Source organism: Streptomyces sp. CA189 (assembly GCF_056428985.1).
This window is the reverse complement of sequence record NZ_JBWJVM010000041.1, coordinates 1-57456: the sequence shown is the minus strand read 5'-3', so window position 1 is coordinate 57456 and position 57456 is coordinate 1. Positions and strand designations below refer to the sequence as shown.

General features: G+C 72.2%; 48 protein-coding genes, 1 tRNA gene and 3 pseudogenes (1 of these 52 only partly in view). 20 read left to right on the top strand and 32 right to left on the bottom strand.

Going from position 1 to position 57456, the window contains the following annotated elements:
* From AC061S_RS26795 to AC061S_RS26775, 5 genes are all read right to left on the bottom strand, one after another.
* On the bottom strand, positions 1–1012 hold the 5' portion of the coding sequence (locus AC061S_RS26795) for a DegT/DnrJ/EryC1/StrS family aminotransferase (protein WP_478688439.1). 104 nt of this gene lie to the left of the window's left edge; only the first 1012 of its 1116 coding nucleotides appear in the window; its start codon is at positions 1010–1012; its stop codon lies off the left edge, out of view.
* The gene (locus tag AC061S_RS26790; protein WP_478688438.1) at positions 1009–1797 is read right to left on the bottom strand and encodes a NeuD/PglB/VioB family sugar acetyltransferase; all 789 of its coding nucleotides are present in this window, start codon (positions 1795–1797) and stop codon (positions 1009–1011) included. The genes AC061S_RS26795 and AC061S_RS26790 overlap by 4 nt, the downstream gene beginning before the upstream one ends.
* The gene (locus AC061S_RS26785) at positions 1794–2984 is read right to left on the bottom strand and encodes a DegT/DnrJ/EryC1/StrS family aminotransferase (protein ID WP_478688437.1); all 1191 of its coding nucleotides are present in this window, start codon (positions 2982–2984) and stop codon (positions 1794–1796) included. The genes AC061S_RS26790 and AC061S_RS26785 overlap by 4 nt, the downstream gene beginning before the upstream one ends.
* Entirely contained in the window at positions 2981–3985 is a 1005-nt protein-coding gene (locus AC061S_RS26780) for an NAD-dependent epimerase/dehydratase family protein (RefSeq protein ID WP_478688436.1), read from the bottom strand. Before AC061S_RS26780 ends, AC061S_RS26785 begins: the two co-directional genes overlap by 4 nt.
* Before the next feature lie 82 nt (positions 3986–4067).
* Positions 4068–5180 (bottom strand): Gfo/Idh/MocA family protein, encoded by a 1113-nt coding sequence (locus AC061S_RS26775; protein ID WP_478688435.1) that lies wholly within the window; start codon positions 5178–5180, stop codon positions 4068–4070.
* Positions 5181–5599: 419 nt separating this feature from the next.
* On the opposite strand from AC061S_RS26775, the gene AC061S_RS26770 reads away from it, so the two are divergent.
* From AC061S_RS26770 to AC061S_RS26755, 4 genes are all read left to right on the top strand, one after another.
* Positions 5600–6466, top strand: a complete 867-nt coding sequence (locus AC061S_RS26770) for a glycosyltransferase family 2 protein (protein ID WP_478688434.1) — start codon at positions 5600–5602, stop codon at positions 6464–6466.
* 128 nt (positions 6467–6594) lie between these two features.
* The gene (locus tag AC061S_RS26765; RefSeq protein ID WP_478688433.1) at positions 6595–7998 is read left to right on the top strand and encodes an MFS transporter; all 1404 of its coding nucleotides are present in this window, start codon (positions 6595–6597) and stop codon (positions 7996–7998) included.
* Positions 7995–9008: a TolB-like translocation protein gene (locus tag AC061S_RS26760; RefSeq protein ID WP_478688432.1), complete on the top strand. Its 1014-nt coding sequence runs from the start codon at positions 7995–7997 to the stop codon at positions 9006–9008. Before AC061S_RS26765 ends, AC061S_RS26760 begins: the two co-directional genes overlap by 4 nt.
* Before the next feature lie 75 nt (positions 9009–9083).
* Positions 9084–9410, top strand: coding sequence for a hypothetical protein (locus AC061S_RS26755; protein WP_478688431.1), 327 nt, complete (start codon positions 9084–9086; stop codon positions 9408–9410).
* A gap of 89 nt (positions 9411–9499) precedes the next feature.
* On the opposite strand, the gene AC061S_RS26750 is transcribed toward AC061S_RS26755, so the two are convergent.
* From AC061S_RS26750 to AC061S_RS26740, 3 genes are all read right to left on the bottom strand, one after another.
* Positions 9500–9811, bottom strand: coding sequence for an SCO5918 family protein (locus AC061S_RS26750; RefSeq protein WP_478688430.1), 312 nt, complete (start codon positions 9809–9811; stop codon positions 9500–9502).
* A 63-nt stretch (positions 9812–9874) separates the two neighbouring features.
* Positions 9875–11461, bottom strand: coding sequence for a DEAD/DEAH box helicase (locus AC061S_RS26745; RefSeq protein WP_478688429.1), 1587 nt, complete (start codon positions 11459–11461; stop codon positions 9875–9877).
* A 348-nt stretch (positions 11462–11809) separates the two neighbouring features.
* Entirely contained in the window at positions 11810–12013 is a 204-nt protein-coding gene (locus AC061S_RS26740; protein ID WP_053678014.1) for a cold-shock protein, read from the bottom strand.
* 337 nt (positions 12014–12350) lie between these two features.
* Here AC061S_RS26740 and AC061S_RS26735 point away from each other — a divergent pair.
* Positions 12351–12424 (top strand) — tRNA-Met (locus tag AC061S_RS26735).
* A gap of 85 nt (positions 12425–12509) precedes the next feature.
* Here AC061S_RS26735 and AC061S_RS26730 read toward each other — a convergent pair.
* The 4 genes from AC061S_RS26730 to AC061S_RS26715 form a co-directional block, all read right to left on the bottom strand.
* Entirely contained in the window at positions 12510–13274 is a 765-nt protein-coding gene (locus AC061S_RS26730; protein WP_478688428.1) for an SDR family NAD(P)-dependent oxidoreductase, read from the bottom strand.
* Between the two features lie 118 nt (positions 13275–13392).
* A complete protein-coding gene (locus AC061S_RS26725; protein ID WP_478688427.1) occupies positions 13393–14772 on the bottom strand; it encodes an MFS transporter in 1380 nt (459 codons plus the stop codon).
* Between the two features lie 112 nt (positions 14773–14884).
* Positions 14885–15469 carry a TetR/AcrR family transcriptional regulator gene (locus AC061S_RS26720; protein ID WP_478688426.1) on the bottom strand — a complete coding sequence of 195 codons (585 nt, stop codon included), beginning with the start codon at positions 15467–15469 and terminating at the stop codon, positions 14885–14887.
* A 55-nt stretch (positions 15470–15524) separates the two neighbouring features.
* The gene (locus tag AC061S_RS26715; RefSeq protein ID WP_478688425.1) at positions 15525–15824 is read right to left on the bottom strand and encodes a hypothetical protein; all 300 of its coding nucleotides are present in this window, start codon (positions 15822–15824) and stop codon (positions 15525–15527) included.
* Between the two features lie 383 nt (positions 15825–16207).
* Between AC061S_RS26715 and AC061S_RS26710 the strand changes: the two genes are divergently transcribed.
* Positions 16208–17773 (top strand): oleate hydratase, encoded by a 1566-nt coding sequence (locus AC061S_RS26710; protein ID WP_478688424.1) that lies wholly within the window; start codon positions 16208–16210, stop codon positions 17771–17773.
* Positions 17774–17908: 135 nt separating this feature from the next.
* Positions 17909–18394: a peroxiredoxin gene (locus AC061S_RS26705; RefSeq protein ID WP_478688423.1), complete on the top strand. Its 486-nt coding sequence runs from the start codon at positions 17909–17911 to the stop codon at positions 18392–18394.
* 515 nt (positions 18395–18909) lie between these two features.
* Here the strand turns inward: AC061S_RS26705 and AC061S_RS26700 are convergent.
* The 11 genes and pseudogenes from AC061S_RS26700 to rox form a co-directional block, all read right to left on the bottom strand.
* Positions 18910–19827, bottom strand: a complete 918-nt coding sequence (locus AC061S_RS26700; RefSeq protein WP_478688422.1) for a MurR/RpiR family transcriptional regulator — start codon at positions 19825–19827, stop codon at positions 18910–18912.
* Between the two features lie 154 nt (positions 19828–19981).
* Entirely contained in the window at positions 19982–21307 is a 1326-nt protein-coding gene (locus AC061S_RS26695; RefSeq protein WP_478688459.1) for a M14 family metallopeptidase, read from the bottom strand.
* Positions 21308–21465: 158 nt separating this feature from the next.
* Positions 21466–23742: a HelD family protein gene (locus AC061S_RS26690; RefSeq protein WP_478688421.1), complete on the bottom strand. Its 2277-nt coding sequence runs from the start codon at positions 23740–23742 to the stop codon at positions 21466–21468.
* 165 nt (positions 23743–23907) lie between these two features.
* Complete coding sequence (locus AC061S_RS26685) at positions 23908–24663, bottom strand: carbonic anhydrase (RefSeq protein WP_478688420.1); 756 nt, start codon at positions 24661–24663, stop codon at positions 23908–23910.
* 196 nt (positions 24664–24859) lie between these two features.
* The gene (locus tag AC061S_RS26680) at positions 24860–25930 is read right to left on the bottom strand and encodes a DNA polymerase Y family protein (protein WP_478688419.1); all 1071 of its coding nucleotides are present in this window, start codon (positions 25928–25930) and stop codon (positions 24860–24862) included.
* On the bottom strand, positions 25927–29514 hold the full coding sequence (locus tag AC061S_RS26675) for a DNA polymerase III subunit alpha (RefSeq protein ID WP_478688418.1): 3588 nt from the start codon (positions 29512–29514) through the stop codon (positions 25927–25929). Before AC061S_RS26675 ends, AC061S_RS26680 begins: the two co-directional genes overlap by 4 nt.
* Positions 29515–30561: 1047 nt before the next feature.
* Positions 30562–30819, bottom strand: coding sequence for a hypothetical protein (locus AC061S_RS26670; protein ID WP_478688417.1), 258 nt, complete (start codon positions 30817–30819; stop codon positions 30562–30564).
* Positions 30820–30935: 116 nt separating this feature from the next.
* Positions 30936–31646: an RHS repeat-associated core domain-containing protein gene (locus AC061S_RS26665; protein ID WP_478688416.1), complete on the bottom strand. Its 711-nt coding sequence runs from the start codon at positions 31644–31646 to the stop codon at positions 30936–30938.
* A 22-nt stretch (positions 31647–31668) separates the two neighbouring features.
* Positions 31669–32146: pseudogene (locus tag AC061S_RS26660) on the bottom strand (hypothetical protein); the annotation flags it as partial.
* Between the two features lie 255 nt (positions 32147–32401).
* Positions 32402–32860, bottom strand: coding sequence for a PPOX class F420-dependent oxidoreductase (locus tag AC061S_RS26655; protein ID WP_478688415.1), 459 nt, complete (start codon positions 32858–32860; stop codon positions 32402–32404).
* Between the two features lie 64 nt (positions 32861–32924).
* Complete coding sequence (gene rox, locus AC061S_RS26650) at positions 32925–34352, bottom strand: rifampin monooxygenase (RefSeq protein ID WP_478688458.1); 1428 nt, start codon at positions 34350–34352, stop codon at positions 32925–32927.
* Between the two features lie 225 nt (positions 34353–34577).
* On the opposite strand from rox, the gene AC061S_RS26645 reads away from it, so the two are divergent.
* The 5 genes from AC061S_RS26645 to AC061S_RS26625 all read left to right on the top strand — a co-directional run bounded on the left by AC061S_RS26645 (position 34578) and on the right by AC061S_RS26625 (position 40081).
* The gene (locus AC061S_RS26645; RefSeq protein WP_478688414.1) at positions 34578–35147 is read left to right on the top strand and encodes a DinB family protein; all 570 of its coding nucleotides are present in this window, start codon (positions 34578–34580) and stop codon (positions 35145–35147) included.
* 194 nt (positions 35148–35341) lie between these two features.
* On the top strand, positions 35342–36070 hold the full coding sequence (locus tag AC061S_RS26640; protein ID WP_478688413.1) for a hypothetical protein: 729 nt from the start codon (positions 35342–35344) through the stop codon (positions 36068–36070).
* Positions 36071–36303: 233 nt separating this feature from the next.
* Entirely contained in the window at positions 36304–37650 is a 1347-nt protein-coding gene (locus AC061S_RS26635; RefSeq protein ID WP_478688412.1) for a discoidin domain-containing protein, read from the top strand.
* Positions 37650–38999, top strand: a complete 1350-nt coding sequence (locus AC061S_RS26630; protein ID WP_478688411.1) for an MFS transporter — start codon at positions 37650–37652, stop codon at positions 38997–38999. Before AC061S_RS26635 ends, AC061S_RS26630 begins: the two co-directional genes overlap by 1 nt.
* On the top strand, positions 38996–40081 hold the full coding sequence (locus AC061S_RS26625; protein ID WP_478688410.1) for a TolB family protein: 1086 nt from the start codon (positions 38996–38998) through the stop codon (positions 40079–40081). The genes AC061S_RS26630 and AC061S_RS26625 overlap by 4 nt, the downstream gene beginning before the upstream one ends.
* On the opposite strand, the gene AC061S_RS26620 is transcribed toward AC061S_RS26625, so the two are convergent.
* From AC061S_RS26620 to AC061S_RS26580, 9 genes and pseudogenes are all read right to left on the bottom strand, one after another.
* Positions 40074–41345 carry an alpha-L-fucosidase gene (locus AC061S_RS26620; RefSeq protein ID WP_478688409.1) on the bottom strand — a complete coding sequence of 424 codons (1272 nt, stop codon included), beginning with the start codon at positions 41343–41345 and terminating at the stop codon, positions 40074–40076. The genes AC061S_RS26625 and AC061S_RS26620 overlap by 8 nt on opposite strands.
* A 31-nt stretch (positions 41346–41376) precedes the next feature.
* Positions 41377–42354: a hydroxyacid dehydrogenase gene (locus tag AC061S_RS26615; protein WP_478688457.1), complete on the bottom strand. Its 978-nt coding sequence runs from the start codon at positions 42352–42354 to the stop codon at positions 41377–41379.
* A gap of 59 nt (positions 42355–42413) precedes the next feature.
* Entirely contained in the window at positions 42414–43184 is a 771-nt protein-coding gene (locus AC061S_RS26610; RefSeq protein ID WP_478688456.1) for a carbohydrate ABC transporter permease, read from the bottom strand.
* 233 nt (positions 43185–43417) lie between these two features.
* Complete coding sequence (locus AC061S_RS26605; RefSeq protein ID WP_478688455.1) at positions 43418–44278, bottom strand: carbohydrate ABC transporter permease; 861 nt, start codon at positions 44276–44278, stop codon at positions 43418–43420.
* Positions 44279–44448: 170 nt separating this feature from the next.
* Complete coding sequence (locus AC061S_RS26600) at positions 44449–45756, bottom strand: ABC transporter substrate-binding protein (RefSeq protein WP_478688408.1); 1308 nt, start codon at positions 45754–45756, stop codon at positions 44449–44451.
* A 115-nt stretch (positions 45757–45871) separates the two neighbouring features.
* Positions 45872–47005 (bottom strand): substrate-binding domain-containing protein, encoded by a 1134-nt coding sequence (locus AC061S_RS26595; RefSeq protein ID WP_478688407.1) that lies wholly within the window; start codon positions 47003–47005, stop codon positions 45872–45874.
* A gap of 110 nt (positions 47006–47115) precedes the next feature.
* Entirely contained in the window at positions 47116–47841 is a 726-nt protein-coding gene (locus AC061S_RS26590; RefSeq protein ID WP_478688406.1) for a ribonuclease H family protein, read from the bottom strand.
* 7 nt (positions 47842–47848) lie between these two features.
* Positions 47849–49990 carry an MMPL family transporter gene (locus AC061S_RS26585; protein WP_478688454.1) on the bottom strand — a complete coding sequence of 714 codons (2142 nt, stop codon included), beginning with the start codon at positions 49988–49990 and terminating at the stop codon, positions 47849–47851.
* A gap of 47 nt (positions 49991–50037) precedes the next feature.
* Positions 50038–51219: pseudogene (locus tag AC061S_RS26580) on the bottom strand (RNA-guided endonuclease InsQ/TnpB family protein).
* 131 nt (positions 51220–51350) lie between these two features.
* Between AC061S_RS26580 and AC061S_RS26575 the strand changes: the two are divergent.
* From AC061S_RS26575 to AC061S_RS26540, 8 genes and pseudogenes are all read left to right on the top strand, one after another.
* Positions 51351–51446: pseudogene (locus AC061S_RS26575) on the top strand (IS200/IS605 family transposase); the annotation flags it as partial.
* A gap of 279 nt (positions 51447–51725) precedes the next feature.
* Complete coding sequence (locus AC061S_RS26570) at positions 51726–52151, top strand: hypothetical protein (protein WP_478688405.1); 426 nt, start codon at positions 51726–51728, stop codon at positions 52149–52151.
* 92 nt (positions 52152–52243) lie between these two features.
* Positions 52244–52654 (top strand): SgcJ/EcaC family oxidoreductase, encoded by a 411-nt coding sequence (locus AC061S_RS26565; protein ID WP_478688404.1) that lies wholly within the window; start codon positions 52244–52246, stop codon positions 52652–52654.
* A 68-nt stretch (positions 52655–52722) separates the two neighbouring features.
* A complete protein-coding gene (locus AC061S_RS26560) occupies positions 52723–53682 on the top strand; it encodes an ADP-ribosylglycohydrolase family protein (RefSeq protein WP_478688403.1) in 960 nt (319 codons plus the stop codon).
* A gap of 16 nt (positions 53683–53698) precedes the next feature.
* Positions 53699–54478, top strand: a complete 780-nt coding sequence (locus AC061S_RS26555; protein WP_478688402.1) for a class I SAM-dependent DNA methyltransferase — start codon at positions 53699–53701, stop codon at positions 54476–54478.
* A gap of 77 nt (positions 54479–54555) precedes the next feature.
* Complete coding sequence (locus AC061S_RS26550) at positions 54556–55269, top strand: VanZ family protein (protein WP_478688401.1); 714 nt, start codon at positions 54556–54558, stop codon at positions 55267–55269.
* 94 nt (positions 55270–55363) lie between these two features.
* Positions 55364–56071, top strand: a complete 708-nt coding sequence (locus AC061S_RS26545) for a response regulator transcription factor (protein ID WP_478688400.1) — start codon at positions 55364–55366, stop codon at positions 56069–56071.
* Positions 56064–57191 (top strand): sensor histidine kinase, encoded by a 1128-nt coding sequence (locus tag AC061S_RS26540; RefSeq protein WP_478688399.1) that lies wholly within the window; start codon positions 56064–56066, stop codon positions 57189–57191. Before AC061S_RS26545 ends, AC061S_RS26540 begins: the two co-directional genes overlap by 8 nt.
* Positions 57192–57456 lie beyond the last annotated feature (265 nt).

The window sequence follows — 57456 nt, the reverse complement described above, 5'->3', positions numbered from 1 at the left end:
CGTGCGGGAAGGCCCCGCGGCCGTGGCCGAGGTGGGCGAAGGCCGGGGTGAGGTGGACCGGGGCCGGATAGTGCACGCCGGCGCCGATGCCCTCCGCGTTGAGCTTGCCGACGACCGCGTCGCGGTCCGCACCGCTGACCCGGATGACGTAGAGGTGCCATACGTGGACGTTGCCCGGCGCCGTGACCGGCAGGGTGAGGCGTCCGGTGGCCGCCAGGTCTCCCAGCAGCCCGTCGTAGCGGGCGGCAGCGGCCCGGCGGGCCTCGTTCCCCTCGGCGAGCCGGGCCAGCTTGGCCCGCAGCACCACGGCCTGCAGACCGTCGAGCCTGCTGTTGAACCCGGCCACGTCGTGCCGGTACTTGGCTACGCCGCCGTGGTTGGCCAGCGCCCGGACCAAGTCGGCGGCCTCCTCGTCGTCGGTCACCACCGCGCCGGCGTCGCCGTAGGCGCCCAGGTTCTTGCCCGGGTAGAAGCTGGTCGCGGCGATCCCGCCGCTCCCGGGGGTGCGGCCCTCGCGGGAGGCGCCCTGGCTCTGCGCGGCGTCCTCGACCAGCCTGGCGTACGAGGGCAGGCCCGCGGCCAGACCGGCGGTGTCGGCGCACTGGCCGTACAGGTGGACGGGTACCACCGCGCGGGTGGCCCGGGTGACCGCGTCGAGCGCGGCCTGCGGGTCCAGCAGCAGGCTGTCAGGGAGGCAGTCGGCCAGCACCGGGCGGGCCCCGATCCGGGCGACGGCGCCGGCGGTGGCGATGAACGTGTTCGCGGGCAGCACGACCTCGTCGCCGACGCCCACCCCGCTCGCCCGCAGAGCCAGTTCCAGCGCGTCCGTGCCGTTGGCCACGCCGACGCAGTGCCCGACCCCGGCGAAGGCCGCGTACTCGCGCTCGAAGGCCCGGACCTCCTCGCCGCCGATGAAGGCGGTGTCGGCCAGCACGCGGTCGAACCCCGCGCGTAATTCCTCCGCGACCTCGGCGTGCGCGGCCTTCAGGTCCACGAGCGGTATCTGGTTCATCCGGCTGTGCTCCCCATCCGTGTCTCCGGCCTCCGGCCGGTCTCCAACTCATCGGCCCGCAGCTCGTCGAGCGCCGGGCCCCCCGCCTCCCGCAGCCGGCGGGCGGGGGTTCCGGCCCACACCTCGCCGGCCGGCACATCGGCCAGGACCGTGCTTCCCATCCCGGTCAGCGACCAGGCGCCGACCTTCGTGTACTCCCGCACCAGTGCGCCGGCGCCCACGTAGGCCCCGCGCCCCAGCCGGACCCCGCCGCCGAGGCGGACCCCGGAGGCGAGGGTGGCGAAGTCCCCGACCTCGTCGTCGTGGGTGAGGACCACGTGGGGCATGACCGCCACGTGGGACCCCACCCGTACCGCCGCGGTCAGCACGCTGTGCGCGAGCAGCACCGTGCCCGGGCCGAGGACCGAGGACCCCGAGAGCGCCGCCGTGGGGTGCACCACGGTGGCGTACCGGCTCTCGGGCAGCGCCAGGCGCCGCACCAGGCGGGCCCGCACCCCGTAGTCGCGGGGGCTGCCGACGCAGACCACCACGCGGGCGGCCGGGTGTTCGTGCACCAGGGCGGTGCCGCCCAGGACGGGGACGCCGTCGACGTCCAGGCCGTGCAGGGCCGGATCGTCGTCCAGGTGCCCGGCGAGCCGCCACCGCGGGACCCGGCCCGCCACCAGGTCGGCGGCGGCCGCGTCCCGTACGGCCTGGGCGGTCTCCCGGGCGAACCCGCCCGCGCCGACGATCAGCAGGTTTTCAGTCGCCGCGTCCTCGTGGGCGGGACCGTGCGGCCCGCTCATCCGACGTCGGCCCGTGCGCGCAGCACCGCCACCACCCGGTCCTGCTGCTCCTCGGTCATGGTGTGGAACAGCGGCAGGATCAGCGAGTCGCGGGTGATCCGCTCGGTCACCGGCAGCGCCGCCGCACCGTGCCCGGCGTACGCCGGTTCCAGGTGGGAGGCCATGATCCCGCGCCGGGCCGAGATCCCGGCCTCGGCCAGCACCGCGAGCAGCTCGTCGCGGCCGACGGGGAAGTCCTCGGCCAGGAGCACCCAGTACGACTGGAAGTTGCCCTCGCCGTGACCGGGGTCCCGGACCGGGGTCAGGCCCCGGACACCCGCGAGGAGCTGCGCGTACCGTGCGGCGAGGAACCGCCTGCGGGCCACGATCTCGTCCAGTTTGCCCAGTTGCACCAGGCCGACCGCCGCCTGGATGTCGGTCATCCGGTAGTTGTAGCCGACTTCCAGGTAGCTCTCGGCGATCGGCTTGCTGCTCGCGTGCCGCTGCGCCGCGGACACGTTCATGCCGTGCTCGCGCAGCCGGCGCAGCCGCTCCGCCCAGGCCGCGTCGTCCGTGGTCACCATGCCGCCCTCGCCGGTGGTGATCACCTTGCGGGGGTGGAAGGACCAGGCGGCCAGCAGTGCCCCCTGGCCGACCGACTTGCCGCCGACGGTGGCGCCGATGCCGCAGGCCGCGTCCTCCACCAGCGCGAGGCCCCGGTCGGCGCAGAAGGCGCGCAGGGCGTGCACGTCGGCCGGGACCCCGCCCTGGTGGACGGCGATCACCGCCTTGGTGCGCGGGGTGAGGACGGCGTCCACGGTGGCCGGGGTCAGGTTCCCGGTGGCCTCCTCGACGTCCGCGAACACCGGGTGCGCGCCCACGTAGCGCACCGCGTTGGCCGTGGCGATGAAGGACAGCGAGGGGACGACGACCTCGTCGCCCGGTGCGAGGTCCAGCGCGATCAGCGACAGGTGCAGGGCGGTGGTGCACGAACTGACCGCGATGCCGTGTTCCGCGCCCACCCGCTCGGCGAAGGCCCGTTCGAACTCCGCGACCCGGGGGCCCTGGGCCACCCAGCCGGACAGGACCGCGTCGGCCGCGGCCCGCGCCTCGTCCTCACCGAGCCACGGGATCATGACGGGGATGCGGGCGGGAGCCGCGGCGGCAGCGGGCGCGGCGGCAGCAGCCGCGGCGGCCTGGGCGCTCATCGGCCGGTCTCCGTGGCGACGGCGTCGCCCGCGGCCTCCGCGCGCTCGGCCCGCCACCAGTCCACCAGGTCGCGCAGCCCGCTGCGCAGGTCGATCTCGGCCGTGAAGCCGAGGCGGGCGGCGGCCTGCGAGGTGTCCGCGAGCCGGCGGGTCACCCCGTTCACGGCGCGGGCCGGTCCGTGCTCCGGTGCCAGGCCCTCGGCTCCCATGGCCTCCAGAAGGCCGTTCGCCAGGTCGAGCAGACTGGTCTCGGAGCCGCTCGCGACGTTGAACACCTCGTCGGTCAGGTCCGATTCGGCGGCCAGCAGGTTGGCCCTGGCGATGTCCCGGACGTCGACGAAGTCCATGGTCTGGGTTCCGTCGCCGAGGATCAGCGGCGGTTCGCCCGAGGCGATCCGCTCCATCCACCGGATCAGCACCTCGGTGTACAGCCCGTGGATGTCCATTCGGGGGCCGTACACGTTGAAGTAGCGCAGCGCGACGTAGTCCAGCCCGTACATGGCGTGGAAGCTGCGCAGCACGCCCTCGTTGAAGGCCTTGGCGGCACCGTAGAAGGTGTCGTTGTTGTACGCGTGGTGGCGCTCGGTGGTCGGGAAGGACTCCGCCATGCCGTAGACCGAGGCCGAGGACGAGGCGATGACCTTGCCCACGCCGGCGGCCTCGGCGGCCTCCAGCACGTTGAACGTCCCGTCGACCATCACCTCGTTGGCGAGCCGCGGCTCCTCGGCGCACTGGGTGATCCGGATCGCCGCCAGGTGGAAGACCAGGTCGGCCCCCTCGGTCGCCTTGCGCACGGCGGATATGTCCCGGATATCGCCCTCGACCAGGTTCACCACGCCGCTCGGCAGGGCGCGGGCCAGGTTGGCGGTGCGTCCCCGTACGAAGTTGTCGAGCACGACGATCTCGCGTGCCCCGTTGTCCACCAGCAGGTCCACCAGGTGCGAGCCGATCGTGCCCGCTCCGCCGGTGACCAGAATCCTCTTGCCTCGTACGCTGCTCAACGCCCTGCCCCTACTGAGTCGGTCATCGTGTTCCCTGCGGTGCCCGGCGCGCCGCACGCGGCCCGGGCGGCGTCCTCAACGCTCAACGGCCGGTGCGCAGTCCTACGACGGCACCCTTGAACTCCAGGCTCCGGGAGGCCGCTTCGAGGATGTCGAGGACCTGGAGTCCCGCCCGGCCGTCGGTCAGCGGCGGCCGCCCCGTCCTGATCGACGCGGCGAACTCCTCGACCATGCTGCGCAGGGCCTCCTTCTCGCCGAGCGCGGGGGCCACCATGTCGCCGGTCCGGTAGGAGACGAGCATGTCGCGGCGCTCGTCCGCGCCGATCTCCTGCGGGGCCGCGAGGTCGACCCCGCGGTCGAACACCGCGACCCGCTGCGTGGGGTTGAGGTCGTCCCAGACCAGGGTGCGCTTGGAGCCGCCGACCATCGTCGTGCGGACCTTCACCGGGGAGAGCCAGTTGACGTGCACGTGCGCGATGGCGCCGGTGTTGAGCTGGAGCGTCAGATAGGCCACGCAGGACTGGCCGGTCCCGATCGGGTCGGCTCCGTGCGCGGCCACGGCCACCGGGTGGACGTTGTCCGGGAGGATGAAGTCGAGGACCGAGAGGTCGTGGGGGGCCAGGTCCCACAGGACGTCGATGTCCTTCTGCACCAGTCCGAGGTTGATCCTCACCGAGTCCACGAACTGGATGTCGCCGAGTTCGCCGGAGCGGACCATGTCCCGGATGCGGGCCACCGCCGGGGTGTAGCAGTAGGTGTGGTCGCACATCAGGGTGAGGCCGCGTTCCTCGGCCTCGTTCACCAGCCGCAGTCCGTCCTCGTAGGTGGCGGCGAGCGGCTTCTCCACGAGGACGTGCTTGCCCGCGCGCAGGGCGGCCAGGGCGACGTCGAGGTGGGTGCCGGCCGGGGTGGCCACGGCGACGGCCTCGACGGCGGGGTCGGCCAGGACCGCCGCGTAGTCCGCGGTCGCCTGGACGGTCGAGTACCCGCCGAGCACCTGTCGGGCCCGGTCCACGTTCAGATCGCAGAGCCAGCGGAGCTGGAACTCCGGACTGGACTGGAAGTTGCGGACGAGGTTGGGACCCCAGTAGCCGGCCCCGACGACGGCGACCCCTAACGGCTCGGTCCGTCCCGCACCTGCGCCCGCACCTGCGTCTGCGGCGTCCCGCCCGACGTCCTTCGCGGTGTCCTTCACAGCGTTCCCTTTCCTTCCGCGCACGCCCGCGGGCGTGTCGACGACCCATGGCCGGGACGCGTGCGAAGGAAGGGGGTGCCGTCGAGGCCAATGCCGGGCGCCTGCGCGACCCGTGCGTGACCCGCCCGACGGTGATGGCCCCCACGACCGATGCCGTACGTGTTCCACGTACTTCCGCCCCCCGGCCGTCCGGCACCCCTCGCGCCGGCCGGCCACGGACAGGCGGCCTGTTCCCCCAAGCCGCCGAACCCGTAACCTGCCCCAACTACCCTGCGCCGACTGGACTACAGCGTGGATCACGGCGTTGCCGAAGCACGCCGAATCCGGTCGGCTGCGTTCAATCTAGACCACCGGGCCTACCCCCGGGGAGAGTTGGAGGAAACGGTCGGTACGGGCGTTCGAGCATGCATACTTCCGGGGTGACCAGCATCGTGATCCCGGCCCACAACGAGGGCCGGGTCATCGGCCGGCTCCTCGACGCGCTCCTGTCCGAGGCCCCGGCCGCGGGACCCGACATCGTCGTGGTGTGCAACGGCTGTACGGACGACACCGCCGCGGTGGCCACCGCCCGAGGGCCCCGCGTACGGGTGGTGGAGATCCCGACTCCCTCCAAGCACCGGGCACTTCGGGTGGGCGACGAGCACGCCCGCGGCTTCCCGCGCCTCTACGTGGACGCCGACGTGGTGGTCGGCGCCGCCGATGTACGGGCCCTGGCCGACGCCCTCGCCACCGCCCCGGCCCTCCTCGCCGCGGCCCCCGGCCGGGACATTCCGCTTACCGGCTGCGCCTGGCCGGTCCGGGCCTACTACCGGGTCTGGCAACTGCTGCCGGCCGTCCGCGAGGGGCTGTTCGGGCGAGGGGTCATCGCGGTGTCCGAACCGGGGCACACCCGGCTCGCCGCCCTGCCGCCGCTGATGGCCGACGACCTGGCCGCCTCCCTGGCCTTCGCGCCGGGAGAGCGCCGGGTGGTGGAGTCGGCCAGGGTCGTGGTCCTGCCGCCGCGCACCTGGGGCGACCTGATCAAACGCCGGGTGCGGGCGGCGACTTCCTCCGCCGAGCTGGAGCGGTTCCAGGCCGCGCGGGCCTCCGGACCCGCGGAGCCCCAACCGTCCGCGCGCACCGGTACGGGAGACCTGCGCGCCCTGCTCCGGGCCCAGCCGCGGCTGCTCCCCGGCGTGGTGGTGTTCGTCGTGGCGGCCCTCGCGGCCCGCCGGGGAGCCCGCAAGGCCGTCCGTGCCGGGGACTTCTCCACCTGGCTGCGCGACGAGAGCAGCCGGCAGGGCTGATGGCGGCCGACGGGGCCGAGCGGCCGAATCCCGCCGTACGCAACCCAGTTGGCCCGTACAACCATTAGGGTGCCATTCGCACGTACGACTGGCTCACCGCACAGACGCCGGACCGGGAGTTCGAAAGCATGTACCTCGCGGACCGCTCCGCGCCCGCGGACGCGAAGACCGCCGCCGACGGATCCCCCGTCCGCGGCCCCGCGGTCGCCCCGGCCGTCCTCGCACTGGGCTCGGTCAGCCTGATCACCGACGTCTCCTCCGAGATGGTCACCGCCGTCCTGCCGCTCTACCTCGTCGCCGGACTGGGCCTGAGCCCGCTCGGCTTCGGCGCGCTCGACGGCCTGTACAACGGGGTCAGCGCGCTGGTGCAGCTGACCGGCGGCCACCTCGCCGACCGGATCCGCAACCACAAGCTGATCGCCGGCATCGGCTACGGACTGTCCGCGGCGTGCAAGCCGCTGCTGCTGCTCGCCCACAGCCTCGGCCCGGTGGCGCTGATCCTCGCCCTGGAACGCACCGGCAAGGGACTGCGCACCGCCCCGCGCGACGCGCTCATCTCCCTTTCCACACCACCCGAGTTGCAGGGTCGGGCCTTCGGCGTGCACCGCGCCATGGACACCACCGGAGCCCTGCTCGGGCCCCTCGCCGCGTTCTTCATCCTGAGCGTGACGGTCGACGGGTACGACGCCGTCTTCGGGGTCAGCGCCTGCGTCGCCGCACTGGGTGTCGTGGTGCTCCTGCTGTTCGTCCCGTCCGGCGCGGAGCCGGGACCCGCCCGCCCGAAGGCCACCGCTCCCCCGGCCCCGCGGAAGCCCGCCTCCGCCGAGGCCGCCTCCGCCGAGGCCGCTTCCCCCGAGGCCGCTTCCCCCGAGCCCGGCTCCCGGAAGCCGGACGCGGTGAACCTGCGCGACGCGCTCGGCCTGCTGCGGCTGCCCCGGCTGCGCGCACTCGCGGGCTGCGCCGCCCTGCTCGGACTCACCACCGTCAGCGACGCCTTCCTCTACCTGCTGCTCCAGGACCGCACCGGCATCGGCGAGCGGTGGTTCCCGCTCCTCCCCCTGGGCACCGCGGCCGTGTTCCTGCTGCTGGCCGTGCCGGCCGGAGCCCTCGCGGACCGCGTCGGACGCCGCACCGTGTTCCTCACCGGTCACGCCCTCCTGCTGACCGGCTACGGGCTGCTCCTGTGGGCCCCCGGCCTGCCCGCGCTCCCCTACCTGGTCCTCGCCCTGCACGGCATGTTCTACGCCGCCACCGACGGGGTGCTTCCCGCCGCCGTCGCCGCGACCGTCCCCGCGAAGCTGCGGGCCACCGGCATCGCGCTCGTCGGCACCGGCCAGGCCCTGTCCCGCTTCGGCTGCTCGCTGGCCTTCGGCGCGGCGTGGACGGTCATGGGCTCGGGCCCGGCGCTCGCCGCCGCCGCGGCCGGCCTGTGCTGCTGCGCCGTCGTCGCCGGTTTCGTACTCCGCCCCACGGCCCCGGACGGCACCACCGCCCGGGCCCCGCACCCCCGACGCCCCCGAGGAACCCGATGACGCGCTCACGCCGGCTGCTCGTACTCGCCCTGGCCGTGCTGCTCCTCGGAGGCGTGGCCGGCGTCCTGGTGGTGCGCGCCGCGGCCCGCTCCGAGCAGACCCGCGCGGGCGACCCGACGGCCGCCCCGGGCAAGGTCGCGCTCGACCGGCGCGGCGGTCTGGCCTTCCTCAACGGCGCGCAGGGCCCGCACCGCGGAGCCCTCGTCTCCGTACCGGACCGCTCACCGCGGGACGAGCGGACCGCCTCGGGCCTCACCTGCCTGCGGTTCCACGCCTCGGCCGGCACCGGCGTGTGCCTGAGCTCCTCACCGGGCGCGCTCGTCCAGGACAACCGGGCGGTGATCGTCGACTCCGAGCTGCGCACGCTGCGCGAGTTCCCGCTCGCGGGCACCCCCTCGCGGGCCCGGGTCTCGCCGACGGGCCGCTTCGCCGCCTGGACGGTCTTCGTGGCCGGGGAGTCCTACGGCTCCGCGTTCTTCTCCACCCGCACCTCGATCGTGGACACCCGTACGGGGGCGCTCGAACCGGATCTGGAGAAGTTCGCCATCGAGCTGGACGGCCGCCCCTACAGCGCGAGCGACGTCAACTTCTGGGGCGTCACCTTCTCCAAGGACGACGACACCTTCTACGCCACGCTCGGCACGGACAACCAGACCTACCTGGTGAGGGGGTCGATCGCGCGGCGCAGCGTCACCACCCTCGCCTCCAACGTCGAGTGCCCGTCCCTGTCCCCCGACGAGACCCGGGTCGCGTACAAGAAGCGGGTGCAGCGCGGCGCGTCCCTGTGGCGCGAACACGTGCTGGATCTACGGACGTTGCGGGAGCAGCCGCTGGCGGAGAAGCGCAGCGTGGACGATCAGGCGCTCTGGCTCGACGACCGTACCCTCACCTACGCCCTGCCCGCCGAGGGCTCCGTGGACACCACGGACCTCTGGACGGTCCCGGCGGACGGCACCGGAGCCCCCCGCGTCCTGGCGCCGGCCGCCTCTTCGCCCACCCGGCTGGGCTGACAGGCCGGGCCGCCCGCTCCATCCCGCCGGTCCGGGAGGCGTACCCCGGGGGCCCGCAGAATCGTTGGGGCGGGCATGGGCACTCCACACGCCGTCTCCCCGTCCCCGGCCCGGCACCGGGCACCCGAGCGCGCCCCCGCCGCGATGGCACGGGGCATCCCCCGGCAGCAGTCGGGCAGCGCCGCCCCCTCGGGCGGGGCGGTCGTCTTCGAGCAGCTCGCCCGGGAGTGGGAGGCCCGCGGGGCCACTGTCCCGGGCCGTCCCGACCCGCTGTGGGAGCGGCTGATCACCTACGCGCACTTCCAGCGCGAGACGGACGCCACCCTGCGCAGCCTGCGCCTGGACGGAGCCGAACCCCCGCCGGCCCCCGCCCCGGCGGGCCCGCGCTGGACCCGGGCCTGAGCCGGGGTGGTACGGAAAAAGCCCAGGACCCGGGTCGGTTGCGGCCGACCGGGCCCTGGGCTCCGTAAGCGTTGTTCCTGCGGCCCCCGCTACACGCCCGAGGGGGCGCCCAGCATGGCGGACGCCTTCTGGAGCGGGGTCAGGCCGTCGGCGGGAGCCGGGACCGTTTCGAGCGGGCGACAGGTGAAGCCCAGTGCCGTCAGGGCCCTGATCACCTCGGCGGCCGTGAAGTCGCGGCGGTCCTGGCGGGTGACGACGGCGCCCACCTGCTTCACGGGGTAGGAGCGACGTCCTATGACCACCGAGTCACCGGTGATCGGTTCGGGCTTGACGCCCTTCATCGATTCCAGGACCCCGGCCTTGGTCAGGTCGAACGGAAAGCGGGCGATGACGAAGCGCATGCTGCCTCACAGGTAAGAAGAGAACCGTCCGTGCCCGGACCGGCAGGATCCGGGCGGGGATACCTAAGCCGCCGTGGTGGCCGGGGACTGGCGCTGCGGCCCCCGGGCGGTCGCGGCGGTCCTGCTGCGCCGGTCCTGTGCGGGCCGGCTGCGACGACCACGGGAGGCACCGCCGGTGCCTCCCCTGGGCCGCTCGGTGACGGGGGCCGTGATGACGACCGGGACGCCGGACGGCGCCTGGGCTCCGGTGATCCGGCTCAGCTCGGCCTCGCCGGAGCGGACCTGCGCGGTCTGCGGGGTGATGCCCGCGGCCTGCATGAGGCGGACCATGTCCCGGCGCTGGTTGGGCAGGACCAGGGTGACGACGCTGCCGGACTCACCGGCACGGGCGGTACGGCCGCCGCGGTGCAGGTAGTCCTTGGGGTCGGTCGGCGGGTCCACGTTGACGACGAGGTCCAGGTTGTCGACGTGGATGCCGCGGGCCGCGACGTTCGTGGCCACGAGCACGCTGACGTGCCCGGACTTGAACTGCGTGAGGGTACGGGTGCGCTGGGGCTGCGACTTTCCGCCGTGCAGCGCCGCGGCGCGCACGCCGCTGCTCAGCAGGTGCTCGGTCAGCCTGTCCACGCCGTGCTTGGTGTCCAGGAACATGATCACGCGGCCCTCGCGGGCGGCGATCTCGGTCGTGGCGGCCTGCTTGTCGAAGTTCTGGACGTGCAGGACGTGGTGTTCCATCGTGGTGACGGCGCCGGCCGAAGGGTCGACGGAGTGCACGACGGGGTCGGTCAGGTAGCGGCGGACCAGCAGGTCGACGTTGCGGTCGAGGGTGGCGGAGAACAGCATCCGCTGGCCCTCGGGACGCACCTGGTCGAGGAGCGCGGTGACCTGGGGCATGAATCCCATGTCGGCCATCTGGTCGGCCTCGTCCAGAACGGTGATCCCGACCTGGTTCAGCCGGCAGTCACCCCGCTGGATGAGGTCCTTCAGCCGGCCCGGGGTGGCGACGACCACTTCGGCTCCGGCGCGCAGCGCACCGGCCTGCCGGTGGATCGGCATGCCGCCGACGACGGTGGCGATCCTCAGCTTCACCGCGCGGGCATAGGGCGTGAGGGCGGCCGTGACCTGCTGGGCCAGCTCACGCGTGGGTACGAGGACCAGCGCGAGCGGCTGGCCCGACTCGGCCTGCTGGCCGGCGGTACGGGCCAGCAGCGCGAGGCCGAAGGCCAGGGTCTTGCCGGAGCCGGTACGGCCGCGTCCCAGGACGTCCCGGCCCGCGAGGCCGTTGGGCAGCGTGGCCGCCTGGATCGGGAACGGGGTGGTCATGCCCTCACGGGTGAGCGTGGTGAGGAGCTGGGCCGGCATGGCCAGGTCCGCGAAGGCCTCGACGGCGGGCAGCGCGGGGACCACGGTGACCGGAAGGGCGAACTCGCCCTGCGGTGCGGCGGGACGGCGCCCGTAGCCGCCGCCACCCGAGCGCTTGGGGCCACCGGAGCGGCTGGGGGCCGAGGAGCCGAAGCGGCTGCCGGAACGGCTGCCGGTGGAGGAGCCGCCGTAGGAACCGGAGGAACCGCCGTAGGAGCCGTAGGAGCTGTTGGATCCACCCGTACGGGAGGACGAAGATCGGTCATTCATGCGGGTCGTGCGGTTCATGCAGAACCTTCCTCGATACGGCGCACATCGAGGAGTTCTCGGCAGCGGAAAACTGGCCGCACGAGGATTCACAAGAATGAGCCGGAGCATAAAAAGATATGACGAAGTCGAATCGAACTTCGATCGACTGGTCACATAAGGATTATCACCCTATGTGCCGGCGAAATATGCGCCGACTGCGGGTGGGGAGCCGAGGAGTGCATCCATCGGCCGAACGGTGGGGCGCTCGGACAGGTTTCCCCGTCGCGCCGCTCACGCGGGCCGAGACGGCCCGCAGATCAAAAAACGCAACGAGCTGGGGCCCGCACCCCAAGGTGCGGGCCCCAGCTACGCGGTTACGCGTGAACGTCAGGCGGTGACGATGTTCTCGGCGGTCGGGCCCTTCTGGCCCTGCGCGATGTCAAAGCTGACCTTCTGGCCTTCCTGAAGCTCACGGAAGCCCTGCGAGGCGATGTTCGAGTAGTGGGCGAACACGTCAGGACCGCCACCCTCCTGCTCGATGAAGCCGAAGCCCTTTTCCGCGTTGAACCACTTCACGGTGCCATTAGCCATGTTTTTTATCTCCTTCGGGGCACAGCCCAGAGATCCGCACTGTGCGAACCTCAAGTCGCCGATGATTGCCCAGCCCGGAAAACGCCGGAAAGACAAGAACACTCGCCCTGCTCCTACGAGAGGAGTGGGCAGAGGTGCTCGAAATTTTGGGAACCACAACTGCAACTCAAACCACAGTAGCACGCCGGGGTCGGGTCGGCGTGAAAATAAAATCCGCTCCTTGGGGCCGGTCCGGAAATCCTCGCCGTCGCCGCGGCATTTTCCGTCCCGGTGGGCACGGATTGTCGGCGGTGGTCGGAGGCGGGCCCGGGATCCCGTACAGTGATGTTCACAACGACGCGGGGTGGAGCAGCTCGGTAGCTCGCTGGGCTCATAACCCAGAGGTCGCAGGTTCAAATCCTGTCCCCGCTACGAAAGGTTCGGCCCCCTTGACGCCCAGGCGTCAAGGGGGCCGAAGCCGTTTCCGGCCCGGGCCGGAGCCGGTTCGCGCGGCGGGTCAGGCGGAGACGCCGCCGTCGATCACCAGGTCGGTGCCGACCACGGAGCCCGCGTCGGGCGAGGCCAGGTAGAGCACGGCCGCAGCGACCTCGGCGGTGGAGGACACCCGGCCCAGCGGCGATTGGTCCTTCATCCTGGCCGCGCGCTCGGCGTCGCCCTCCCCCGGCCAGAGCGACATCGTGGTGGCGGTCGGGCCGGGGCTGACCGCGTTGATGCGGACCCCGTCGGCGATGTGGTCCAGGGCCGCGGCCCTGGTCAGGGCGGATACGGCCGCCTTGGTGGCGAGGTAGCCGGCGACCCCCGGGATGCGGGTGTGCGCGCCGAGGTTCGAGGAGATGTTGACGATCACCCCGCCGGCGGGCTGGTCCCGCATAACGGCGACCTCGGCCTGGAGGGTGAGCAGGACACCGGTGACGTTGGTCTCCAGCATGCCGCGCCAGTCCTGCTCCGGGATGTCCGCGACGGGACCGACACCCCGCAGGACGCCCGCGTTGTTCACGGCGACGTCGAGGCTGCCGAAGTGTTCGACGGTGCGGCGCACCATGGCCCGTACGTCCTCGGAGCGGGTCACGTCCGCGGTCAGGGCGACGGCCCTGCCGCCCTCCTTCTCGATCAGCTCGACCGTCGCTTCGAGCGATCCGGCCGTACGGCCGGCCACGGCCACCGCGGCCCCTTCGGCGGCGAAGGCGAGGGCGATGGCCCGGCCTATGCCGGATCCGGCACCCGTGACGAGGACGCTCTTGCCGGTGAAACGTGCGGACATGATGGTGATTCCTCTACTTGGTCGTCTGTTGCCGGGCTGTTGATTGCCCGGTTGTCAGTTGGGCGGTTGCGGGTTGGCCGGTTGCGGGTTGGCCGGTTGGCGGTTGCCGGTCGGCCGGCTACTTGACGCGGGTGTTGAGGAAGGCCGCTGCGGCGAAGGCCACCGCCGTGGCGGCGAGTGAGACCGTGTCGGAGCCCAGGGAGAGCACCGCGGCGAAGACGACCGTCGGGCCGAGCTCCATCGCGGTGTTCATGACCCCGCCGGCGAGTCCCGCCTGGTGCGGCGCCACCCCGTCGGTGGCGAGGACCGCGGCCCCCGCGAAGGCGGCCGCCGCGCCGGCCGGCAGCAGGAGCAGGCCGGGGAGGAGGCCGTAGGCGTACGGGATCTGCGCGGCCAGGCCGGTGAGAGCGAGGAGTGCGAGTCCGGCCGCCGCGACCGCGAGGCCGGCGGTGGTGACGCGGGTCGCCCCGTACCGGGCCACGAGGGGACCCGCCACCCGGCCGGCGACGAGCAGCGCCACCGCGAAGGGAAGGAACGCGGCGGAGGTCCGCAGCGCCGACCAGCCGAGTCCCTGCTGGAGGTGGAGGGAGAGGAGGATGAAGGTCAGGGCCGTGCCGGCGGCGGTGAGGCCGATGGCCGCGAGGGCCAGGGCGCGGCGCCGGTCGCGGAGGAACCCGAGCGGGAGCAGGGGGTCGCGGACCCGGCGTTCGACGAGCGGGAAGGCCAGCAGGAGCGCGGCCGCGGCGATCAGGGTGACCAGGACGCTCGTCGATCCCCAGGACTGGACGTCGGTGAGGACGAAGCCGTAGCTGGCGAGGCTGATTCCGACGGTGGCCAGCAGGGCGCCCGGCAGGTCCAGGGAGCGGCCCTCGCCCGCCGGGGTGGCGGGCAGCAGCCGGGGGGCCAGGAGCAGTGCGGCGCCGGCCACGGCGACCGGGACGGCGAAGGTCAGCCGCCAGGTGGCCAGGGCCGAGATGACCCCGGAGAGCAGGTTCCCGGCGGTCGCGCCGAGCACCGACAGCCCGCCCCAGGTGGCCATCGCCCGTCCGAACGCGGCGGGTTCGGGGAAGACCGCCCGAAGGACGCCCATGGCGGCGGGTGCGGTGAGCGCGGCGCCCACCCCCTGGGCGAAGCGGGCGGTGAGCAAGGTCCCGGATCCCTGGGCGAACGGTGCGGCGAGGGAGGCCGCGGCGAGCAGGAGCAGTCCGGCGGTGAGCACCCGGCGCCCGCCGAACCGGTCGGTGAGGCGGCCCCCGAAGAGCAGCAGACCGGCGAAGCTCAGCCCGTAGGCGGCACTGAGGAGCATCAAGTCATCGCGGCCCAGGGTGAATTCGCGGCCGATCGCGGGCAGCGGCACGACGAGCGAGGTGAGCGCGAAGATCAGCGTCATCTGCACGGTGCCGAGCAGTGCGAAGGCCGGGCCGGGCGCCGGACGGGCCGCCCTGGTTCCGGACGCGGTGCGCGTCTTCGTGGTGTGTGCGGTCTGCGTGACGGTCATTTCTCCCCCTTGTACTGGATCGTACATTCCAGAATGAAGCCTGAAAAGAACCTCCCCGAAGGGAGGCGCCGTTCAGTCGTGCAGCCGTGCAGCCGTTCTGCCCCGCGGTCCCTCAGTCGAGCAGGGTCAGGGCCTGCTCCGCCGCGTCCCGCACCCGGCCCGGGTCCTGCGAGGCCTTGCCCACGATGCGCATGCCCTGCATCAGGACCAGCAGCATCCTGGCGAGCGTGCGCGGATCGCGGTCCGCGGGCAGTTCGCCTTGAGCCTGGGCCCGGGTCAGCGTCGAGTACAGCAGGGTCTCGATGCGGCTCCAGCTCGCCTCGACCTTGTGGGCCGCCGCCGGGTCGTGCGCACCGAGCTCCGCGGCCGTGTTGGTCACGAAGCAGCCGTTCAGCCGCAGGTCACCGGCGCTCGACTCGGCGGCGAAGCGGCGTACCACCCTCCGCACGGCCGGCAGCGCGGGCCCCGGCTGGGACAGCTCGCGCAGCAGGCCCGGGTCGCGGTACTCGCCGTAGCGGTCCAGCGCCTTCAGGTAGAGCTCGCGCTTGTTCCCGAAGGTGGCGTACAGGCTGGCTCGCCCGATGCCGAGGTGCTCGACGAGGTCCGCCATCGAGGTCGCCTCGTAGCCGCGCCGCCAGAACAGCTCCAGAGCCGACTGCAGCGCGGCGTCCGGATCGAATTCCTTGGTCCTGGCCACATCCCGCACTCTACGAGATATTGGAACGATCAGTCAAGTGAGTCGGGCGGATCGTTCAGATCGCCCGGGTCTCCCCCGCCGGGTGGGCGCTCAGCTCGACCACCTCTACGCAGCGCCGGAGCTTGGCCTGGGCGCGGGGCGATTCGGTGACCGGGACCACGATCTCGCACAGCGCGAGGCCGCCGTCGGTGGCGGCCCTGAAGGACAGCGTCCTGACGGACAGGTTGTTGAGGACCGCGGAGATGCGGGTGAGGGCGTGGCCGCCGTCCCGGACGGTGACGGTCAGCGTGTGGCAGGCGGTGTCGCCGGTGCGCACGGCGTCGTCGACGGCGGGGAGAACATCGCTGCGGGTCATGAGGGGTGGGCTCCTGTCCTGGGGCGGAGTGCGTGGTCCCGGAAAACAAGAAGACCTCTCGCGGATGCGAGAGGTCTGCGTGCGGGCGGTGGGCTGCTGGGGTGGTCTCAGTTCAGCTCCGGGCCGGCACGCCGGCGCTAATCTTCTGCTGGCGCATGCGGCAGAGTCTGGCACGCCGCCGCCGACATGTGACACCACATCTCACGATGCGGATGCCCCGCGCTGCGGGCCCCCTTCACGAGCCCGCCCCCCTTCACAAGCCCCCCGGCCCGCCACCCGCCCAATGGCGCACCCCGGTCGCGACCCGCCGTGGGGGGTGGTGGCCTGGGTGGGTGACCGTACGGCCGACCGGGGCCCGTACGGCCGGGGCGAGGAGAGACATCGTGGCCAAGGCCTATCTGGTGGGTGCCGGCATCGCTTCCCTGTCGGCGGCGGCGCTGCTGATCAGGGAGGGCGGGTTCGCGGGCTCGGACATCACGATCCTGGAGGCCCAGGGCCGCACCGGTGGAAGCCTGGACGCGGCGGGAGACCCCGAGAACGGGTACACCATGCGCGGCGGCCGGATGTTCGAGCTGCACTTCGAGTGCACGTACGACCTGCTGCGGTCCATCCCCTCCCTGGATGCGCCGGGCACCTCGGTCACCGAGGACACCTTCGCCTTCCACGAGGACTTCGCCTGGAACGACAAGGCCCGCCTGGTCGACTCCTCGGGCCTGCGGGTCGACACCCGCTCGATGGGGTTCTCCGAGCGCGACCGCCTGGACCTGGTCGCGTGCGTGGCCTCGCCCGAGTCCCGGCTCGACGGCAAGCGCATCTCCGACTGCTTCACCCCGGAGTTCTTCACCACCAACTTCTGGTACATGTGGTGCACGACCTTCGCCTTCGAGCCCTGGCACTCGGCGATCGAGTTCCGGCGCTACCTCAACCGCTTCGTGCACCTCTTCAAGACCTTCGACACCATGTCGGGCATCTACCGCACCCGCTTCAACCAGTACGACTCGATCGTGCGCCCGCTCCAGAGCTGGCTGCGGAGCAACGGCGTCGCGTTCTCGATGAACACCACGGTGACCGACGTGGAGCTGGCCGACGGCGAGGGCACCACCGTCACCGCCCTCGCCTGTACGCGGGAGGGCGCGGCCGTGCGGATCCCCGTCGCCGCCGAGGACCTGGTGTTCGTCACCAACGGATCGATGACCGCGAACTCGACCCTGGGATCGACCGACACCCCCGCCGTGCTGGACACCTCCGCGCCGGACGCTTCGTGGCGCCTGTGGCAGACCCTGGCGGCCAAGCGCCCGCACCTGGGCGATCCTTCGGTGTTCGATTCCTCCGTCTCGGACTCCACCTGGGGCTCCTTCACCGTCACCACCCAGGACCCGACCTTCTTCAAGGCCATGGAGGAGTTCTCCGGCAGCGAGGCCGGCAAGGGCGGTCTGATCACCTTCAAGGACTCGGGCTGGTTGCTGACCATCGTCCTCAACCACCAGCCGCACTTCCACGAGCAGCCCGAGGGCACGTACGTCTGGTGGGGGTACGCCCTGTTCCCGGACAAGGCCGGCGACCACGTGGGCAAGACCATGGCCGAGTGCACGGGCCGCGAGATCCTCACCGAGGTGCTCGGACACCTGCGCCTCGCGCAGAGCGAGCAGATCCTCGAGTCCTCGGTCGTCGTTCCGGCCCTGATGCCCTACATCACCAGCCAGTTCCTGGTGCGCAAGGCCGGCGACCGGCCCGAGGTCGTCCCGGAGGGCTCCACCAACCTGGCCTTCATCGGCCAGTACGCCGAGGTCCCCGACGACGTGGTGTTCACCGTCGAGTACTCGGTGCGCACCGCGTGGACCGCCGTGGCCCGGCTGCTGGGGCTGGACCGGCAGCCGCCGCCGGTCTACAAGGGCGGCCACGACCCCAGGGTGCTGCTCGAAGCCCTGCACACGATGCACCGCCGCTGAGGCCGCGCGGTCGCGCCCGTCCCGCCGCCCCCGGCCCCGGCCCCGGCCCCGGCCCCGGCCCCGGCCGCCGGGCGGCGACACGGCGGACGCGACCGGGTACCGTACGCCCCTCGACGACAGAGAGGTGCGGCCATCGTGACCCGAATCCCGGACGTGGGCGATGTGGTGGGCGATTTCTCGCTCCCCGGCGGCCTGCTCAGCGAGGACGTGTTCGTCCGCGGTCAGTACGCGCTCGGCGAGCAGCGCGGGAACCCGGTCGTTCTCGCCTTCTACCCCGGCGACAACACCCCGGTCTGCACCACGCAGTTGTGCTCCTACTCCGACGGGCTGGAGGCACTCTCCGCGTGCGGCGCCCAGGTGTGGGGCATCAGTCCGCAGGGCGTCGACAGCCACGAGGCCTTCGCCCGGGCCCGCGGCCTGAAGATGCCGTTGCTCGCCGACACCGACCGCGCGGTGGCCCGCGCCTTCGGCATCGCCGCTCCCGTGATCGGTCTGCGGCGGGCCGTCTTCGTCATCGCGCCGGACGGCACCCTGCACTGGAAGCACGTCGGGGCCCTGGGCCTGAGGTTCCCCTCCGCGGACACCATCGCGGAGCAGCTCGTCGGCGTCGCCACCGGCTGACGCGCCGGGTCCCCGGCCGTCCGGCGGAGCCGGACGAGCGGGCCGGACGAGCGGGGCCGGACGAGCGGGGACCGCGGAGCCCGTGCTCAGTTGTTGGAGCCCACCGTGTTGTTGAGGCCCGCGTTGAACACGTTGGCGGCGGCGAACTGGAGCCAGTCGACGAAGACGATGGTGTACGACTTCTCGGACGGGGCGTTGACGGTCACATCGGCAGCGGCGGCTGAGGCGCAGCCGAACGCGGGCGGGGAAGGTGCTGGGCGGCCTCGGCCCAGGGGTTGGCCGAGGCCGCAGAGGCGCTGCGGGATCCGAAAGCCGGACGGGACACCTGGCGTCACGTGAGGAGGAGAAACGTCACGCCGGTATCTGGTTCTAGGACGGTGTGGGGACACCTTCCTTGGCATCTTGACGGATGACCGCGCCGCCATCAGTAAACATATATACCGCCGAGTAAGCAAGGGTATGAAAATATTCATGTGTAGGGATGGTGTGAATATGACACCTCACACCAGTTCGCCCTAGAGGAAGAAGCCGTGCTGGTCCGCGGCCTGCTCGTAGCTTTCGAGCCGCGCCTGCGTCCGCTCGGGGTCCGCGTCCGCCATCGCCTGGAGCAGCGCCGCCGACAGGACGCCCGGCGCCGCGTAGGAGTCGAAGACCAGCCGCGAACCGGTGCCGGCCGTCAGTGCCACATCGGCCTCGTCCACCAGCGGCCCCAGCGTGCGGTCCGTGATCAGTGCGATCCGCAGCCCCGCGCCGCGGGCCACCCGCAGCGCCGCCAGCGTCTCCTTGGCGTGCCGGGGCATCGCGAAGGCCAGAACCCAGCTGCCGCCCGCCGCCCGGGCCTGCAGCAGCGCGTCGGAGGCGACGCTGCCGCCGCCGGTCACCAGGCGCACGTCGGGGTGGATCCGGCGGGCCGCGTACGCGAAGTACTCCGCCAGCGAGACGGAGATCCGCAGCCCGAGGACCGTCAGAGGCACCGACCGGGCCAGCTCGCGTCCGATGTCGAGCACCTGGTCGGTGTCGGCGAGGAGCTGCCGGACGGTGCGCAGGTTCTCGATCTCGGCGTCGACGGCCGCCTGCAGTTCGTTGCGCCGGGTCTGTTCGGGGCTGTCCGGGGCGCCGGCCACCGCGCTGAGCGCGATCGGCTGGAGCACGTCGCGCAGGGCCGGGTAGCCGCTGAAGCCGAGGGCGGAGGCGAAGCGGGTCACGGACGGCTGGCTCACGCCGGCCCGTTCCGCGAGCTCGGTGATCGAGAGGAACGCCGCCTCAGTGAGGTGGTCGACGAGGTACTGGGCGATCCGGCGCTGACCCGGCGAGAGCGGGTGCCCGTCGAACAGCGCCCGGACCCGGTCGGCCGGAGCCCGCTCGTGGTCGACCGTCTGCCCGCTCGACGTGATCGCTGCCGCCTGTGCGCGCGCCTGCTGCCCCGATGACACCGGCGGTCCTCCCTCTCGTGCCACTCCGTGATGCCAACATAGCTCACGGCATCCGGCTGACCAGCGCGCTTCCCCCCGCGGCCGGCCGCAGCGAGGGGCTCGGCGGCCACGGGTGTGCGCCGTTTCCGCCGCATCCACCTTGCATGACGGAACGTCAGCAGTCCTTTACGGGCTGCCCCGTTGCGATCCGGTGCGGGGCCCGGCCGTCGAGGAGGAGCACCGCGAGGGCCCGCAGGGGCTGGCTCAGCGGAACGAACGCACCGCCGCCGGCGGGTACGGCCCGTACGCCGTGCAGGGCGAGGCGGCTGCCGGTCCCGGCGTACTGGGCCGGGGTGAGCCGGTAGCCGCAGGGCGGGTCGGCGAGGATCACGTCCCCGGCCGCGGGGGCGTTGTCCGCGCCGCCCAGCGGGATGGGGCCCACCGCGCTCCCCGCCGCCCGGCGGGCCGTCTCCGAGGCGGCCGCCAGGGGGCCCGTACGGGTGGAGACGTAGGTGAACAGGCCGTGCAGGGCCGCTAGTTGAGAGGCGACTCGGCGGCGGTGGTTGAGGGAGGGGTCGGCCCGCTCAGCCTCCCCGGCCACGCCCGCCGGTGCTTCGATGCGGCTTTCGATCAGGAGCGCGACCGCGTGCTTGACGCCCGCCGTGTTGCGCAGGATCCGCTCCTGGCCGTCACCCGCGGACTGGCCGACGGGCGCGCCGGTCACCGGGTCGGTGCGGATGCCGTAGGTCCCCGTGGAGTGGCCGGCCGCGTGCGCCGCCCCGCGTACGTACGCGGCGGACAGGACGCGGGACTGGGCGTACACCGCCGGGTCGGTGTTGAGGTTGCGCGGCCAGAGGTCGAAGAGGTCCTTGTCGTACGTCCCCGGCGTCGCCCGGTACTCGTGCAGGTCGTACACGAGGTGCGGCCGCCGGTCGCGCAGCACCGCGGCCACGGCCCGCGCCTCGGGCGAGGTCAGGGCCATGTGGTCGCGGTTGACGTCGGTGCCCTCGGCGTTGGAGCGGGTGCCGGCCGCCCGCCCGTCCGGGTTGGCGGTCGGGAGCACGAGGAGGGTGACGGACTCCAGGAGACGCAGGGCGGCCGGGTCCCGGGCGTGGGCGAGGTCCCGCACGGTGCTCAGGCACGCCTCGCGCCCCGCCGGTTCGTCGCCGTGCTGGCTGCACACCAGCAGCACGGTGACGGGGCCCCGGCCCAGGCTCACCAGGCGCAGCGGGCGGCCCCGCACGGTCGTGCCGATCGTCTGGACGGTGGCGCGCTCGCGGCCGACCTCGTGGAGGAGGTCCCGCTCCTGGGACTCGCTGGTCCAGTGCGCCCCGTACGCGGCCTCGAAGCCGGTACGGGGGACCTCGTCGGCCGCGCGCGCCGGAGCGGCGGCCAGGGATACGGAGGCCAGCGAGGCGGAGGACAGCGCGGCGGCGAGCAGGGAGGCTGCCAGCAGCGCCGGCACGGTCGCGGCGAGGGCGGACGGACGGCGCGCCGTCATCTTCTTGGTCACGCCCCCGGTTGTAGCGGGCGCCGGCCGGGGGCGGCAGCGCTCCGCCCTGGAACTCACCCGGGTGGCCCGGAGGGTTCCTCCGGTACGGGGCCGGGCGGGCCGGGCCGCCGGTCGCCGCGTGGCGGACGGGAGTTCGGCGACAGGCCCTACCCCTGTTCGTCCAGGCCCTCCGGAAGCCGGCCGGTGTGGAGCACCCCCAGGGTCTGTGTCGCGCGCGTCAGGGCTACGTAGAGGTCGCTGGGTTCGTGGTCCGCCGGTTCCACGACGATCACCGTGTCGAACTCCAGGCCCTTGGCCTGCCGCGGCGCGAGCAGGACCACCGGTCGGGTGAGGTCGGGCTCCTCCCCCGCCCGCACTCCGGGCAGCGCGGCGGCCAGCGCCTCGTGCAGCGGGCGCGGGGCGATCACCGCGAGGCGGCCCTCGGCCGGCGCGCCCTCCCGTACCGCGTCGGCCACCGCCGCGGCCAGGTCGTCGGTCCGCGCCACCCAGGGCCGGCGCCCCGTCGAGCGGACCGAGCTCGGCGGTTCGAAGCCCGGGTGGCGGGCCCGGAGCACGGCTGCCGCCAGCTCCATGATCTCGGCGGGCGTGCGGTAGTTGACGGCGAGGCGCACGAGCTCCCAGCGGTCTTCCACGTAGGGGGCCAGGATCTGCCGCCAGGAACCGCAGCCGGCCTCGTCGCCGGTCTGGGCGGGATCGCCCACCAGCGTCATGGAGCGGGTCGGGCAGCGCCTCATGAGCAGGCGCCAGGCCATGGCGGACAGCTCCTGCGCCTCGTCCACGATGACGTGCCCGAAGGCCCAGGTGCGGTCGGCGGCGGCCCGTTCGGCCGCGCTGCGGTGGTCGGCCTCCTCCTGCCGCTCCGCCATCCGCTCGGCGTCGATGATGTCGTGGGCCGCGAGGAACTCGTTCTCCGCATCCTCGAACTCGTACGACTCGGACCCGGCCGACAGGTCCAGTACGCCCTGCGCGTACGCGACGCGTTCGAGGCGCTCGCGCTCCTCGGCGGCGCGCCGCGCGGTGTCGTCGACTCCGATCAGCTCGGCGGCCTCGTCGAGCAGCGGGACGTCGGCCGGGGTCCAGTCCGCGTCGCCCGTCGTCGTACGCCGGATCAGCCCGGCCTCCCGCTCGGGGAGGTACGTGGGTTCCGCGAGGTAGTCGGAGATCAGCTGTCGCGGGGTGAGCGGGGGCCACAGCGTGTCGATGGCGGCGTGCACCTCGGTGCTGGTCGCGATCTCCTTGCCCAACTGGGCGATGTCGTCGGGCCCGAGCAGGTTGGGGCCGCCGTAGGGGTCGGCGCCGAGCCGGTCGGCGAGCTGTTCGGTGAGCGCGTCGATGATCCGGAAGGCGAAGTACGGGCGCGCCAGGTTGTGCGGCAGTCCGGTGGCGCGGGCCCGGTCCCGGGCTTCGTGGGCCATGGTCCGGTCGAGCAGCAGCGTCCCGTAGTCGTCGTGGTCGATCTCCAGGGCCGGTTCGGGGACCACGTCGGCGTCCTCGCCGCTGCCCGCGGGCACGGTCTCCGGCAGCGCCTGCCGGTCGCTCACGACGCGGGCGAGGATCCCGGCCATCTCCGCGCGTCCCTTGACGGCGGCGGCGCCGGGGCGGTCGGCGGCGCTCGCGCGCACGCCGGGGAACAGCTCGCCCGGGGTGGCGAGCAGCACCCCGGTCTCGCCGAGGGCCGGGAGGACCTCGCCGATGTAGCCGAGGAAGGCCGGGTTCGGCCCGACGATCAGTACGCCGCGCTTGGCGAGCAGCTCGCGGTGCGCGTAGAGCAGGTAGGCCGCCCGGTGCAGGGCCACGGCGGTCTTGCCGGTGCCCGGGCCGCCCTCCACCACCAGGATCCCGCGGTGGGTGGAGCGGATGATGCGGTCCTGCTCGGCCTGGATGGTCTGCACGATGTCGTGCATCCGGCCGGTCCGGGCGGCGTCGAGCGCGGAGAGCAGCACCGCGTCCGCGTCGGCCCCCTCGTGGCCGGTGCGCTCGGTGTCGGCGAGGTCGAGGATCTCGTCGTGCAGGGCCGTGACCTCGCGGCCGCGGGTGGTGATGTGGCGGCGGCGGCGCAGCCCCATGGGGGAATATCCGGTCGCGAGATAGAACGGCCGTGCGACATCGGCCCGCCAATCGAGGACGAGAGGAGTGCGCTCCCCGTCGTCCTGCCTGATTCCAATGCGGCCGATGTGGTGGTCCGAGCCGTCGGAGAACTCCAGCCGGCCGAAACACAGGCCGCTTTCGCCCGAGTTCAGAGCGGAAAGCAGACCGGACTGTTCAGCGACCATGACATCCCGCTCCAGCCGGGCCTGGAACCCGCTGCCGGCCTCGCCGAGCGCGCACTGTACGGCGCGTTCGGCCTGCTCCCGCAGGTCGTCGAGACGCGTGTAGAGAGCCGTGATGAATTGCTGCTCATTCCGGAATTCTTCGGTTGACAATTCCACTCCTGACGCGGTACGGTGTCCTCATAAACTTGTTCACGTTTTAGCTCTGCTTCGATGTGAAACATCAAATATACGCAGACAAACACCCCGGCCGTCAATCGGTCCGGGGTGTTTTTGCGTGGCTGTTTTTGCGTGGCGTCGATGATAGGCGAACGGTATTCACTCGGTGCGCAGCATGCGGACCTTCTGGTCGGTCAGGTCGTAGCGCGCGACCGCCACGGCCAGCCGGCCGGCGGCTATCCTGCGGGCCAGGTCCGGCTCCGCCGCCAGCAGGCCCCGGGTCCGGCGCGCGTGGGCGTCGATGGTGGCGGCGACCCGGGCCTCACCGTGCTGACCGTGGTCGATGGAGGGCCGGATCTGCTCCGCCAGGTACTGGATGCGGGCGGGCAGCTCGGTACCCGTCTCGTCCGCGTGGACCGCGGCGCCGACGGCCCCGCAGGACTGGTGGGCGAGGACCAGGATCAGGGGGACGTCCAGCTCCAGGACCCCGTACGCGATGCTGCCGAGCACCGCCTCGTCCAGCACCTCTCCCGCCGCGCGGACGGTCAGCAGATCGCCGAGCCCCTGGTCGAAGACGAGCTCCGGCGGCACCCGGGAGTCGACGCAGCCCAGCACGATCGCGAAGGGGTGCTGCTCCCGCGCCACCTGGAGGCGTACGGACCGCGACTCGTGGGGGTGCTGCTGGCGGTACGCCGCCCAGCGCCGGTTGCCGGCCGCCAGGCGGCGCAGCGCCTCCTCCGGGGTACGGGGACGGACCCCCTCCACGGCTTCGGCGGAGGCGTCGGAGGCGGAGGCCGGGAAGGCGGAACCGAGGCCGAGGACGGACCCGGCCGCCGCGGTGCCGGCCAGGGCGGTGCGCAGGAGGACGCGACGGCTGGGTGAACTGGCGGAAGGCGCCTGTGTGTTCGAGGACATTCGGGGACGTTCACCCCGCACCGGCCGGCCGGGGCCGCCCCCGGACGGAAATGGCGGGTTCCTCCCGGAGCCCGGCTCGATCGGGGCGACGGAGTCGTAGGGAACGCCTGCCGGCCGCCGTGCCGAGCGGCACTTTGCTCCAAACCCGGCGGTACGCGGATCCCGCCCCGGGTGGAGGAAGCCGACGGGCGCGGGGCTACGGCCTGCGGGCGGCGAGGGTTGCCGGTTTGACCGCATCGGGTCCGTAGCGGGCTCGGGCGCGGTCGGCGGCCGCCTCGACGGCCAGGGCGCGTTCGTCGGCCGGATCGAAGCTGAGCTGGAGCCGGGCCTCGGAGGCGGGGCGCAGGGCCTCGGCACGGAGGTCGAGGGAGCGTACGCGGGCCCGTTGGAGGCCGAGGAGACCGTAGAGCTCGTAGGCGGCGCCGGCGAGGGGGCCGGTGTGGTGGGTGGGTTCGGCCAGGGTGCGGGTACGGGTGGTCGTGGTGCGGTCGGCGTAGCGGACGGTGAGGGTGAGGCCGGCGGCCACCTGTTCCTCGTCGCGGAGCCGGGCACCGAGCCGGTGGGCCAGGCCGAGGAGGGCCCGGCGGTGCCGGTCCGTGTCGAGGCAGTCGGCCTCGAAGGAGTGGTGGGCGGCCAGGGACTTGGGGACGGGGCGGGCCTCGACCGGGCGGAGGTCCTCACCCTGGGCGTGGGCGTGCAGGGCCCGGCCCGTGGCCGAGCCGAAGATCCTGGTCAGGGTGGGCAGGGGCGCGTCGGCGAGGTCCCCGATCGTGTGCACCCCGTACGCGGCCAGGGTGGCGGCGGTGGCGGGGCCGACTCCGTAGAGCGCGGCGACGGGCCGGGGGCGCAGCCAGGCGGTGACCTCCCCCTCGGTGAGCACGGTGGTGGCGCCGAGGGGGGTGAGGGCGGCCGTCATGGTGGCGAGCATGCGGTTGGGCGCGATGGCGCAGGTCGTCCGCACACCGTGGAGTCCGACGGTCCGCATCCGCAGGACGGCCGCCAGGGCCTCGGCGTCGCGCTGCCAGTAGCGCAGGGCTCCGGTGATGTCGAGGTGGGCGGCGTCGGGCGGGACCGGCTGGACCCGGGGGGTGATGTCGGCGGCCATGTCGAGGAGTTGGGCGTAGAGGCCGGCGGCGGTGGCGGAGCCCGGGCCGGCGCCGGGGCCCGTACCGGGGTCCGCGCCGGTGTCCGTACCCGGGACCGTGCCGGGGCCGGCCCCGTGGGGGAAGTGGAACTGGGCGTGGAGGATCTGCTGCGTGGTGATCACCCCGCCGAGCCGGGGCTGGTGTAGCCGAGGGACTTGAGGTCGGCGGCGCGGGTGCCCGCGGGCTGGAGGTCCGCGTAGGGGTGGAGGCGCGCTCCGCTGGTGCCGTTGGCGAGGGTGCGCGGCGGGGCGGCGCCCTGGGCCGGCGTGGGGGCCGGATCGGCGCGGCCGAGCAGGGCGAGGGCGGCTTCGGTGCCTTGGTCGCGGCGGGCGGCCGCGATCTCCTCGAGGTTCCAGACCATCTGGCCGACCACGGTGCGGCGCGGCCCGCGGGCCTCGACGGTGCCGCGGACCAGGAGCAGACCGGAGTGGAAGACCGTGTGGGCGCAGGCCTCGTGGCTGTCCTCGAAGAACGCGATGTCGACGAGGCCCCGGCCGTCTTCCAGGGTCACGAAGATGACCCTCTTGCCCGAGGGGATCGGCGGCGTCTGCGTCGAGGCGCGGACTCCGGCGACCAGGACCCGCTGCCCGGGGCGCATCGCGCCCAGGTGGGCGGAGTCGACGGCGCCCAGCTCGCGGAGCAGCCGGTGGTGGTGCTCCATCAGATGCTGGGAGACGTCGATGGACAGGACCTCGATCTCGGCTTCGAGGGCTTCGCGGCTGGTCATCTCCGGCAGCCCCGACGGTGCGGCGGTGACGAGTGCGCCGCCGAGGGCGAGTTGCCCGTCGACCGCGCGCCCCCGGGTGTGGCGGTGGAGCTCGGAGACCTGGAGGAGGAGGTCGCGGCGGGTGAGGCGGCCGCGCAGGGAGTCGAGGGCGCCGATCCGGATCAGGCGCTCGGCGGTCGGGAGCGCGGGGCGGGCCCGCTCCCAGAAGTCCTGCAGCGAGGCGTAGGGGCGGCCGGCGGCGATGCGGGCCACTTCCTCGGCGCCGGTTCCCTTCACCGTCGACAGCGAGAGCCGTACCGCCCAGGCCCCGTCCGCCGTCCGCTCGACACGGTGGTCGGGCGCGGAGCGGTTGATGTCCACGGGGAGCACGGGCACGCCGTGGCGGCGGGCGTCGGAGACGATCACCCGGGCGGGCCACATCCCGGGATCGTGCTCCAGCAGCCCGGCGTAGAGGGCCGCGGGATGGTGGGCCTTGAGCCAGGCCGACTGGAGGGCGGGCACGGCGAAGGCGACGGCGTGCGCGCGGCAGAACCCGTACGCGCCGAACGCGGCGACGATCTCCCACACCTCGTCGAGCACCTCCCGGCCGTAGCCGCGGGCGCCCGCCCGCTGCCGGAACCACGCCTCCACCCGGGGCAGCCGGTCGGGGCCGGCGAGGGCGCGGCGCGCGATCTCGCCCAGCGCCCGGTCGCAGCCGGTCATCACGGCGAAGATGTCGATGATCTGCTCGTGCCAGATGGTCACGCCGTAGGTGTCGGCGAGTACCGGCTCCAGATCGGGGTGCGGGTAGTGGGGGGCGGCTCCGTGGCGGGCGGCGATGTAGAGGGCGGGCATGCCGCCCTTGACCGGGCCCGGGCGGAACAGGCTGATGTCGGCGATGACGTCCTGGACCCCGCGCGGCTGGAGGCGGCCGACGAGGTCCTGCTGTCCGGGGCTCTCCAGCTGGAACATCCCCACGGTCCGGGCCTGCCTGATGAGCTCGAACGCGTCGGGGTCGTCCAGCCGGACGTGGTCCGGGTTGTCGAGGTCGAGCTGCCGGCCGGTGGTACGGCGGATCTCGGCGACGGCGTGCGCCATCGCCGACTGCATCCGTACGCCCAGGACGTCCAGCTTGACGAGCCCGAGGTCTTCCACGTCCTCCTTGTCGGCCTGGACCATCGGGTACCGCCCGCCCGGGGTGGGCTGCACCGGCAGCCGGTCCAGGAGGGTGGCGTCGGAGAGGATCACTCCGCACGGGTGCATGGCGTAGCCGCGCGGCAGGGCGTCCAGCCCCTCGGCGAGTTCCCACAGCGGGCCGTACGAGGCGGCCTCTGCGGCGAGTTCCTTGAGCTCGGGGAGCTCGGCGAGGGCGCCGCGGATGTCGCAGGCCCGGATGTGCGGGAAGGACTTCGCGATCCGGTCCACGGTCTGCGGGGGCAGGCCGAGGGCGAGGCCCGTGTCGCGCAGGGCGTGGCGGGCCCGGTAGGTCTCCGGCATCGCGGCGACGGCCACGCGCTCGGTGCCGAACCGGTCGATGATCCGGTCGTAGACCTCCAGCCGGCGGGCCGACTCCACGTCGAGGTCGATGTCGGGGAGCGAGCGGCGGCGGACGCTGAGGAAGCGTTCGAAGAGCAGGTGGTGTTCGAGGGGGTTGGCGGTGGCGATGAAGAGGGCGTGGTTGACCATGCTGCCCGCGCCGGAGCCGCGGGCGGCGACCCGGATGCCCATGGCCCGGATGTCCGTGACGACCTGGGCGACCGCCAGGAAGTAGGACTCGAACCCCAGCTTCCCGATCACGCCGAGCTCGTACTCCAGCCGCCGTACCGCCTGCCGGTCGCGGTCCAGGCCGCGCGCGAACATCCCCTCCTCACAGCGCCGGCGCAGCAGGGCTGCGGCCTCGTCCGTTCCGGGGCCGGCGCCCACCGATTCCGGCTCGGGGAAACTGGGCCGCGCGGGGGCGGGGCCGATGCCGATGCCGAGGTCGGCCACCGGGTCGACGGCGCACAGCTCCGCCGTACGCATGGTCTCCGCGAGCAGCTCCGCCGCCCGGGCCGGGTCCGAGGCGGCGCCCGAGCCGGCGCCCGGGCCGGTGGCCGCGGCGATCCGCCCGGCGGCGTACGCCATCGCCTCCGGCCCCTTCAGCCAGCGCTCGCCGCAGTCCAGGCGGCGGCGGTCGATGGGGCGCAGCAGCCGGGCGGAGTCCAGTACGTCGGCGATGCGGTGCTGGGCGGGGTCGGCGTAGCGGACGGCGTTGGTGAGGACCGCGGGGATGCCGAGCCGGTCGGCCAGCCCCAGGGTGCGGGCGGCCAGGCGCAGCGAGCCCGGCCCGGTGCCGGAGAGCCCGTACCAGAGCACTTCCAGCCGCAGGCCCGGGCCCACGATCTCCCGCCACGGGGCGAGGAGCCGCTCGGCCAGATCGGGCCGGCCGGCCACGAGGGCCCGCACGGGCTCGGACACCGGGCCGAGCATGACCACCAGTCCCTGGTCCGCGTAGCGCTCCAGGACGGGCCAGGACACAACGGGCGGGGCGGGGGCGGGGGCGGGAGCGGGGGCTGCGTGGGCGGCACCGGCGTGGGCTGCGGCCCGGTCGGCTGCACCCTCCTGGGCGCCACCCGCATGCGCGGCGGAGACCAGGCGGCACAGCCGGGCCCATCCGTCCGCGTCCCGCGCGAGGAGGGTGACCCGCAGGGCCGGCTCGACGACGTACGCCCCACCCCGCACGGGCGTCCGCGGCCGGACCCCGGCGGGGGCGACGCGGCCGCCGCCGGGTCCGGCGGCGGGGGCGGGGGCGACGGCGACGTCGACCCCGAAGACCGGACGGACCCCCGCCCCAGCAGCCGCCTTCGCGAAGCGGACCACCCCCGCGACAGTGTCGCGATCAGTGAGCGCGAGCGTCCCGACACCCCGCTCCGCAGCCCGTTTCACCAGGTCAGAGGGGTCCGAGGCGCCGTACCGGGCCGAGTAGCCACTCGCGGCATGGAGGTGCGCACCGACGCCCATGGGCCACCTCCGATCGACCGACCACCCCTTTCCAGCCACCCTGACCAGATACAGCCACCGTATCGAACATAATTCGAACAGCGCGACTCCCCCGGAACGCCCCCAGCCCTGCCGCGCCGCGTGCGAGATCCTGGGCAAGGCCCTGCCGGGATGACTCTCCGTGGGCCGGACAGCCCGGGATTCCTGGTGCCCGCGCTCTCGGCCTTGCAGCACCGGCCGTAACGCCACAGCCGTAGGCCGACGAACCTCGGCTCGCCGGCCAGGGTGCGCCGGCTGCCCGGCGGTGCCCACATCGCCACCCTCCGCGGGGCTGCGGCCGGCGCGCCGCCCCGGCCCCGACGGTGCGCCAGGTGACCGGCTGGCTCACCCGACACCCGACCGCGCTGAGCGAGGACGACCGCGCCGGCCTGAAGGGTGTCCGGCCCGCTGCCCCGAACTGGACAGGGCCGCCAGGCATGTCCGCGATTTCGGCGAGATACTCACCGGCCGCCTCGGCTCCACGCTCCCCACGTGGATCGACGCGGTCGAGGCCAGCCACCTACCCGGCGGCAGCCATACGGTCGAGCCGGATTTGAACTGCCCCGGAAAATAAGCTTGCTTCAGTGAGCTCCTCGCGGAGAGGTTGCTCTGTCGCTGGCCGGCACCTTCGAGTGCAGAGTTTCCCGTGAGAACCGGGTGAGGCTCGCTAGCTGCCTGCACGAAAGCCTTGTCCGGCGGCAATTGCGTTCTTCATCCCGAATAGCGCAGGGGTGCATGATGCCGGGGGTGCCCCAGGTGCTCGACGATCGCGATTTTGGTGACCACGTTGAGGGCCAGGCGGCCGGTCGCAGCCCAGGCGCTACGTCAACGGACGGTCATACCCGAGAGATCGCGCACAGTCTCCATCAAGCCCGGAACGATTCAAACGACGCCGATAGTTCCTCGGAAGCACGAGGTCCCGCCGGATCTTGCGATCGGGCGGGACCTCGTCACCACTCTGGTCTTGAGTCCAAGGACACGATTCTGCGTGGGGGCAGGCCGGTCGGCAGTAGCCATCCCCGGTACAGGTCAGGATGGATTGGTGTCTTCGATCTCGTTGAGGAGGGCCTTGCGCTCCTTTTCCGAGAGGGAGTCTTCGTTGACGCTGTGCATGGCCCAGGGGATGTCGCAAGGCCCCTCGTGATTGGGGTCCGGGCACAGGACGTCGGTCAGCCGGTCCAGGAGTTCCTCATGCTCCTCCGGGGTGGCCACGATGGCCAGCTTCACCTGCCAGAGGCGACGTTCCCCTGGCAAGGTGCCGGGATCGGTCTGGTTTCCTTTACCCATCCTCGTTCCTCGTTCCTCGTCGGGTGCGGGATCTCGTCCTTGGGGGTTACGGCGGTCCCGGCGGGGAGGCACAGGCGCCACGGCATCTGTACCTCCCCCGGCTGTGCCGCCATCCGTCAGGGGCTGCAGCCGCACCAGCTGCCGTAGGTGCCCCTCCAGACCTGCCCGTAGAACGCGAATCCCCAGGAGTGGTAGTTCGCGCTTCGCATCCAGTTGGGCGGGTTATGCCCGTGCATGGTCCGCGGGTTGTAGTTGCCGTCCCACCATTGCTTGGCCCTGTTCTTCGTGCAGTCGTAGGCCTTGCAGTGCCGGGCATAGCAGCCGCGCGGCGCCTGGTTGACCGCGTCCCGCTTGGCGTCCTTCACCGCCTGGTCCTCGTTGGCGCCGGATCCGGCGCCCCACACATATCCCTCGCAGTGCGAGCCGCTGCCGGCGAGCTGGCATTTGGCCTTGCACTTCCAAGCCCGGCCGTCGAGGTCGTTCTGGTTGACAGGATCGCCAGGGTAGCCGTAGCGGTTGGCCCCGCCGCCCTGGACGGGGTCGACCGACAGGAAACGGCCGACGGCGGAGTCGTAGAGGCGGACGCCCATGAGAGCGTGTCCGGCCGGGGTCTCCGCCGAGCGCTGCTTGGCACCCAGCCAGCTGTAGCGGGTGACCGGCTGACTGGACCTTGCCGTCCCGTACTCGTCGGTGTCCAGCACGACTGGAGCCTTGGCGCTGTCGAGCGGTAGCTGCAGGGCGACGTCGCCGTGGATGGTGGCCAGGTGCAGGACGACGTCTCCGGTGGCGCTGGTTGTCGCGGCGAGGTCTCCGGAGATGGAGTCCACGTTGCGGGTCAGTGCACCGGTCGCCGGACACCCACTCATCGCCGAAGATCGCGGCCTGGCCTTGCTGGTTGCTTCCCGCCTTGGGGCTGCGCGAGGAGGCGGTACGGGTGACCGACATCGCGTAGTAGGAGGCGTCGGAAGCGGAGAGCGCGTCGTCGCCGGTGAGCAGGTTCAGCGAACCAGGACCGATCTGATCGGTGGCGGCGCCATCGGCGTTCCGGTCCGGCAGCGGCGCCGTTGGGGCCTGTGAAGTCGGCCTTGATCTCCACTGAACCGTCCGGGTCCACCGTCGACGTTGCGTTCCACGTCAGGGTGGCGCTCTTGCCCGCGTTCAGCGGTACCGGCCAGGTGGCCAGCGGCGCACCGTCGGCGGTGACGTCCCCTGCGGGAATCCTCACCCACGGGTCTGCTTCGGAGCGACGCCAGGAGAAGGCGACTTCGTTGTACTTGCCCGCCTCGGCTTCGGCGACCAGCGGAAGCCTCCGCGCGGTGCGGTCGCCGTACGCCTTCCTCGCCGCGCTCGTCTTGCGCCACGCCTTGCAGGGCCATGCCTCCGGGAGTGCGGACGACGCGGTGTCCTGTGGTCACGCGGCTCTCACCGCGAGGCCGATGTCGCGGGGCTGTGGGAGGCGAGCGTCGAGACGGGGCGGGAACGGCTCCGCGCAGTGTTGAGCCGCACCCCACCCGCCGCTGGCCGAAGGCGCACCACTCCGAATCCGAGCAGCGGCGCGCAGGGCGCGTGGCTGCGAGCAGTCTCAGCCGTTGACGTCGAGTGCCGTCCCGTACAGCCGAGACACCTTCAGTCGGATCACCACGCGGCGCTCGGCGACCAACTGCTCGAAGAAGGCATCCTCGTCCTGCGGCTTCGCGGCCTGCGGCACCATCGCGAGCAGTTCTCGCCCGGTCGCGTCCCCCGGCGTGGTCGTGACCTCCGAGACCTCGGCCTCCCCCTCCGCCACGGCGAACGACCACACGTCGCCGCCGGGAACATGTACGGCCGCGCGTGGGTCACGCCGGAGTTGCCGGACCTTGATGCGGTCGGCAGTGGTGGAGAACCGCACCATCCGCGCTTCAGCGTCCCAGCTGTAAAGCATGGTGGTGAGATGGGGATGGCCACTGCTCTTGTTGGTGGCGAGAGTGCCGAACTGCTGAGTACTCAGCAGTTCGGAGAGAGCTTCGTCGGACAGGGCGCGGGGGCCTGCATTCTGGGTCATGCCGTGATCAACTCCCGTATACGGCTGGGCATTCCACTCTGTTCTCCGTAGCCCAGGCTCGCGCTCAGGCCGTGGCGGCGCCGAACCACTTCGGCAGGTTGGCGTCGAGGTCGTGCTGGTCCTCGCCCGCCCAGGCCACGTGGCCGTCCGGGCGCAGCAGCACGGCGGGTGCGTCCAGTTCCTCGCTGACGTCGACGACGTGGTCGATCCGGTCGGCCCACCCGGAGACCGACAGGCGGCCGGTCTGGTCGAGCAGGAGTCCGCGGCCGGCGTGCATCAGCGCGTAGAGGCGCCCCTGCTTCAGCTCCACGTCCCGCAGCCTGCGGCCGAGCAGTTCGTGGCCCTCTCCGAAGTCGTAGCGGACGTCGACCGCGGTGATCATCCCGGTGACGTACCGGTTCACCTCCTCGAAGTCCATCAGCTTCGCGAACAGTTCCCGCAGCGCGGTGGGACCCGCGTCGGTTCCCAACAGCGTGATCTGGGCGCGGGTGTTGTCCAGCACGGTGGCGCCCACCGGGTGGCGTTCGGCGTGGTAGGTGTCGAGGAGGTCCTGCGGGGCCCAGCCGTTGACCGCGGCGGCGAGCTTCCAGCCCAGGTTGAAGGCGTCCTGCACACCGAGGTTGAGCCCCTGTCCGCCGGTCGGCGGGTGGATGTGCGCCGCGTCGCCGGCCAGCAGCACCCGGCCGACCCGGTAGCGCTCGGCCTGCCGGGTGGCGTCGCCGAAGCGGGACAGCCAGCGCGGCGAGTGCACGCCGAAGTCGGTGCCGGCGAAGGTCCGCAGCTGCTGCTTGAACTCCTCCAGGGTCGGTGCGGCCGTACGGTCCTCGGACACGCCGTCGGCGGGTACGACGATGCGGCAGGACCCGTTCTCGCCGGCGCTGACGCCGAAGCGGAGCTGGGTCTTGCGCACCTCCGCGACGACGGCGGCGATCGTCGCCGGATCCTCGGTCACCTCCATGTCGCCCAGCAAGGTCTCGACCGTGGCGGGCTCGCCGGGGAAGCCGACGCCGAGCAGTTTGCGCACGGCGCTGCGGCCGCCGTCGCATCCGACGAGGTAGCGCGAGCGCAGGCGCGTGCCGTCCGCCAGCTCGACGGTCACCCCGTCCTCGTCCTGGCTCAGGCCGACCGCTTCGCAGCCGCGCCGGATCTCGGTACCGACTTCGAGGGCGTGCTCGCCCAGCAGCCGCTCGGTGAGCGGCTGCGGGATGGCAAGGCCGTACGGGTGCGCCGTGTCCAGCCGCTCCGGCCACGGCTTCATGATGCCGCCGAACAGGCCGCCGACCTGGAACTTCTCGCTGACGGCGAGGAATCGGTCCAGCAGGCCGCGCTGGTCCATCAGCTCGACGCTGCGCGTGTGCAGGCCCTGGCCGCGGGACTCTCCGGTGGGCGCGGTCAGCTTCTCCACCACGACCACGCGGACGCCGTGCAGGCGCAACTCGGCGGCCAGCATCAAACCGGTCGGTCCACCGCCGACAACGACCACGTCGGTCACATCGGTCACTTCCATCACCTCGGTCGCCTTGGGCACTTCAGTCGTCACGCAATCACCATCTCCGCAGGTTCCGCCTTCGGCCAGTGATTCTGCGTCACCACCGGGGCCTTGCCGCAAGCCCCCCAGTGCGCTATAAGTTGAAAGTGGCAAGGAGTGCAGATACCTCCTTGCCTTTCTGCATTCCGGAAGAAACCCGCTGGCGAGCCCGGCCCTTCACGGACGATCATGGAACGCATGAGTGATCAAGGCGAGCGCTGGACCCAGTCGACGGTCTACCCCGACATGTGGGCGGACCCGGACGACGACCCCCGCAACAGTGGAGAGAGCACCGCCGAGGGCGAGCTCGCGACCCTGCGGGAATTCCTCACGGACTACCGCCTGACCCTGCGGATGAAGTGCGAGGGCCTGGATCCGGAGCAGCTCGCCCGCCGTTCGGTCCCTCCCTCGACGATGTCGTTGCTCGGTCTGGTGCGGCACCTCGCCGAGGTGGAGCGGGACTGGCACAACTGGATCACCGACGGTGATCCGCTGCCGAAGCTGTACGGCAAGCGCGACGGGGACTTCGACGGAGCCGTCGCCGAGCAGGCCGTGGTCGACGGCGCGTACGCCGATCTGGAGCGCGAGCAGGGCGCGACCGACGCCGCGCTGGCCCGGCATCCGGATCTCGGCGAGCGGCTGGGGAAGGACCGGATCGCGGTGCGGGAGCTGATGGTGCACCGGATCGAGGAGTACGCGCGTCACTGCGGGCACGCCGACCTGTTGCGCGAATGCGTCGACGGGAGGGTGGGGCAGTGACGCGGGACCGGGGACGGCCTGGTCGGGAGCGGCTCACGATGCCTCTTCCGCCCTCCGTGCCGATCCTGGTCCCGGCGCTCCTCTGAGGGAGGTGGGGAAAGGGGCGCAAGGAAGCGGAAGGGGCCCCTTACGGGAGCGGGCGCAGCCCGTGTGACCATGGCTTCCTTCGCACATCAGCACCTCATGGGGGGACCATGCGCACCCGTACCACCACCGCCTCGGCCGGCCTCGCCGCCATGCTCGCGGCGGCCCTCGTCCTGTCCGGCTGCTCCGCGTCCGGTGAGGGCGCGTCCGGCAAGGGGGCAGGGGCCGGCGCCTCCCCGTCGGCGGCGGTGTCCCCCGCGCCGGTGCCGGGCGGCGCCGCGTACGAGGCGCCCCGGCCGCAGAACCAGAACCTGCTGGCCTGGACCGGGGATCCGAACGACGCCGGGCACGTCACCGCCCAGTCCGCGGCCGGGGTCGGCGGGCGGGTCACCCTGGTCCGGATGGTGCTGCGCGAGCAGCTCACCTGGTCCAACATCTGGCTGGGGCTGGCCGGCATCGACCCGAACGCCCAACTGTCCAACTGCTACCTCGGCGTGTACGACGCCAAGGGCACCCTGGTCGCGTCCACCACGGACGTCTCCCCGCAGCTGATGACCGAGGCGATCGCCAAGCCGTTCCCCCTCGCCAAGCCCTTCACCGCCGCCCCCGGCACCTACTTCGTCGCCCTCCTCCTCAACGGCAGCTGGGCCACGAACGCCCTCACCCTCAAGGCCACGGGCGCCGGAATCTCGGTGAACGCGGGTCTGAACCCGCCGAGCCTCCGCTACAGCACCATCCTGACCGGTCAGACCTCGCTCCCGGCCACCGTGAACCTCGCCGAGCAGTCCACCAGCACGATCAACACCGGCTGGGCCAGCCAGTGGTACGCGATCTCCTGAACGCTCGTGCTACTCGTGCCTGCGCATGACTGGTAGGAAAGTTTCCTGTTTGCTAGCATCCCGCTTCGGCGGCTCGGCGCGGTGCCCGTTCACGTTCCCGTGGGCATGACGCGCTCAGCGAGAGCTCTGACCCGGCCGCTGTGACCACGCCCGCCCCCGCCCGCACCCGGGTGGGGGCCGGGGGTCTCGTACCGGTGCCAGCTCTCGCCACCCACCAGGCCAGGGAGTCAGGAATGCGCCTGAACACCCCAAGCACGCCTCATGTTTCCGCATCACGCCGCACGGTCGGCGTGGTCGTCGCCGCCGTGCTCCTCCTCGTAGGCGGCCTGTTGCTCGCCTATCCCGAACGGGCCGGCGCCGCCGCCGACCCGCTCATCTCCCGCGGCAAGCCCGCCACGTCCTCCTCCAACGAGACGTCGGGGCTCGGTCCGCAGAACGCCTTCGACGGCAGCTCCACCACCCGGTGGGCCAGCGCCGAGGGCAAGGACCCGCAGTGGATCCGCGTCGACCTCGGCGCGAACGCCAACGTCACGCGCGTGGCGCTGCGTTGGGAGGCCGCGTACGCGAAGGCGTACCGGGTCGAGATCTCCTCCGACGGCACCACCTGGACCCGGCTCGCCAACGAGACCGCCGGGAACGGCGGCAGCGACGAATGGACCGGCCTCTCCGGCAAGGGCCGCCACCTGCGCGTCTACGGAACCGCCCGCGGCACCTCCTACGGGTACTCCCTGTACGAGGTCGAGGTGTACGGCACCCTCGACGGGACGCCCCCGCCGACCGGCGCCTTCACCGTGGTCGCCGCGGGTGACATCGCCGCCCAGTGCACCGCCTCGGACAGCGACTGCGTCCACCCCAAGACGGCGGCGCAGGCCCAGAAGATCAACCCGAAGTTCTACCTGACGATGGGCGACAACCAGTACGACGACGCCCGGATCTCCGACTACCGGTCCTACTACGACACTTCCTGGGGCGCGTTCAAGGACAAGACCCGCCCGGTGCCGGGCAACCACGAGACCTACGACCCGGCCGGACCCCTCGCCGGCTACAAGGCGTACTTCGGGGCCGTCGCCTACCCCCAGGGCAAGAGCTACTACAGCTTCAACGAGGGCAATTGGCACTTCATCGCCCTCGACTCCAACTCCTTCGACCAGCAGGCCCAGATCGACTGGCTCAAGGCCGACCTCGCCGCGAACACCAAGGGCTGCATCGCCGCCTACTGGCACCACCCGCTCTACTCCTCCGGCGGGCACGGCAACGACCCGGTGAGCAAGCCGGTGTGGAACATCCTGTACGGCGCCAAGGCCGACCTCGTCCTGGGCGGGCACGACCACCACTACGAGCGGTTCGCCCCGCAGGACCCGAACGGGAGGGCCACCGCCGACGGGATCACCGAGATCATCGGCGGCACGGGCGGCGCCGAGCCCTACGCCATCGAGGACGTCCAGCCCAACAGCCAGAAGCGGATCAGCGGTGAATACGGGGTACTGAAGCTGGACTTCACCGATTCCGGCTACGGCTGGAGCTACGTCGGCACCGACGGGACGACCAAGGACACCAGCCCGAAGTACACCTGCCACTGATGTACCTGGCCACCACCGGCCGCCGGGCCGCTCCGGCCCCGCCCCCCACCCCGGGGGCGGGCCGGCGCGTCCCCGCCGCCGTCCTGGCGCTCGGCACGGTCAGCCTCGTCACCGACGTCTCCTCCGAGATGGTCAGCGCGGTCCTGCCGCTCTACCTCGTCCTCGGACTCGGCCTCTCGCCCCTCCAATTCGGCTTCCTCGACGGGCTGATGGGAGCAGCCGGCGCCGTCGTACGGCTGCTCGGCGGGCACGTCGCCGACCGCGGCCACCGCTACAAGCACGTCGCGGGGATCGGCTACGCCGTCTCGGCCTGCTCCCGGCTCGGCCTGCTGCTCGCGGGCGGAGCGACCGGCGGGATCGCGGCGGCCCTGGCCGCCGACCGGGTCGGCAAGGGCATCCGTACGGCCCCCCGCGATGCCCTGATCACCCTCAACAGCCGTCCCGAAGAGCTCGGCCGGTCCTTCGGCGTCCACCGGGCCATGGACACCACCGGCGCCCTGCTCGGCCCGCTCGCCGCCTTCGCCCTGCTCTGGGCGACCGCGGGCGCGTACGACGCGGTGTTCGTCGCCAGCTTCTGCACCGGCCTGCTCGGCGTGCTGATCCTGGTCCTCTACGTTCCGGGCCGGCACCGCCCGGCAACGACGCCCGGCCCGGCTCCGCCCCGGGGGAAGGCCTTCGGGGCGCTGCGCGACCCCGCCTTCCGGCGGATCCTCTGGGCCGCCGCCCTGCTCGGCGGCGCCACCATCGGCGACGCCTTCGTCTACCTCCTGCTCCAGCGCCGACTGGGTCTGGACCCGGGCTGGTTCCCGCTGCTGCCGCTCGGCGCGGCCGCCGGCTATCTGCTGCTGGCCGTCCCGGTGGGCCGGATCGCCGACCGGGTGGGGCGCCGGTTGCCGTTCCTATACGGACACCTCGCCCTGCTCGGCGCCTACCTCGTCCTGCTCGTCCCGGCCGGCGGGCCGGCCCCGCTCCTCGTCGCGGCCGTCCTCGCCCTGCTCGGGGTGTTCTACGCCGCCACCGACGGGGTGTTGATGGCCCTCGCCGGGCCGGCGCTGCCCGACGGGGGCCGAGCGGGCGGGCTGGCCGTGCTCCAGACCGGCCAGGCCCTGGCCCGGATGCTCGCCGCGGCGGGCTTCGGCGCCGCGTGGACGGTGTGGGGGGCGCAGCCCGCCCTGTGGGCGGCCACCGCGGTGCTGCTCGCCGCGCTGGCGGGCGGCTGGGCGCTGCTGCCGCGCGATCCGGGTGCACTGGGCGCACCGAGCGATCCGCCCGCCCCGGGCGCCCCGGGCGCCCCGGCCGCCCTCGCGGAGCCGGCGGAATCCCCCACCAGTGAGAGGAGCCCCTCATGACCACGCAGCTCACCGGGCCGGCGCCCGCACGCCGGCTCGGTACCCGGGCCCGTACCGCCGTCACGGCCGCCGCGGTCGTCCTCCTCGCGGGCTCCGCCGCCGGGTACGCCCTGCACGCGGGACAGCGGCCGACCGGTCAACGGGGCGGCGCCGAGGCCTCCTTCACCCTCGGGGGTCCCGCCCTGTACTTCCGGGACACGGCCACGGGGCGGGTGGCGCACCAGCCCCCGGCCGCCGCGGAGGGCGGCGTCGGCCGCACCGCGGGCGGTCCCGTCTGCGACCGGTTCCACGCCGCCGGGGGCACCGCCCTCTGCCTGCGCGCCGAGCCGGGGGTGCTGCCGAAGACGTACGCCGTCGTCATGGACCGGCACCTGCGCGAAGTGAGCCGGACGACGGTGCCGGGGGTTCCGACCCGGGCCCGGGTGTCCGCGTCCGGGCAGATGCTCGCCTGGACGGTGTTCGCCGCCGGGGACTCGTACTCCACCACGGGTTTCTCCACCCGGACGGCCGTCCTCGACCTGCGCACGGGGTACCTGGTGAAGTCCCTGGAGGAGATCCCGCTCACCATGGGCGGTGTCCGCTACCACTCCCCCGACGTCAACTACTGGGGCGTGAGCTTCGCCCGGGACGACAGCCGGTTCTACGCGACCGTCTCCACCAAGGGGCGTACGCACCTCGTCGAGGGGAACATGACCGACTGGTCGGCGCGGACGGTGCGGGAGAACGTCGAATGCCCCTCCCTGTCGCCCGACAACACCCGGCTCGCCTTCAAGAAGAAGGTGTCCGACGACCCCGCCGCACCCTGGCGGCTGTACGTCCTCGACCTGCGGACGATGGCCGAGACCCCGCTCGCCGAGACCCGCAGTGTGGACGACCAGGCGGCCTGGACGGACGACGGGACGGTCGCCTACGCCCTGCCGGGCGCGGACGGACGCGCGAGCGACGTCTGGACCGTCCCCGCGGACGGCACCGGAGCACCCCGGATGTCCGTCGCGGGCGGGTCGTCGCCGGTGGCGGTGGCGGGCGGGCCGGCACCGGCGGCGGCGGGCACGGCCGACAGAGGGAGCCGGCCGATCAGCTGACTTCGGGCGGCGGTCCGGCCGCCGTCACGGAGGCCAGCCGGGCACCCGCCCCGGTCAGCCGGATCCGCAGTTCCCGCACGGTGAGGGGCTCCACCCGGTGGACGCGCCGGACCCCCACCGTGTGGCCGGAGGCGATCAACCGGCCGTCCGCCCATACCTCGTGGCCCTCCACGCGCTGGCCCCGGGAGAGGTCCTCGCGCAGTTCCACGTGGTCCACGCGGACCGGTCCGCCGAAGTCCGCGAGGAGATCGGGCCCGTCGGCCGCGAGGACGGCCGGGTGCGGATCGCCGAGACGGTGCTCCAACTCCGCGGTGAACGCGAGGAGTCGGTCCCCGTCGGCGTCGTCGATCAGACCGCGCCGGTCGGGCGGGACGCCCAGGAGCAGGCCGGCGCCCAGCCCCACCGAGGAGTACCAGATCTCCAGCAGGTCCTCGCGGCTCTTGAGGGTCCCGAGGTTACCGGGCTGCCAGAACCAGTCGGCGCGGAGGGGGACATCGCATTCGGGCGGCAGGTAGGCGGCCGAGCCGAGCTCGGCCTGCCCGTCGTCGTACAGGCTGATGCCCGTGGAGTGCGTGACGTAGCGGCAGGGATCGGCGGCGAGCCCCTCCTCGTTGCCGACCCAGCGGATCGTCGGGCGGCCCATGTTGAAGACCATGGCGTCCGGCTGGTGCCGGTCGATCACGGCCATGACCGCGTCCCAGTCGTACGTGCGCCCCTCGGAGCCCGCTCCGTCGAACCACAGCTCGCACAACGGCCCGTAACGGGTGCAGAGTTCGGTGAGCTGGCGGAGGTAGAAGGAGTCGTACGCGGCGGGCTCCCGGTAGCAGTCCGCGTTGCGGTCCCAGGGCGAGAGGTAGAGCCCGAGGCCGAGGCCCGCCTCCCCGCAGGCCCCGGCCAGTTCGGCGACCACATCGCCCGCTCCGTCCTTCCAGGGCGAGGAGGCCACGGAGTAGGCGGTGGTTTCGGTCGGCCAGAGGCAGAAGCCGTCGTGGTGCTTGGCGGTCAGCACGACGTACTTCGCTCCGGCCTCGACGGCGGTACGGACCCACTGGCGCGCGTCGAGCCGCGCGGGCCGGAAGGTGGCCGGGTCCAGAGTCCCGTCGCTCCACTCGACGCCGTTGAAGGTGTTGATGCCGAAGTGCAGGAAGATCCCGAATCCGGCTTCCTGCCAGGCAAGTTGTCCCGGCGAGGGCACGAGGGGGGTCGCGGCGTGGCCGGCGGGCCGGGCGGGACCGGCGAGGGGACCTGAGAGACCGGGCGTCATGGGTGGGCTTTCGGGGTTGGGCGGCGGGCGCTCAGGCCGAGTGGGCCAGGCTCGCCGGGTGGACGGCGTAGGTGAAGGGGAGTCCTCGGGCGTACCGCTCCAACTCCGCGGCGGCGCAGGCCGCGAGACGTCCGAGTTCGTTGCCCAGGGATCCGGCGATGTGCGGGGTGAGCAGCACGTTCGGCAGGTCGTAGAGCGGCGATCCGGCCGGCAGTACGTCGGGGTGGGTGACGTCGAGGACGGCGTGCAGGCGGCCGGAGACCAGCTCCGCGGTGAGCGCCTCGGTGTCGACCAGCGTTCCGCGTGCCGTGTTGACGAGGGTCGCCCCGTCGCGCATGAGGGCGAGGCGGCGGGCGTCGAGCAGGTGGCGCGTCTCGGGGGTCTGCGGCGCGTGCACGGTCACCACGTCGCTGCGGCCCATCAGTTCGTCCAGGTGGACGGGCTCGACCCCCAGGGCCCTCGCTTCGTCCCCATCCAGGTACGGGTCGTGGACCAGCACGTGGGCATCGTAGGAACGCAGCAGTTCGATGACCCGGCGGCCGATGCGCGAGGCACCGACGATGCCGACGGTCCTGCCGTAGTTTCCGATGTGGGGGTACAGCGTGAGCGGGTTGAGCTGCGTGCGGGCCTCCCGGTAGGCCCGGGCGGTGGTGAGGACGCGCTTGTTGGCGAAGACGATCGCGGCGACGGTGAACTCGGCGACGGGCTGGGCGTTGGCCTCGGCCGCGCTGGTGACGGACAGCCCGCGCCGCCAGGCCGCTTCCGTCATCAGCCCCTTCACGGTTCCGGCGGTGTGCACCACCGCGCGCAGGGACGGGAGGAGGTCAAGGGCCTGCTCGGTGAGGGGCGGGCAGCCCCAGCCGGTGAGCAGAACCTCGGCTTCGCGCAGCCGCGCGGGGTCGGCCGCGGCGAAGTCGGTCACCAGGAGGCCGGGGTCCAGGAGCGCGGTGGCGCCGAGCCGGGCCAGGGCGGGCCCGTCCAGCAGGGCCGCCTTCGTCTCCCGGTCCATGGCGAGGAGGGTCCGGGGCTTGCGGGGCCCGGCGGGCTCGCGCGTCGGGTCGGGGTCCGTCACTTGACCGCTCCCGCCGAGAGGCCGGAGCGCCAGAACCGCTGGAGGCCGATGAAGGCGAGGGCGAGCGGGATGACGGCCACCAGGGATCCGGTGATCGCGAGTGAATACAACTCTGGGTTCTGCACGACCAGTTGGTTCCAGTTGTAGATGCCGAGCACCGCGGGGTACAGGTGGTGGTCGTTGAGCATGACCAGCGGGCCGAAGAAGTTGTTCCAGCTCGCGGTGAAGGAGAAGAGGAAGAGGGTCATGAAGCCGGGCATGAGCATCGGCAGGGAGATCGACCGGAACACGCGCATCTCGCTCGCCCCGTCGATGCGCGCGGCCTCGATGACCTCACCGGGTACGTAGCCCTCGGAGAAGACCCGGGCCAGGTACACGCCGAAGGGGTTCACGAGCGCGGGGACGAGGATCGCCCAGTACGTGTTGACGATCCCGGTCTCGGAGGCGAGCAGGTACTGCGGGAGCGTGATGACGACCCCCGGGACCAGGGTGCCGATCAGGATGAGGCCGAAGAGCGGGCCCTTGCCCCGGAACTCGTACTTGTCGAAGCAGTATCCGGCCGCGACGCTGATCAGCGAGGAGGCCAGCGATCCGATGACGGAGTAGAGGAGGCTGTTGAACAGCCAGCGGCCGAAGATGCCGTCGTCGTACGTGAAGACGGCCCGGAGGTTGTCGAAGAGGTGGAACTCGCCGAAGCCGAAGCCGGCCGTCCCGAAGAGGTCGGCGTGGTTCTTCGTCGCGGCGATCAGCAGCCAGGTCAGCGGCATCAGGGTGTAGAGGACCGCCACCAGGAGCACGCCGTTGACCGCCACCTTGGAGGCCGTCGCGGCGCCCCTGCGCGGCCGCTCGGCCCGCTTTCCGGTGTCTTTCCGGACGGGTGCGGATCCGGTTTGGGATCCGGTTTCGGATCCGGTTTGGGATCCGGGGGCCGTTCCGTGCGCGGCCGCCGACTCGCTGCCGGGTGTGGCCTCGGACGGGGCCGAGGGGACCGTACGGATGCTCATGCCGAGCCACCTCGCTTTCCGATCCGGGTGACGACGTAGGAGAGGGTGCCGGCGACGAGGGCCATGAGGAGCGAGGCGGCGGAGGCGAGACCGTAGTCGTGCCGCTCGAAGGCCGCCTTGTAGATGAACATCATCGGAGACCAGTCGGAGCCCATCGAGCCGGCCCGCTGCGAGAGGAGCATCGGCTCGCTGAAGATCTGGACGACGCCGACACAGGTGAAGAGGAGGGTGAGGAAGACGGCCGAGCGGATCATCGGCAGCTTGATCTGCAGGGCGATGCGCAGTTCACCGGCACCGTCCATGACGCCCGCTTCGATGACCTCGCGGGGCACGGCCTGCAGCGCGGCGAAGAAGATGATCATGTTGTAGCCGATCCACTGCCAGGCGGCGATGTTCACCATCGAGGGCAGGACGCTGCCGGGAGCGAAGAAGTCCCAGTGGCCGCCCGCCGCTTCGATCCACTCCAGGACCGGGCTCAGGCCGGGGGTGTAGAGGTAGATCCAGATGATCGCCGCGATCAGCCCGGGCACCGCGTGCGGCATGAAGACGGCGAACTGGACGAGGCGCTTGGCCTTGGCCGCGGCCGAATCGACGAGCAGCGCCAGGGCGAGCGCCGCGCCGATCATCACGGGGATGTAGAGGGCGCAGTACGCGGCCACGTGCAGGAAGGAGGAGGTGAAGCCGTGGTCGCCGAGCGCCTTGGCGTAGTTCCCGAACCCGCTGAAGACCCGTTCGGTGCCGCCGAATCCGAGACCGGAGGAGCGCTCGGTGAAGAAGCTCATCCAGAGCGCGTACACGACGGGCAGGATCAGGACCGCGGCGAAGAGCAGGAAGAACGGGCCGAGGAAGACGAGCACCGCCCTGCCCTGGCCTGGCCGGCGTACGGGCGCGGCGCCGCGCGCTGAACGAGTGAGTGGTGCTGCCACCGGATCTCCTTGGTGGTGCGCTACGGAGGAGCGGACGGGGGGCTGAGGGGGGACGGGGAGCGGGGCCCGGGTGCCGGAGGGCTTCGGGCCCCGCGCGGCGCCTACTTCGCGAGGTTGAGCCCCCGGCCCTTGATGGCCTCCTCGGCGGCCGTCTGACCGGCAGCCAGTCCGTCGGCCAGGGTGCCCTTGTTCCCGGCGTCCTGGATGGCGGTGTTGGTGGCCGTCTGCACCGGGCCCCAGACCCAGCCCGGGACGATGGTGTCGACCTGCGCGCCGGAGATCTCGTAGACCTTGTCGCCGCCGAAGAAGCCCTTGTCGTCGAAGGCCGCGGCGGCGATCGCACGGAGCTCGGGGCTGGCGGGCAGGCTGCTGCTCGGCGCCTTCAGGCTGCTGAGGCGGGCCTTGACCCCTTCGGGGCTGGTCGCCGCCCAGGTGGCGAACTCGGCCGCCTCCTTGACGTGCTTGCTGCCCTTGGTGACGGCGTAGCTGGTGCCGCCGAACATGCCGGTGGCCGGGGTGCCCCAGTGCGGCAGCGGGGCGACGCCCCACTTGCCCGAGTCCTTGGCCAGGGACGTCATCGTGCCGCCCGCGCTCCACGAGGCGCCGATGAAGCTGGCCATGACTCCGTCGGCCTTGGCCTTCGCGAACTCCGGGCCGTTGATCTTCAGGTTCATCACCAGGTCGTCCTTGACCAGGCCCTGCCAGTACGAGGCCACCTTCTGCGAGGAGGCGTCGTTGATGTCGACCTTCCAGGCATCACCCTCGGTGCCGTACCACTTGGCACCGGCCTGCCAGGAGAGCGCCGCCAGCAGGGGCGCGTCGTCGTTGCCCCAGCCGCCTATGCGCACGTTCTTGTCGGCGGCCTTGATCTTCTCGGCGGCCGCCTTGTACTCGTCCCAGGTCTTGGGGACTTCGACGCCCGCGTTCTTGAAGAGGTCCTTGCGGTAGTAGAGGAGGTTGGGCGTGGCGTCGTACGGCACGGCCCAGGTCTTGCCGCCGAGGGTCACCCGGTCCTGGACGCCCTGGGGGAACTTCGCCTTCACGGCGGCGCCGGCCGGGCCGGTGATGTCCGCCAGGAAGCCCTGGCTGACGAACTCCGGCAGGGTCGGATACTCGATGCCCGCGACGTCGGGAGCGTTCCCGGCCTTGATCGCGTTGCTGATCTTGGCGTACCCGTCCGGTCCGCCGGTGATGGCCGAGAACGTGACCTTGATGTTCGGGTGGGACGCGTTGAAGGCGTCCACCACCTGCTGGGCACCGCCGGTCCAGCCCCAATAGGTCAGGTTGACCGGCTCTTTGGGTGCGTCGGCCTTCGGCGCGCCGCCCTCGCTCCCACCACAGGCAGTGGCGAACAGGGCCAGCGAGAGCGCGGCGAGGGCGGCGCGGGAGGTACGGGAAGTGAGCTTCACTGCTCTGCTCCTCAGATGCGAGCCGTCGATGCGGCGAGGTGATGCACATCATTCGGCCAGAGGAGAAGGGAGTCAATAGAAAAAGAAAGCTTGAGAAAGAAAAGCCAAGTAACGGTTAGGCCTCGCTGGAGGCGCGCACCCGCAGCTCGGGGAGGATGGCGATCCGCCGTCTGGGCCGGCCCGGCTCACGCAGCCGCCGTACGAGCAACTCCACGCCAGTGACCCCGACTTCGTGCTTCGAGGGCGCCACCGCACTCAGCGGCAGGTCCGCCAGGGAGGCCACCTCGTCGTCGTACGAGACCAGCGCGACATCGCCCGGCACGGCCAGCGAGGCACTGCGCAGCCGCTGCATCAGCACCATGGCCTCGTGGTCGGGGTGGACAAGGGCGGCATCGACGCGCCCCTCGCGCACCGCGTCCACGAACGCGGCCATCGCCTCTTCGTAGGCGGCGTCGCCGCCCCCGAACTGCGCGAGGTCCAGGAAGAGCGCGTGCTCGGCGGCCTCGGAGCCAGCCTCGTCCATCGCCGCGTAGTAGCCCTTTTTGATCCAGGGCGCGGTGGGGGTCCCGCCGCGCACCACCAGGGCGATCTTGCGGCGCCCCGTGTCCAGGAGGTGGCGCACCGCCAGCCTGGCCCCGTACCCGTGGTCCGTTCCGACGTGCTCGGCGGCGGAGGCCTGCTGTTCGGGGCGGCGCTCGATGAGCACGACGGGCACGCCGAGCTCCTCGTACCACTGGCCGCCCGGCTTCCCGTCGGCGGCGGAGGGCGCGAGCAGCAGCCCGTCGACGCCGTCCGCGACCATACGCGCGGCCTGCGCCTTCTCGGTGTCCACGTCGTACGTGGACACCGCGAGGGTCAGCCGCACCCCGAGGGCGTCCGCCGCTTCCCGGGCCCCCTTGATCACCTCGGGGTAGTAATAGTCGGAGGAGGGCACGATCAGCCCGAGGACCAGCGGCCGGCCGGACCCGGGGCCCGCTCCCGATCCAGGCCCGGGTCCGGCTCCGGGAGCGGCCGAGGCCGCGCGGGCCGCCGCCGGGGCGGCGGTCGCGGGAGCGGTCTCCGCCCAGTCCTCGGGCAGCATCGCACCGCCGTGCACCCGGGCCAACAGGCCGCGTTCCGCGAGGACTTCGACGTCCTTGCGGACCGTCACCACGGACACGCCGAGCTCCGCCGCGAAGTCCGTGACGCGCATCGATCCCGCTTCGCGGACCCGGCGCAGGATCGCCTGCTGTCGTTCCTCTGCGTGCACGGTGGAGCTCCCCTCGACTGCATCCCTGGTCAAGGTCAGCGTAGCGCGCGAAAGCAAAAACTTCCGTTTCCTTTCGAACGAAAGCATTGCATAGCGAGCCTGGCTGAAAGCTACTCTGCGTCCGTGTCCCCGCAGCCGGGGTGGCCCCAGCGCGAACCGAGCTTGCCGATCTTCTCCCCCGCCGCGTACTGCTTCCCGCAGGGGCAGGTGCCGGGGAACTTGGCCTTGATGGTCACCCCGGCCCGGCCGGCGGTCGCGGTCCTGGCCGACGGGGCGCTCTTGGCCGACGTCGCCCCGGTCGTACGGCGGGCGGAGGTGCTGCGCGCCGGAGTGCTGCGGGCCGGCGCCGGGACGGGCATGGACGCGTGGCCCAGCGCGGTACCGGCCGGCTCCTGGCTGACGGCAGCCTCGCTGGCCGCCTGGTCGGCGATCGCGTTCAGGTGGTCGCCGTCCTCGCGGTGCGCGGGGACGTAGCGGAACTCCACGTCCCGGTCGGTCAGCAGGGCGTCGATGCTCTCGACGAGCTCTCGGTTGGCCACCGGCTTGCCCGCGGCCGTCTTCCAGCCGTTGCGCTTCCAGGCCGGGAGCCACTGGGTCACGGCCTTCATGGCGTACTGGGAGTCCATCCGCACCTGCACGGCCGTACCAGGGGCCACGGCTTCCAGCAGCCGCTGCAGGGCGGTGAGTTCACCCACGTTGTTGGTGGCCCGGCCCAGCGGCCCGGCCTCCCAGCGCTCGGGGTGCCCGTGCACGTCGGCGATGACCCAGGCCCATGCGGCCGGCCCGGGATTTCCCTTGGCCGCCCCGTCGCAGGCGGCGATGATGCGATCAGACATCCCCCGATCATGCCTCACCGCGACCGCTGCCCGTGCCGCTGCCCGTACCGGTGGCCGTTGCTGCTGCTGTGGGTGTGGGTGCGGGTGTGACCGCGCCCGGCTCAGGCGACGGCGGCGCCGCCACCGCATTGACCGCCTCCACCTCCGCCCGGACCTCGGCGTGCGGCCGCGGCAGGAGCCGGTCCAGGAACGGCGGCAGCCACCAGTTGGCCCGGCCCATCAGGAACATCGCCGACGGGACCAGCACCAGCCGCACCACGGTCGCGTCCAGGACCACGCTCACCGCCAGGCCCACCGCGAGCATCTTGACCACGACCGTCGGCGACGCCGCGAAGGACAGGAAGACCGCGGTCATGATGAGCGCCGCACTGGAGATGACCCGGCCGGTGGAGGCCAGCCCCGTGCCGACGGCGAGGGTGTTGTCGCCGGTGCGGTGCCAGGCCCCGGCGATGGCGGAGAGCAGGAAGATCTCGTAGTCCATGGACAGCCCGAAGACGATCGCGAACATCATCATCGGTACGAACGACTCGATGGGCACGGGCTCCGACACCCCGATCAGCCCGCTCCCCCAGCCCCACTGGAACACCGCGACGAGGACCCCGTAGGACGCGGCGGTGGTGAACAGGTTGAGGGCGACCGCCTTGAGCGGGACCACCACGCTGCGGAACACGACGGTCAGCAGGACGAGCGCGGCGGCCAGCACGATGCCGATGATGAGCGGCAGCCGGTCCTTGACGGTGTCGCGGAAGTCGAGCTGGCCGGCGGTGGATCCGGTGAGGTAGCCCTCCGCGCCGGTGCCCGTCAGCGCGTCGGGCAGGGTGGTGCCGGTCAGTGTCGTGAACAGGCTCCCCGTGCCGGCGCTCTGCGGTCCGGTGGCGGGGGTGACCGTCGAGACGAGCAGGCGGCCGTCGGGGCTCGGCGCGAGCGGGGTGAACCCGGCTATCCCGGCCGTGTCCCGCAGCGCCGCCGTGAGTTGGGCGCCGATCCGGTCGGCCGGGACGGCGGCGTCCTGGAGGTCGGCCACCAGGACGAAGGGGCCGTTGGCCCCGGGACCGAAGCCGGGTCCCTCGCCCTCGGCGATCCAGTCGTAGGCCGTGCGGGTGGTGCTGCCCGCCCGGTCGGCGCCGTCGTCGACGCGGCCGAGGCGCAGCGAGAACAGCGGCACGGCGCACAGCGCGAGCAGCAGGGTGCCCGCGGTCAGGAACCTCCACGGATGCCGCGCCACCAGGGCGGCGTAGCGGTGCGAGCCGTCGTGGCCGCCGGAGGTCTCGGCGACCGGGCGGCGCAGCGCGTACCGGTCGATCCGGCGCCCCACCAGGCCCAGGGTGGCCGGTACGAGGGTCAGCGCGGCGGCCCCGGTGACGACCACGACGATGGTGGCGGCCAGTCCCATGCGGCCGATGAAGGTCAGCCCGCAGGTGTACAGGCTCAGCATGGCCACCGCGACGGTGACGGCGGCCACGACGACGGCGCGCCCGCTGGTGGCGGCGGTGCGGCCGGCCGCGTCGACCGGATCGTGTCCGTCGAGGAGGTCCTGTCGGAAGCGGGTGGTGAGGAAGAGGGCGTAGTCGATGCCCACGCCGAGGCCGATCATGGTGGCCAGGGTGGGGGCGGCGGTCGCGAAGCTGACGACGCCCGCCACGATGCCGACGACTCCGAGGCCCACGCCGACGCTGACCACCGCCGTGAGCAGGGGCAGCAGGGCGGCGGCGACGCTGCCGAAGGCGAGCAGGAGGATCAGCAGGGCCACCAGGACGCCCGCCGCCTCGCGGGCCCGGTCGTCGGCCGGTGGCCGGACGACCTGGTTCAGGTCCCCGCCGTACGCGACCTCCACGCCCGAGGCGCGGGCCGCGGTGGTGGCCGTGTCGAGGGTGCCGGCGTACTCGTGCCCGAGGGTCTTGACCTGCCGGTCGAAGGAGACCGTGGTGTAGGCGGTACGGCCGTCCGCGCTGGTGACGACCGGGGACACGGCGGTGACGTGCGGCATCCGCGCCAGGCGGGCCGCGCTCTCGTCGAGGGCCTGACGGTGTCCGGCCAGGGAGCCGGCGTCGACGTGGAAGACCACGCGTCCGTGGGGGTCCCCGATCCCGGGGGCGGACGCGGCCAGCAGCTCGGCGCCCGTACGGGACTGCGTGCTGGGGAGGTTGATCTGGTCGCTTTGAAGTGCTCTCCCGACTGAAGCCGGGAGATTCCTGCTTACCTCGCGGCAGCGGGCTTGACGCGCTTGGCGCGCTTGGCGCGCCTGACGACTGCCCTTCCGGCAGCCGGGATGAGCGCGAGGCCCATCCGGTAGAGGTGCAAGACGTTGCGGGCCGCGTTGTGGTCGGCGTTGCCCGACCAGCCGCAGTTCTGGTTCTTGCACACGAACACAGCCTGGGACTCCCGACTGCCGGGCGTCGTGCGGCCGCAGACGGAGCAGCGCTGGGAGGTGCCAGGGGCGGGCACCTTGAGCCGGGCGCCGCCGTGTCGGGCGGTCTTGTACGTCAGCATGGTGACCGTGCGGCCCCATGCCTCCCCGCTGATGGAGCGGTTCAGCCCAGATTTCTGGGCGACGTTCTTCCCCGGTGCCTCGATGGTTCCCCTGGCCGACTTGACCATGTTCGTGATGGCGAGTGCTTCGACCACGACGGTGCCGTAGGTGCGGGCGATGGCGGTGGTCGTCTGGTGCTGCCAGTCCAGGGCCCGGCGCTTGGCTTTCGCGCGGAGTCCAGCGATCTGGTCTTAGGTGCGGTGCAGCCGGCGGCTGGCGCGCTCGCCGGACTTGCGGTGGCGCTTGCGCTGCGCGGCGCGCTGCTCCAAGTGCAGGAGCTTCGCCTGCTCCTTCTCGGTCAGCCACTCGCGGTGCTCGTAGGTTTCGCCGTCGGAGAGGGCGATGGGGACGGTGACGCCCACGTCGATGCCGATGTCCGGCCCCTGGTGGGGGGCCGGCTTGGCCTCCAGGGCCTGGACGCGGAAGGCGATGTGCCAGCCCAGCGCGTCCTTGACCAGCCGGGCCCCGGTGATCCGGTTCTCCGCGTTGGCACGCTTGCCGACCGGAAGGTCTTTGGTCCACCGGAAACGGACCCGGCCCACCTTGGGAATATTGGCCATGCCCCAGCGGCGGTGCACCCGGGTGATGTTCAGGTCCCGGCCCTGCGGAATGTCCACGGACATCACCGTGCGGAACCGCCCCTTGAAATTCGGGGCGTCGGCGCGGCCGTCCCAGCAGTTCTTCCACGCCTGGAAATACGTCTTCAACACCGCTTGCGCGGCCTGTGCCGGAAGAACAGCGAGAAAGTCGCTGTCCTCGCGGGCCTGCCGGATCACAGCATCCGCATTCACCAGAGTCCGTTTATCCTTCGGCATCATCTGCCACCAGGCGTGCAGACAGTTCCACATCGTGCGGGCCGCGTGCGCCTGGTCATCGGCCTTCAACACCCCGGCAGGCGAAAGCGCGAGCCGGGCACGGTGCCCGAACTACCCTTCGACCAGGGTGTCTTGACTCATGAACGGGAACCTAGCACTGGTTTATGTCACCGCCCTGGAACCCTAATCCCGATGTCAGAACCGGTCGCCATGTTGTCTACAACCTGCATGTTCACTTGGTTTCCCTCACCAAGTACAGGCCGGCCTGGCGGAGCGGCTCGCACCCCGGACCGTGGACGTCGGCGACCTGCCCGAAGGGGTCAGCCTCACCGGAGCCCGGACCTCCGACGCGGGCCTCACCCTGGACGCCTCTCTGGCGAAGTCCTCCGCATCGGACACCGCCGGGAAGGGCTGCACGTCGGCGCAGCCCCCCTTGCCTTACGGTTCGCAAACACCATCCTTGAGGAAAATCCCCCACTTCACCGCGGCGCATTCGCGCAGAATTGACTTTACGGATTCTTTACATTTACCCTCCCGTCATGCGCAAATCATCCGCCACCACGCTCTCCGCCCTCGCCTTGGCCGGCCTCGCTCTCGCCGCCGCCGGCTGCTCCGCCGGGACGGCCGACAAGGCCGTGGACCAGGTCGTCGACAAGGCCGTGAACGAGACCTACGAGGTCACCTACGAGGTCACCGGCAAGACCGTCGACTCGGTCTCCTTCCACGACGGAGGGGGCACGGCCACCGCGCCGAACCTCGTGACCGCCGAGCAGCCGGGCGCCACGTGGACGAAGACCGTCACCCTGCGCGGCATCATGCCCGCAGCCGTCTCCCCCAGCTCGGTCGACAACACCGCCGACCTCACCTGCAAGGTCATCTACAAGGGCAAGGTCATCAAGGAGGCCACGGGCGAAGCGGCCACGGCCGGCGGCTGCGTTGCGGTGTCGCCGATCACCTCCCCGTAGTCCGATCACCTCCCCGTAGTCCGTCCGACTCGGGCAACCCGTACCGCAACAGCCTTGACCTCAACCGCGCTTGAGGTGTGATCGTGGTGCACATGACCACGGAACTCCCGTCCCGCGCGGCGGACATCGAAGCGATCGGCCGGCTCGTCGCCACCGTCGAGCACTCCCAGCGGAACAAGGACCCCGAGGAGTTCCTCGGCCTCTTCCACCCGGACGCGATCTGGACGACGGCCCACGGCAAGGTCCTCCTCGGTCTCGACGCGATCTCGGAATTCACCCGCAAGGTCCTGCCCGCGGCGAACTGGGACGGCCAGGTCACCTACGAGGTGGTCCACGTGCTCTTCATCCGCCCGGACGTCGCGGCCGTCAAGGTCCGCCAGCGCTACCTGTCCCCGGGCGAGGAGAGCGAGGGCGCTCCGCTGTACGTGATCTCGAAGCAGCCGGACGGCCGCTGGCTGCTGACCGCCTGCCAGAACACCGGGGTCCTCGTGGACGAGCGCTAATCGGCTCGCGCGCCGCATCCGCCGACGGCGAGGATGGCTCGACCAGTCCGCCGTTCGAAGGACCTCCGATGAGCAGCCCGCCGTACGCCCGATCCGCCCATGCCTCCCTGGACGGGCTGGTGATGGGCGATGCCTTCGGCGACAGCTGGTTCACGCTCTCCGGCGAGGACGTCGAGGGGCAGTGGGCGGCGCGCGGGCTCCGGCCCACTCCGTGGCTGTGGACGGACGACTCCGCCATGGCGTTCGTGCTCTTCGCCCACCTGGCAGCCTACGGGGAGGTCCGGCCCGGCGCTCTGGCGCGGGAGTTCGCCGCCGAGTACGCCCGGGATTCGGGGCGCAAGTACGGGGCGTCCATGCACGAGGTGCTGGAGCGGATCGGCGCGGGCGAGGGCTGGCGGGGTGTCACCGCCGAGCAGTTCGGCGGGCAGGGTTCCTACGGCAACGGCGCCGCGATGCGGGTCGCCCCGCTCGGTGCCTGGTTCCGGGGCGACCCGAAGGAGGCCGCCGGGCAGGCCCGGCTGTCCGCGCTGGCCACGCACGCCCACCCGGAGGCGGTCGCGGGCGCCGTCGCCGTGGCGGTGGCCGCCGCGCTGGCGGCGGCGAGCACCGGCCGGGACGCCCCGGTCCGCGCCGAGTTCCTCCGGGAGATCGCCGCGTACGTGCCGGGGAGCGAGGTCGGATCCGGGCTGCGGACGGCCGCGGGCCTCCCCGCGGGTACGTCGGTGCGCCGCGCCGCGTCCGTACTGGGTTCGGGGTGGCGGATCTCGGCCCCGGACACCGTGCCGTTCGCCCTGTGGTCCGCCGCGGGGCACTTGGACGACCTGCCGGAGGCCCTGTGGCAGACCGTCGGCGGCTGGGGCGACCGCGACACCACGTGCGCGATCGCGGGCGGGGTCGTCGCGGCCCGCACCGGCACCGGCGACGTTCCGGCCGACTGGCTCGCGGCCCGAGAGGCCGTGCCCGCGTGGAGCGGGTGGACGCCCGAGCGGCCGGCTCCGCAGCCGAGCACTGTCCCGAAGATCATGTGACTACTAGGCTGCGGCGATGGAACGTGAAGACGTGGCCGACGTGGCCGGGAGCCCCTCCCCGTCCGCGGACCGGGACCGGGACCGGGCGAACCACTACGACGGTTTCGCCGAGGCGTACTCGGCGGCGAGCGAGGACAGCCTCGTGAACGCCTCCTACGAGCGGCCCGCGATGCTGGCCCTCGCCGGGGATGTGGCCGGCCGTCGGATCCTGGACGCGGGGTGCGGGTCGGGCCCCCTCTCCGCTGCCCTGCGCGACCGCGGTGCGGTCGTCACCGGCATCGACTCCAGCGCCGGGATGCTGGCGCTGGCACGGCGCCGGCTGGGTGACGACGCGGCCCTGCACGTGGCCGACCTGCGTGACCGGCTGCCGTTCGACGACGGCGCGTTCGACGATGTGGTCGCGTCGCTGGTGCTGCACTACCTGGAGGACTGGGGACCGGCGCTGGCCGAGTTGAGGCGCGTCCTCGGGCCCGGCGGCCGACTGATCGCGTCGGTGGACCACCCCTTCGTGGCCTACACGTTCCAGGAGCCCCGGCCCGACTACTTCGCGAACGGCAGCTACACCTTCGACTGGACGTTCGACGGAACGTCCGTCCCGATGAAGTTCTGGCGCAAGCCACTGCACGCGATGACCGATGCCTTCACCACCGCCGGTTTCCGGCTTTCCGTCATCAGCGAACCGCAGCCCGACCCGGCGGCCCGTGAGCTGTTCCCCGACGGCTTCCAGGACCTTTCGAGCAAGCCCTGCTTCCTCTTCTTCGTCGTCGAGGTGCCGCTGCCGGCGGCGGTTCGCTGATGCCGGGATCGCGTGTATCGCGGGCGTATGGAAAATCGCATACGCCACCGCAACGGCCCGCCGTCTCCCATGGGGACATGAACCACAACGCGTCCCCGTCGGCACCGCCCCGCCACCGCACGCGCAGGGTCGTACTGCTCGGCCTCGCGGCCCTCGGAGTGGCGAGCGTCCTGTACGTCGTGCGGGGACCGCTCATGATGTCCGCTCCGAGGTGCATGGCCGGGCAGTGGCACGGCTGCCTCGCCACGTTCAACGGCGTGGTGCTCATGACCCTCGTCACCCTGCCCCTGGCCCTGCTCGTCGCGTGGGGCCTGGCCCGCCGTCGGCGGGCCGCCGGCACTGACGCCGGATCGGCGTGGCGGATGTCGCTGGCCGAGGTCGGCATGGTGCACGGGACGCTGCCGTTCGTGTGGATGACCATGATGCCGGGCTCCGGAGCCGGGATCGTCCCCGGCCGCTTCAGCCTGGCACCGGTACGGGACCTGCTGACGATGGGGCCCCTCGGGATCGGCGGCAATCTGCTGGTCTTCGCCTCGCTCGGCTTCTTCGCCCCGATGCGATGGGCGGCGCTCGCCTCCGTACCACGGGTCCTGGCGCTCGGGGCGGGCTGCTCGGTCCTGGTCGAAACCGCGCAGTACGTCTTCCAGCTCGACCGGGTGTCCTCCGTGGACGACGTCCTGGTCAACGCGTCCGGCGCCGCCCTGGCTGCGCTGGCGTCGCGCCGCTGGTGGCGCACCACGCCGCCGGCACCGTCGGACCGGCCCAGCCCCGCACCGGCACTGGCAGGCTGATTCCCGTGGCCGGTGCGCCCAGGTCTGCGCGGACGCGACCGTCGGACACACCGTGCATACGCCGGCGATATGTCCTGCTGCTTAGGCTTCCGACATGCGCGTACTGATCGTCGAGGACGAGCCCTACCTGGCCGAGGCCGTCCGTGACGGTCTGCGGCTGGAGGCGATCGCCGCCGACATCGCCGGCGACGGCGACTCCGCCCTGGAACTGCTCGGTGTCAACTCCTACGACCTCGCGATCCTCGACCGCGACATCCCCGGCCCCTCAGGCGACGAGGTCGCCCGCCGCATCGTCGCCTCCGGCAGCGGCATCCCGATCCTCATGCTCACCGCTGCCGACCGGATCGACGACAAGGCCTCCGGGTTCGGGCTCGGCGCCGACGACTACCTCACCAAGCCGTTCGAGCTGCGGGAGCTCGTCCTGCGGCTGCGGGCGCTCGACCGCAGGCGCGCGTACGCCCGGCCCCCGGTCCGCGAGATCGAGGGCCTGCGTCTCGACCCCTTCCGCCGGGAGGTGTTCCGCGAGGGCCGCTACGTCGCGCTCACCCGCAAGCAGTTCGCCGTACTGGAGGTCCTCGTCGCCGCCGAGGGCGGGGTCATCAGCGCCGAAGAGCTGTTGGAACGGGCCTGGGACGAGAACGCCGACCCCCTCACCAACGCCGTGCGGATCACCGTCTCCGCCCTGCGCAAACGGCTCGGCGAGCCGTGGATCATCGCCACGGTGCCGGGTGTCGGCTACCGCATCGACACCCAGCCGCAGGCCGGACACGAGGGAGTGAACCGGGGATCCGACCGTGGATAGAGCACCTGGGCTGAGCGTTCGCGCCAAACTCACCCTCAGCTACGCCGGATTCCTCATGGTCGCCGGCGTCCTGCTGCTCGCGGCGGTGTGGCTGTTCCTCCTGCGGTACGTCCCCGATCGTGCGCTCATGGTCTCCGTCGACACCCCCACCGACGGCGTCTTCCCCATCCGGTCCAACCTTCTGCGCGTCTTCGCTCCGAGGGCGGCCGCGGTACTGGCGTTCCTGCTGGTGCTCGGTCTCGTGGGAGGGTGGATCCTCGCCGGCCGGATGCTCGCACCCCTCACCCGGATCACGGATGCGGCGCGGACGGCCGGAAACCGGTCGCTGTCCCACCGGATCCGCATGAAGGGCCGCCAGGACGAGTTCCGTGAACTCTCCGACGCGTTCGACTCGATGCTCGAACAACTCGAGTCCCACGTGGCCGAGCAGCAGAGGTTCGCCGCGAACGCCTCCCACGAGCTGCGCACTCCCCTGGCCATCTCGCGGACGCTCCTCGACGTGGCCCGCAGGGATCCGACGCGGGACCCGGGCGAACTCGTCGAACGCCTGCACGCCGTCAATACGCGGGCGATCGACCTCACCGAGGCCCTCCTGCTGCTGAGCCACGGCGACCGCGCCGACTTCACCCGCGAGAGCGTCGACCTCTCCCTCCTCGCCGAAGAGGCCGCCGAAACCCTGCTTCCCCTCGCCGAACAGCGCCGGATCACGCTGGAGGTCACCGGCGGGACGGCCCGGACCGACGGCTCGGCGGAACTCCTGCTGCGGATGGTGACGAACCTCGTCCAGAACGCCGTCGTCCACAACCTCCCCACCGGCGGCACCGTGACGGTCCACACCGGGCAGCACGGTGACACGAGCGTGCTACGGGTCGAGAACACGGGCCCTCCGCTCCCACCGGAACTCGTCCCGACGCTCACCGAACCCTTCCGCCGCGCAACGGAACGCGTACGCACCGACGAGCACGCCGGTGTCGGCCTCGGCCTGGCGATCGTGCACAGCATCGTCCGCGCCCACGCCGGAACCCTCGACCTGGTCCCCCGTCCCGCCGGCGGTCTCCTCGTCACGGTCCGACTCCCCGGCGCGCGAGGGGCATCGCCCGTACGGGGCGACGCCGGCTAGGCCGTCTAGATGATTGATTCCAAGGGGTAGCTGTACGGACGCGAGGGTGCCCACTCTCAGTTTGTGACGACCGAGATAGACACCCTCGCAACTGCACTGTACGTGCGGGTCGATGACCTTTTGAAGGCTTCGCCGCATCTAGTAGGACTGCGTTAGGTCGTGCTGGGTCTGGTGCGTTCGCGCAGGTGGGTGGTCTCGGGCAGGGGGCGGTGACAGGTGGTGCAGATGCCGGTCCAGCACCGCAGCAGGTCCTGGAGTGCGTCCA

Coding starts and splice junctions, on each gene's coding strand:
- AC061S_RS26670 (WP_478688417.1), bottom strand. CDS start 30,819: ATGGGTAAAGGAAACCAGACCGATCCCGGCACCTTGCCAGGGGAACGT.
- AC061S_RS26725 (WP_478688427.1), bottom strand. CDS start 14,772: ATGACCGTCACGCAGACCGCACACACCACGAAGACGCGCACCGCGTCC.
- AC061S_RS26730 (WP_478688428.1), bottom strand. CDS start 13,274: ATGTCCGCACGTTTCACCGGCAAGAGCGTCCTCGTCACGGGTGCCGGA.
- AC061S_RS26760 (WP_478688432.1), top strand. CDS start 7,995: ATGACGCGCTCACGCCGGCTGCTCGTACTCGCCCTGGCCGTGCTGCTC.
- AC061S_RS26675 (WP_478688418.1), bottom strand. CDS start 29,514: ATGGGCGTCGGTGCGCACCTCCATGCCGCGAGTGGCTACTCGGCCCGG.
- AC061S_RS26610 (WP_478688456.1), bottom strand. CDS start 43,184: ATGCCGCTGACCTGGCTGCTGATCGCCGCGACGAAGAACCACGCCGAC.
- AC061S_RS26590 (WP_478688406.1), bottom strand. CDS start 47,841: ATGTCTGATCGCATCATCGCCGCCTGCGACGGGGCGGCCAAGGGAAAT.
- AC061S_RS26755 (WP_478688431.1), top strand. CDS start 9,084: ATGGGCACTCCACACGCCGTCTCCCCGTCCCCGGCCCGGCACCGGGCA.
- AC061S_RS26715 (WP_478688425.1), bottom strand. CDS start 15,824: ATGACCCGCAGCGATGTTCTCCCCGCCGTCGACGACGCCGTGCGCACC.
- AC061S_RS26750 (WP_478688430.1), bottom strand. CDS start 9,811: ATGCGCTTCGTCATCGCCCGCTTTCCGTTCGACCTGACCAAGGCCGGG.
- AC061S_RS26570 (WP_478688405.1), top strand. CDS start 51,726: ATGCGCAAATCATCCGCCACCACGCTCTCCGCCCTCGCCTTGGCCGGC.
- AC061S_RS26745 (WP_478688429.1), bottom strand. CDS start 11,461: ATGAACCGCACGACCCGCATGAATGACCGATCTTCGTCCTCCCGTACG.
- AC061S_RS26555 (WP_478688402.1), top strand. CDS start 53,699: ATGGAACGTGAAGACGTGGCCGACGTGGCCGGGAGCCCCTCCCCGTCC.
- AC061S_RS26550 (WP_478688401.1), top strand. CDS start 54,556: ATGAACCACAACGCGTCCCCGTCGGCACCGCCCCGCCACCGCACGCGC.
- AC061S_RS26740 (WP_053678014.1), bottom strand. CDS start 12,013: ATGGCTAATGGCACCGTGAAGTGGTTCAACGCGGAAAAGGGCTTCGGC.
- AC061S_RS26785 (WP_478688437.1), bottom strand. CDS start 2,984: ATGAGCGCCCAGGCCGCCGCGGCTGCTGCCGCCGCGCCCGCTGCCGCC.
- AC061S_RS26790 (WP_478688438.1), bottom strand. CDS start 1,797: ATGAGCGGGCCGCACGGTCCCGCCCACGAGGACGCGGCGACTGAAAAC.
- AC061S_RS26655 (WP_478688415.1), bottom strand. CDS start 32,860: ATGACCCAGAATGCAGGCCCCCGCGCCCTGTCCGACGAAGCTCTCTCC.
- AC061S_RS26635 (WP_478688412.1), top strand. CDS start 36,304: ATGCGCCTGAACACCCCAAGCACGCCTCATGTTTCCGCATCACGCCGC.
- AC061S_RS26645 (WP_478688414.1), top strand. CDS start 34,578: ATGGAACGCATGAGTGATCAAGGCGAGCGCTGGACCCAGTCGACGGTC.
- AC061S_RS26695 (WP_478688459.1), bottom strand. CDS start 21,307: ATGACGGCGCGCCGTCCGTCCGCCCTCGCCGCGACCGTGCCGGCGCTG.
- AC061S_RS26620 (WP_478688409.1), bottom strand. CDS start 41,345: ATGACGCCCGGTCTCTCAGGTCCCCTCGCCGGTCCCGCCCGGCCCGCC.
- AC061S_RS26625 (WP_478688410.1), top strand. CDS start 38,996: ATGACCACGCAGCTCACCGGGCCGGCGCCCGCACGCCGGCTCGGTACC.
- AC061S_RS26630 (WP_478688411.1), top strand. CDS start 37,650: ATGTACCTGGCCACCACCGGCCGCCGGGCCGCTCCGGCCCCGCCCCCC.
- AC061S_RS26765 (WP_478688433.1), top strand. CDS start 6,595: ATGTACCTCGCGGACCGCTCCGCGCCCGCGGACGCGAAGACCGCCGCC.
- AC061S_RS26565 (WP_478688404.1), top strand. CDS start 52,244: ATGACCACGGAACTCCCGTCCCGCGCGGCGGACATCGAAGCGATCGGC.
- AC061S_RS26685 (WP_478688420.1), bottom strand. CDS start 24,663: ATGTCCTCGAACACACAGGCGCCTTCCGCCAGTTCACCCAGCCGTCGC.
- AC061S_RS26560 (WP_478688403.1), top strand. CDS start 52,723: ATGAGCAGCCCGCCGTACGCCCGATCCGCCCATGCCTCCCTGGACGGG.
- AC061S_RS26545 (WP_478688400.1), top strand. CDS start 55,364: ATGCGCGTACTGATCGTCGAGGACGAGCCCTACCTGGCCGAGGCCGTC.
- AC061S_RS26640 (WP_478688413.1), top strand. CDS start 35,342: ATGCGCACCCGTACCACCACCGCCTCGGCCGGCCTCGCCGCCATGCTC.
- AC061S_RS26615 (WP_478688457.1), bottom strand. CDS start 42,354: ATGGACCGGGAGACGAAGGCGGCCCTGCTGGACGGGCCCGCCCTGGCC.